This window comes from Methylomonas sp. DH-1 (assembly GCF_046097555.1).
Taxonomy (GTDB): Bacteria; Pseudomonadota; Gammaproteobacteria; order Methylococcales; family Methylomonadaceae; genus Methylomonas; species Methylomonas koyamae.
The window spans coordinates 286,689-343,094 of the sequence record NZ_CP143089.1; the positions used below are offsets into that span (position 1 = coordinate 286,689).

The following is a 56,406-nucleotide window of genomic DNA, read 5'->3' on the forward strand; positions in this document are numbered from 1 at the left end:
GATCCGCAATTGGGCCGGATTTTCGTGGCGCGCCGCGACGGCGAAATTCTGGGCATGGTCAATCTGCTGTTCAGCGTATCGACGGCGCTGGGTACGCCGGTGGCCTGGCTGGAGGATCTGGTGGTGGATGCCCGCTTTCGCGGTGAGGCGGTCGGTTCGGCATTGTTGCAGCATGCGGTCGAGTTCGCCCAACAACGGGGCTGTCGGCGGATCACGCTGCTGACCGATGCCGACAACAGCGCCGCACAACGTTTTTACCGGCGCCACGGCTTCGAGTTTTCGCCGATGCGGCCGATGCGGCGGCTGTTGCCGTAAGGCCGCGCCGCATCGGCTAAGGCAAGATCAAGCGGTCAGTTTCAGATACTTGCGGTACAACGAGTCCTTGTCTTCGGCATGGTCCGGATCCTTGTCGATGCAGTCCACCGGACAGACTTCCATGCATTGCGGCTTGTCGTGGTGGCCGACGCATTCGGTGCATAGGGACGGATTGATCACGTAAATCTCTTCGCCCTGCGAAATCGCGCCGTTCGGGCATTCCGGCTCGCAGACATCGCAGTTGATACAGTCGTCGCTGATGATAAGCGCCATAATTACTCCTCGGAAAATTTTTCGGTTAAACGTTGTTTGACCAGGTCGGGCACGAAACTGGAAACATCGCCGTGCAATTGGGCGATTTCGCGAATCATGCTCGACGAGATGAATTCGTATTGTTCGGCCGGCGTCAGAAACACGGTCTCGATGTCCGGACACAAACGCCGGTTCATGCCGGCCAATTGAAATTCGTATTCGAAATCCGATACCGCGCGCAAGCCGCGGATGATGACGCTGGCCTGGTGTTGGCGAGCGCAATCCACCAACAGCGTGTCGAAACCGATCACGCTGACGTTGCTGAATTCGGTGACCACATCGCGAATCAACGATACCCGCTCGTCCAACGAAAACAGCGGCTTTTTACCCCGGCTGACGGCAACCGCGACGATTACATGCGGATAAAGCCGGGAGGCGCGGTGAATCAAATCCAGATGCCCGTTGGTAATAGGATCGAAGGTACCGGGATAGATTGCGGTGATATTCATTGGCTTGGCAAACGGCAAAAGGGACTCATTCTAAACCATTCGCCGAATTAAAAGCAGCGGGCTGCCTTTGCAGCAGCCGATAACAGACTTCGCCGGCCACCTTTTCCTTCAATAAGCCCCAGTTTGCCGGCAAATCCGCCGTTTGCCAGTTTTTTTCGCTTTCCAGATAAATTTTTGCGTAATCCTTCAGCCAGCCTTGGCTTTCCAGCAAGCGGCAAGCCGGCTCCAGCCAGCCTTGGCCGAACGGCGGGTCCAGAAATACCAGATCGAATGCCTGGGCCGGTCCGGCCAGATAGGCGGCGGCGTCTTGCTGCACCACCTGAATCTGGCCGGCCGCCAAGCGGGCGATATTCTCGCGCAAACGCCTGCAATTGCCGGGGTTGTCCTCGACTTGTACCACTTGCTTCGCGCCGCGCGAAGCGGCTTCGAACCCTAACGCGCCGCTGCCGGCAAACAAATCCAGGCAGCGGCTGCCGTAAATATCGGCCTGCAACCAATTGAACAGCGTCTCCCGCACCCGCGACGGCGTCGGCCGCAGTCCCGGCGCATCGTCGAAAACGATTTGCCGGCTGCGCCATTCGCCGCCGATGATGCGGACTTGGTTAGCCATCAGGATTTTTGCCCTACCGTGACGGTTTGTAGCAATTCCGGTTTGACCCGGCGTTTGAACGCGTCCTTGATCTGCTCGACCGTGACCGCTTCCACGTTGCTTTGGAAGGTGTCCAAATAATCCAGAGGCTGTTGGTAAAAGCCGATCATCGCCACGTAGTCGCTGAGCTTGCTGTTGGTATCGAAACGCATGGCAAAGCCGCCGGTGATGTTTTGTTTCGCCGCCGTCAACTCCTTGTCGGTCGGGCCTTTTTCCAAAAATTCGGCAAAAGTTTTGCGCAACACGCCGAGCGCTTGCTCGGTTTGGTCGTTACGGGTCTGCAGGCTCATCATGAACGGGCCCTGCCGATACAGCGGTGCGAACACGCTATAAGCGCCGTAGGCCAAGCCGCGCTTTTCCCGGACTTCCTCGAACAAGCGCGATACCATGCTGCCGCCGCCGAGGATGTGGTTGCCGACGTACAAGGCAAAATAATCCGGGTCTTTGCGGTAGGTGCCGGGCAAGCCGACCAGCACGTGGGTTTGGCTGGATGGAAACTCGATATGCTGGGTCGTAGTCTGGCTCGGCATCGTCACCGGCGGAATTTCCGCCGGCTTGCTGCCGACCGGCAGTTTACCGAGCAACTGGTTTGCGGTGCGCTCGGCCTGCTCGCGGCTGACATCGCCGACGATGACGACGATGGCGTTGGCGGCGACGTAATACTTTTGGTAAAACGCCTTCAGATCTTCAGCCGTAAAGCCGGCGACGGTCTGGACGATGCCGGTTTCCGGATGCGCATAAGGATGCTCGCCGTATAGCGCTTTGCCGAAGGCGATACTGGCCAATTCGCCGGGCGATTCTTCCCGGTGTTTCAAACCGGCCAGGGTTCTGGCTTTTTCGCGTTGGAAGTCGTCTTCGCGAAACGCCGGCCGGCTCAATACGGTTTCGAAGGTTGCCAAGGCCTTGTCGAACAAAGCCCGCTCGGTCAAGGTGCGGACCGACAACCAGGCCATATCTTCGCTGACGCCGGCCGAATATTGGGCGCCGACCGATTCGAAACGCTGGGCGATGTCGTCGGCGCTCCAATCGCCGGCGCCGCTGTCCAACAAGGCCGAAGTCAGCGCGGCGACGCCGAATTGGCTGTCGTCGCGCGCGCTGCCGGCATCGAACACCACCCGCACGTCCGCCATCGGCAAGCCGGCGGTGCGCACGTAGTAAACCCGGCTGCCCTGCGCGGTTTGCCAATGTTCGATTTTGGCCGCCGGCCAGGCCAATTGGCTGAATGCCAGCAACAACAGGCCGATTAAATTAAAACGCATGGTGAACTCCTGTCAGTTTTTTCGGTTTGGCGGCTTCGGTGATCGGTTGCGGGTCCAGGTAGGCCACCGTCAGTGTGTCTTCGATCAGATATTTGCGCGCGACTTCGCGTACTTGTTCCGCAGTGACCTGATTGATTTTGGCGACATACTCGTCGGCGCGTTGCCAGCCCAAACCGACCGTTTCCAGCGTACCCAACTGCATGGCCTGATAGAAGTTGGAATCTTTCTGGTAGACCGAGCTGGCCAGTACCTGGGCCTTGATCCGCTGCAACTCGTCCTTGTCGATCAGCTCGTTTTTCAACTGGTACACCTCGTCGAGTAAGGCGTATTCCAAATCGAACACGGTTTTGCCGTCGGCGGGCGTGCCTTCCAACAGGAACAACTCGGGCAGACGCGAAGTCAGGTCGTAACCGGCGCCGGCCGAGACCGCGATTTGCTTGCCGCGCACCAAGCGCGACGGCAAGCGGGCGCTGTCGCCGCCGTCGAGTACGCCGGCCAGCACTTCCAGCGCATAAGCCTCCCATTCCGGTTTAGCGGAGTTCAACACCGGCACTTTGTAGCCCATCATCAAGTAGGGCAGTTTGGCCGGCGCCTTGACCGTGATGCGGCGCACGCCGCGCTGTTCGCTTTCGGCCTGCGGCTTGACCGGTTTGATCGTGCTGGGTTGCAACGGCGCGAAATATTGTTCGGCCAGTGTTTCGACCTGTTTGGCGTCGACGTCGCCGACCACGACCAGGGTGGCGTTATTCGGCGCATACCACTTTTGGTACCAGGCTTGCAGGTCTTCGATTTGGTAATTGGCGATGTCGGACGGCCAGCCGATCACCGGGTTTTGATATGGGCTGTTGGTAAACGCCGCGGCCATGAATTGCTCGTGGACTTTGGCCCGCGGCTGGTCGTCGGTACGCATCCGCCGCTCTTCGGTCACCACTTCCAACTCTTTCTTCAGCTCGTCGGCTTTCAGGTTCAGGTTACGCATGCGGTCGCTTTCCAGCTTGAAGCTGATCTCCAGCCGCGACTTTTCCAGGGTCTGGAAATAGGCCGTGTAATCCTGGCCGGTAAAGGCGTTTTCGTTGCCGCCGTTCTCGGCGATGATCCGGGAAAACTCGCCGGCCGGATATTTTTCGGTGCCTTTGAACATCATGTGCTCCAGCATGTGCGAGATGCCGGTAATACCGCCCGGCTCGTAGCTGGAGCCGACTTTATACCAGACCTGGGATACCACCACCGGCGAGCGATGGTCTTCCTTTACCAGTAGTTTCAAGCCGTTAGCGAAAACATGTTCGTGCACCTTACTGTCTTCGGCGTGCGCCAGCACGACCGGACAAAGCAGCGTCAGCGCTGCAAGCCTGTGTTTCATAAATCCCTCGTTGACTAAAAGACGGTGAGCGCCTGTGATTGTTTTAATAATCATTGGTTCACTGTTATTCTATATGTTTGAACGCGTTCCAATCCAACTGCTACTCGATGCCAGACACCACCGCCCCGCTTTCCTGGAAAGACTACTACGAGCTCTGCAAGCCCAGAGTCGTTGCGTTGATCGTGTTTACCGCCATCGTCGGCATGTTGTTGGCGGTTCCCGGCATGCCGCCGTTGGCCAATTTCCTGTACGGCACGGTCGGTATCGGCCTGGCCGCGTCTTCGGCGGCGGCGATCAACCATTTTCTGGACCAGAAGGCCGACGCCGAAATGGCCCGCACCCGCAACCGGCCGCTGCCGACCGGGCACTTGCAGCCGCGCCAAGTTTTGGTGTTCGCCAGCGTGATCGGTTTTATCGCAATGGCGATCCTGACCATCAAAGTCAATCTACTGACGGCTTTTCTGACCTTTTTGTCGCTGATCGGCTATGCCTTGATCTACACGGTTTACCTGAAGCGGGCGACGCCGCAAAACATCGTGATCGGCGGCGCGGCCGGCGCGGCACCGCCGGTATTGGGTTGGGCCGCGATCACCGGCGAAGTGCATCCGCACGCCTTGCTGCTGTTTCTGATCATCTTCGTCTGGACCCCGCCGCACTTCTGGGCGTTGGCGATTGCCAAACGCGACGAATACGCCAAGGTAGCGATTCCGATGCTGCCGGTGACCCACGGCGTCGAATTCACCCGGCTGCAGATTCTGCTCTACACCATTCTGCTGCTGATTTCGACGCTGCTGCCGTATCTGACCGGCATGAGCGGCCTGATTTACCTGGTCACCGCGTTTCTGCTGGGCCTGGGCTTTATTTACTACGCGATCCAAATGATGCGCAAAAAGGACAATAAAACCGCGATGCGCACCTTCGGCTATTCCATCGTCTATTTGATGCTGATCTTTGCCGCCTTGCTCATCGACCATTACTTCCCGCTGTCCCTCTCATGACGCTAACTACCGCAGAACACCCGTTCGCCGAATTCATCAAAATCCTCGGCAAAGGCAAGAAAGGCGCCCGGCCGCTGACGCAGGACGAAGCCTACCGGGCCATGAAAATGATCCTGGCCGACGGCCAAGTCGAACCGATCCAGCTTGGCGCCTTTCTGATGCTGATGCGGGTCAAGGAAGAAACCTGCGAGGAATTGGCCGGCTTCGTCGCGGCGGCGCGGGAAAGTTTTGCCTTCGACAACAACGTCGCGGTGGACCTGGATTGGTCGTCCTATGCCGGCAAGCGCCGCCATCTGCCGTGGTTTTTGCTATCGACCTTGCTGCTGGCGGAAAACGGCATCAAAGTCTTCATGCACGGCGCCGGCGGCCATACCCAAGGCCGGCTCTACACCGAAAACGTGCTGCGGGCGCTGGGTATCGACGCCGCCCAGTCGATTGCCGAAGCCGGCCAACAGATCGAACGTACCAATTTCAGCTACCTGTCGCTGGAACACATCTGCCCGAAACTGTACGACATGATCAATCTGCGGCCGGTGATGGGCTTGCGCTCGCCGGTGCATACCCTGGTCAGATTATTGAATCCGTTCGATGCTACCGCCAGCATCCAGGGCATTTTCCATCCCAGCTACCGCCAGGTGCACCAGAAAGCCGCGTTGCTGCTCGATCAGAAACACATGGCGGTATTGAAAGGCGAAGGCGGCGAAACCGAACGCAACCCAGACGTCGAATGCCTGGTGCAAAGCGTACACGACGGCGAGCTCAGCGACGAAATCTGGCCGGCTTTGTTCGAACGCCGCCACATGAAAGCCGAAGAACTGGAGCCGCAACTATTGGCCCAGGTCTGGCGCGGCGAGCTGGACGACGAATTCGGCCAAGCCGCCGTGATCGGCACCGCCGCGATTGCTTTGAAACTGCTGGGTAAAGCCGACGACCAGACGCAGGCCGAAGCCTTGGCCGCCCAATTCTGGGCCGCGCGCGACCGCAACCGGTTTTAAACGCCATCCACTACTACGCCCCGCGCGTATCTCGAAACTCAGCATGCCCGCCGGCCCCGCAGCAAAGGTCGCCATCGTCGGTGCCGGCCCGGCCGGCCTGATGGCCGCCGAAGTCATCAGCCAGGCCGGCATCGCCGCCACCGTATACGACGCCATGCCGTCGGCCGGCCGCAAATTCCTGATGGCCGGCAAAGGCGGTATGAACATCACCCACGCCGAAGCCTTCGATGCATTCTTGTCCCGCTACGGCCCGCGCCGCGCCGAACTGGAACCGATGCTGCAAGCTTTTACACCGGACGATTTGCGGGCCTGGGTCAAAGGTTTGGGGATAGCTACCTTCGTCGGCAGCTCCGGCAGGGTATTCCCGACCGAAATGAAGGCGGCGCCGTTGCTGCGCGCCTGGCTGCATCGCTTACGAAGCAACGGCGTGCAATTTCGGATGCGCCACCGCTGGCTGGGCTGGGCCGACGGCGCGTTGCGCTTCGCCACGCCGGACGGCGAGCGCCATGTCCAGGCCGATGCGACGCTGCTGGCACTGGGCGGCGGCAGTTGGCCGCAACTGGGTTCGACCGGGGCCTGGACCGAAATTCTGGCCGTGCGCGGCATCGGCTTATCGCCGCTACGCCCGGCCAATTGCGGCTTCGAAACCGATTGGAGCGACGTATTCCGCCAACGTTGCGCCGGCCAACCGCTCAAATCGGTGGTCGCGACATTTCGCAATAACCAAGGCGAAACGTTCAGCCAGCAGGGCGAACTGACCGTCGCCGATTACGGCCTGGAGGGCGGCTTGATCTACGCCCTGTCCGCGCCATTGCGCGACGCCATCGCCGCGGCCGGTGCGGCAACGCTATGGCTGGATTTGCTGCCGGACCGCAGCCCGGAAAACATAGCCGAGCGTCTGGCCAAACCGCGCGGCAAGGACAGCCTGAGCAATTACCTGCGCAAACGGCTAGCCATCGATGGCGTCAAGACCCTGCTGCTGCGCGAAGCCCTGCCCGCCGCCGAACTCAACAATTCGGTCAAGCTGGCCGCCGCACTCAAAGCCCTGCCCATCGTCTTGCATCGCCCGCGCCCCATCGCGGAAGCCATCAGCAGCGCCGGCGGCGTCGAATTTGAAGAGCTGGAGCAAAACCTGATGCTGCGTAAACTACCCGGCACCTTCTGCGCCGGCGAAATGCTGGATTGGGAAGCGCCGACTGGGGGGTACTTGTTGACGACTTGTTTGGCTAGCGGGCGGATGGCGGGGTTGGGTGCGGTCGGGTGGTTGAGATCGTGACGGGTATATGGAGTCTTTACTAACCAACAGGTTATCGACTGCTGATGATATACAGAAAGGGAAAGCCCTTGTAGTCCGCTAATTTGTTGAGGGGAAGCAGGATTCGTGGTAGTTATGCAGAAACTATCTAATTCCTAGTTAGGCCCACTCTCAATTCATCGATATGAACAAGTCAAAAGCGCCATGTTTCGGGCAGTCAGCCGAGGAAATCGAATCCTGGCTTCGCACAAACGTAAAGATCGGCACTTCTGTTGCTATCCGCATAACTCAGGCGGGGCTTCTTCATTACGTTCCTGCGAGAGTTGTGAGACTAGGGCGGGGCAGGTTTGAGGTTGAACCAGAGGCGAAGTATGGCTTGGGCACTGGCGGAAGATTCTTCTACTACTCGGGGAAGAACTGTTGGCATCCAAAAGGCCAGACTCGACTCGTCATTCCGACTGATGAGGTCCTTGCAGCGTATGGGCCTCCTGGCTCACTCGGCATTTCGTATGGTCCATTCACTGTGTAGCTTTCGCTCAAGGCACGCACCGTGGGGCTAACAACTCATTCAAGCCGAAGCCGCTTCGCGGCTTAATTCGGGTGTTGGGCATCAGAACGTCAGTAGCAAGCGGTCGTGAACTTCATGATCTTCGAGGCTCCGCCCATCCATTTGGAATCGTTTCAGCATTGACCGGCCTACATTAACGAACTCTTCACGTTCAAACAGCCCATCAGGAATCGCAATGTCGCACAGTTTACGTCCAGAATATTTGGTGCCGTCGATGCTCAATGCGACATACACCCCCCTTGCTTTGCAAGAAGCAATCGAATCGAAGAGACGTTGTAACGAGAATGCCTGCGCACCGTAAAGGATAGCTTGACTATCAGCGTATGGGGGGTCGCAGTAGATCAAGTCCCCTTTTTTAGCTCTATCCATAGCCTCTGCGAAATCCAAATGTAAAAAGCGCGTGCCTTGAGTTCGTGCGTACCAAATTTCCACCCGTTTCCCAAAACTTTCCGGCGAAACTGGATTATGAACACCAACTGGTGTGCTCATATGACCATCATTTTTACGAAAGCGGACAACACCGCCGTAACATGCTCGACAGAGAAAGAGAAGATCGGCCCCGTTTGGCTTCTTGTTATAGTTTGCGAGTACTTTCTCGTATGCAGTCTTCTTGCCTAGCTGCGCCATCAGCGCGTACCGTTCCGCGTACTGCTGTTTTAATAGTTCTCTATTGCTGTGAAGGGTCTGCCATATCTGAACTAATGGTGAAAACGCATCGCTGGCTATCGCCTTCTTCGGAGCTAGTACTCCTAATACACCGCCACTTCCTAAGAACGGCTCGAAATAAGTACCAAACTGCTTTGGGAAAAATTCGATTATCGAGTCCGCTTGCTTCTGTTTGTTGCCGACCCATTTCAAAAGCTGGGTATGAAACGGCTTTGTCCCACACGAAACTGGAATAGGAGCCTCTTCGAGTGTAAATAATTCTGTTTGTTGTTGGGTAGTTTGCGCGAGCATTTGATTAGTGTTCATAGTTGACTGAGTTAATTCTAGCATTCTAATTTTGAATATTCCAATATTGAATTTACAGTGTTGAGATGAAAAAAGAACGTCTCTCCGCTCTACTGCGACAAATTCGCCTAGATGCCAACCTCACTCAGCTTCAGATTGCCCAAAAAATCGGACAAACACAATCTTATGTGTCCAAGTACGAAAATGGCGAACAAAGGCTCGACCTAATCGAGCTGGAAGCTGTATGCAAAGCGGCGGGTATATCATTAAATGACTTTGTGAAACGATACCTTGAAAGCTGATCCTCGGTTTCTCACCCAACCCAAAGAGTTTTGGGCAAACGTCCGAACAATTAGCCAAGAAGTCGGCTACACCCAGCGTGGTGCAAAATCCATCAAGATTCCTTCCTTGAAGGCCATCCGTCACAAATTTGCTCGGCTCGGTCTCAGTACGGTTCACATTGCCAACTCGGATAGCACTTTGACCGATTTCGGCCAACGCTTGTTCGACTACTTCACTTTTCGGGCCACCGTGCTGAATGAGACTGTACAAGGACATTTCATGAAGAAAGAATCTGCTGAAATTGAATTCAATCGACTTAAATCGCAATTGAAACCGAACTGTCCATTGCCCATGAACAAGCAAAAAGCCGAAAAAAAGAACTATGCCTTCTTAACAGGCATGGTCAACATGCTGGTGGAAGCAAATATTGGCGGCTCTCCGTGCGATTACGACCCACGCAGCCTAACCACGATGACCCATGACGCGATGCCGTTGCGTACGCTTTCACGGCGCGTGGATGGCGCGTTCCCTTCTGTAGTCAACCCTATCGCAATTTGGGAAATCAAGGAATACTATTACACCACAACATTCGGTAGCCGCGTGGCAGATGGCGTATATGAGACGCTATTGGATGGGATGGAACTGGAAGAACTCGAAGCTGCTGCTAAGCGCAAGGTTCAGCACGTCTTGTTTATCGACGATTATTTTACATGGTGGGAGTGCGGGCGATCATATCTGTGCCGCATGATTGACATGCTACACATGGGATACGTTGATGAAGTTGTGTTTGGCCGCGAAGTGTTCACGCGCCTTCCTGAATTGGCTAGGGAATGGAAAACAGCTTATGACGGATTTGAAAAATAATCGCCCAACAAAACGCTCCAGCGGACTCCGCTAACGCTACGCCGCTGAGCTCTACTACAAGGGCTTCCCCAGCAACGGAACTAATATTTTGGTTTTATAAAGATTCATCGTTTCATATTCGTACCCACTCGTTGTCGACTTCCATTTGCGATGTGAGAGGATGAAGGACTGCTAAACTACAACCGGTCATGTTGAGCCTTTGGCTCGGACCCTGATGAAAGACGCGCGCGAGGGCCTCATTCGTTAGTCGGAAGTGACTACCTCCCCTAGAGCTAATCAGGCTCTCCCCGCGCGGGTCCAACCCTTTCACATCAACGCTGGCTGTCCAGCTGTGATTCTATTCTCCTGTTTTTGTCACTCGTTTTCGCGGCAATCCCTTATGCTTGACTCAGCTCAAAGCGGAAGTCTTCGCCGTAGGTCAGCACCGCCCAAGCCATGTGCGCATTCTTGGCCGCGATGGCGACGGAAGCCCGCCAGTAGCCCCGTCGTTCCAGCAAACTCGGGGCCCAGCGGCTATGGCGATCCTGTTTGTCGCCCAAACTATTGAGCACCGCTCGGGCGCCCAGCACGAGTAAACTGCGCAGATAGCCATCTCCGGCTTTGGTGACGCGGCCCAGCCGTGCCCGCTGTATTGCCCCGGCGCCAGTCCGATCCAAGCCGCAACTTGGCGTCCGTTGGCAAAATCGTGTCCGTAGCCTAGGCTGTACAAGATGGCGCTGGCCGTGGTTGGGCCGATACCCGGTAGTTGCATCAGCCCGCGTAGGTACAATTAGCAAAGCGTAATCGTACGAATGTTAATGTCGTTGCTCCAATTATGCTGCGCAAATAGGAGCAACGCTCCGTCCGTGGTTCAAACTGCGTCCACGAATCCCATCCAATCTATTCGCTAGATCGTAGCCGAGCCAAAAAACCGGCGTCTCATCGTGTAAAGCAAACCGGACAACATCAGCAGCGATGCGGGAGGTAGCGGAACTTGAGAGACCGGTTGGACCCAGTCGACTCTTGGCTTCTGGTCGCCTAGCGCGGTCCAACTGCTACCGGCGTATGCGACTATCTGTAAATACCGTCCGGAGGCAGCAGCGAACTCCACCTCGTGGGTTTCAAAATGCGGTCCGAATCCTGAAGTACCTATCCAATCCGAGAATGTCGCTACCGGGGTTAGGCTGTTGTAACTGTTGCCTATCGCTGCATTTGACAGGTAAATCCAGTACTGCGCGTTAGTGGCGGGTGCAACCGCAGCAGTGATAACGACTTTCGACAGGGTTTGGCTGGTCCCCATATCAGCCTGGATCCAGTGCTTGCCGTAACTGCCAGCGTTCCAAACTCCACCATTGAATGCGGCCTGTGCCGAAGTGCCGGGATAGGTTAAATCGGCACTGTACTGGCCGACAGCCAAATCCGCAGCAAACGGCGAAATGATAGGCGCCGCGTTTACATCGACAGCAAGCGTTAGGCCTAATGCTGCCAGTATCAATGAAAGGTTTTTATTGGGCATCAAATACTCCTCAAGATATTTTGGTCTGAAAGTCGGTTGGTTATTGGCGATATTTTATTCTGGAAGTACAACTGTTGGCGTATTGTCCAGAAGTCCAGCACGCCTGGGCATATTGAACAAAGCCTGATCGTAGGCTTGTAATTCCGCTCCTCCGATTACGTTGCGCCTTCCACCAAATCTCACCCCCCAACTCTTTCAATCCCCACCTGCCGAATCCCGGCCCGGTTTGTTATCATGGGCGGCAAACGCGTTCCGGCTCGGGCGCGGCAAAACAACAATTACATTGAGGAGCACCATGATCATCAAACCTCGCGTCCGCGGCTTTATGTGCGTCACCACCCATCCGACCGGTTGTGCCGCCAATGTTAAACAACAGATCGATTACGTTAAAGCCAAAGGTGCTGTCGCTGGCGGCCCGAAAAACGTGCTGGTGTTGGGTGCGTCGACCGGGTATGGCTTGGCTTCGCGGATCGTGGCCGCGTTCGGCGCCGGTGCCAAAACCCTGGGCGTGTTCTTCGAAAAAGAAGGCACAGCCGACAAACCCGGCAGCGCCGGTTGGTACAACTCGGCGGCCTTTCACCAATTCGCCGAAGCCGAAGGCCTGTATGCGAAAAGCATCAACGGCGACGCCTTTTCCGACGAGATCAAGCAACGGGTCATAGCCGCGATCAAGCAAGACATGGGCAAGGTCGATCTGGTGGTTTACAGCCTGGCCGCGCCGCGCCGCACCCACCCGAAAACCGGCGTGACCTATAACTCGACTCTGAAACCGATCGGTAAAGACTTGGTGCAAAACGGCGTCGATACCGATAAAGAAATCATCAAGGAATTCACGCTGACCGCCGCCACCCAGGAAGAAATCGACAACACCGTGGCGGTGATGGGCGGCGAAGACTGGCAAATGTGGATCGATGCGCTGAGCGAAGCCGGCGTGCTGGCCGATGGCGCCAAAACCACCGCGTTTACTTACCTGGGCGAAAAAGTCACCTGGGACATTTATTGGGACGGCACCATCGGTGCGGCGAAAAAGGACCTGGACAAACGCGTGATCGATATCCGCGCCAAATTGGCCGCTATCGGCGGCGACGCCCGCGTCTCGGTATTGAAAGCGGTCGTCACCCAAGCCAGCTCGGCAATTCCGGTGATGCCGTTGTATCTGGCCTTGTTGTTCAAAGTGATGAAGGAACAAGGCACGCACGAAGGCTGCATCGAGCAAGTCGATGGCTTGTTCCGCGACAGCTTGTACAGCGAGACGCCGATTCTGGACAGCGAAGGCCGTTTGCGCGCCGATTTGAAGGAACTCGATCCGAAAGTGCAGGACGAGGTTAGCAAGCTGTGGCCGCAAGTCACCAGCGAAAATCTGAACCAACTTAGCGATTTCGCCGGTTACAAACGCGAGTTCATGAAATTGTTCGGTTTCGAAGTGGACGGCGTCGATTACGAAGCCGACGTCAACCCGGACGTGGCGATCAACAATTTGGGATAAATTCCGTCCTTAGGCAATGTTGTAGATACCGTCTTAAAAGTCAACTTTGAAAAGCGTAATCGCCCCGGTAAGGCTCGCGAGTTTTCAGGACACCAAAGCACAAATGTACGAGTTTACGCATAGCACCACCGAGAGCAGACATTTTGGTTTTTCCACGTGCCTGCAAACGCAGATAGAGTGCTTTGAGATGAGGGTTGTATTGAACGCCGACCACGGTGGCCATGTAAAGGATGGCGCGTATACGGGCGGGGCCAGCTTTGGATAGTCGGGGCCGCCCTTGAATCGACGAACCGGACTGTCGCTCCACGGGCACCAAACCCAGGTAAGCGGCCAGTTGTTCGGCGGATTGAAAGTGATGATTGTGCATCACCGCTAACAAGTGATTGCTAACCTGGGGACCGACGCCGGGAATACTGATTAACAGCGTCCGGTCCGCCTTCAGTTCAGGGTGCTGATCGATATGGTCGTCGATGTCGATCTGGAGTTTAGCGAGTTGAGTTTCCAGGAAAGTAATAGAGTCGAGTAGGGATTGGTGAATCAGTACCGGAGTATCGGTGGCCTGGGCTTTTTCCAGGCGGTTGCGCTCGCGTTGCAAATCCTGGGCGATCGCTTCACGGCGGGATAACAGGGCTTGCAAGGTGCGAGCTTCTGGAGTTGGAGGTGTCCAAGGCCTGGGGTTCAACAACGCGCCGTAACGAGCCAACACCAGACTATCGACGCCGTCGGTCTTGGTGCGCACACCCAGGCTGCGGCCAAAGTCTTTGACTTGAGCGGGATTTACAATCGAGACCGTGACGCCTGCATCGCTCAAGGCGAGTGTAGCCTGTTCGTGATAAACGCCGGTTCCTTCCAGGATAGCGTGTAGCGTGTCAGGCGTGGCCTGTTGTTTTACACACCAAGCTAACAGATCGTCGACGCCCGCTTTGGAATTGGTAACGGATTTCGCACGGCGTTTGGCAGTGGCAACATCCAATAACAGACTGCAATCAAGTTTGGCTTTAGAAACATCGATACCGATAAAAAACATAGAGTGATTCAGCATGAAGAAACAAAATAAACCAACCGAGCCCACTTGCCTTGTGCATACAGGGTCATTGCCCTTGGCTACCGTTCAGTGTCTTCGTTGGCATCAGAAGCGAGACAGAAGGCTTAATCTACATGCCAAGGTCGAACCTTAAGGGTACGCACAAGCTCTTTCTGTCTCAGTGCCAAGGTAGCTAACCATGGCGACAAGTAAGATACAAGGGTACGCAATGCGTACCCTACGCCTACATCAATCTAACCATGTCCATCCAAACCACCCTGCAAAAACTGCTCGACCGCCAAGACCTTAGCGCCGACGAAATGCGCGCCGCGATGCGAGAGATGATGACCGGCGAGCTGAGCGATGCGCAAATTGCCGGCTTTTTGATTGCCTTGCGCTGCAAGGGCGAAACTGTCGACGAAATCGCCGCCGCCGTCGGCGTGTTGCGCGAACTGGTGCATAAGGTGCCTATCGACGGCGAGCACGTCATCGACACCTGCGGCACCGGCGGCGACGGCGCCAACACCTTCAATATTTCCACCACCGCGGCTTTCGTCGTTGCCGCAGCGGGCGGCAAGGTCGCCAAGCACGGCAATCGCTCGGTGTCCAGTTGCTGCGGCAGCGCCGATTTGTTGGAACTGGCCGGCGTCAATCTTGAGCTGCCGGCCGAGCAAGTGGCGCAATGCGTCAACGACATCGGCGTCGGCTTTTTATTCGCCGCCAAACACCACAGCGCAGTGCGGCATACGGTCAAAGCCCGCAAGGAAATGGGCGTGCGCACCTTGTTCAATCTGATCGGCCCGCTATCCAATCCGGCCAATGCGCCGCACCAGTTGATCGGCGTGTTCGACAAACAATGGCTGGAACCGGTGGCAGAAGTCTTGAAACGGCTGGGCAGCCGCCACGTCTTGGTCGTCCACGCCCGCGACGGCCTGGACGAAATCAGCATCGCCGCGCCGACCGACGTCGCCGAACTGGTCGACGGCATCATTCATACCTACACCGTGACGCCGGAACAATTCGGTCTGCAGCGCGCCAGCCTGGATTCGTTATCCATCGGCAGCGCCGCGGACAGCCTGGCCATCGTCAAAGCGGTGCTGAACAACCAACCCGGCCCGGCCCGCGACATCGTAGCGCTGAACGCCGGCGCCGCGATCTATGCCGCCGACTTGGCCGATTCGCTGGACGCCGGCATCCGCCGCGCGCATCAGGTTTTGGCGGATGGGAGTGCGTTGGCTAAGTTTGAGGCGTTGATAAAGTACCGTTGAGATTCCGGCCTTTCTTGCGCAAAGGATTTGAGTGCGGCTCCAGGTGACAATAGGCACACGTCGGCGTACACTCCGGGCATGAAACCGTTTCGCTGGAATCATCAGAAGAACGAACTGTTAAAGAAATATCGCGGAATCTCTTTCGAAGAAATAGCGCTGGCTATCGAGGCTGACGGATTGCTCGACGAGTTGCGGCACCCAAACCAGGACAAGTATCCCAATCAATCCATCCTTGTGGTGGCACTTGATGTCTACGTATATTTGGTGCCATTTGTAGAGGAAGAGAATTACTTTTTCTTGAAAACGGTTATTCCAAGTAGAAAGACAACCCGCGATTATTTACGCAGGAATAAATTCAATGAATAAACTCGACGAATTCGAACAAGAGATTTTGGATGCTTATGAGCAGGGCGAGTTGGTGTCAAACTCGCCGGCAAAAACCGATTTGTCTAAATTCAAGGCCGCGGCCAGCGCGACTTTTATCAAAGACAAGCGAGTCAACATTCGTTTGTCTTCACCCGATTTGATGGATATTCAGGCGCGTGCGCTGGAAGAAGGCATTCCCTATCAGACCTTAATTGCCAGCGTGCTACACAAGTATGTTTCCGGCCGTTTAACGGAAAAGCCTTCGAATTTGAATGCGGGCACCGGCAAGCGACAACGTAATGCAGACAATATATGAGCTGTCGATGTTGAGCGAAAAACCAACGATGTGCTCCAACTTTTATTGCAATGGGTCTTAAATCGGGCCGACACCGGGCATACAAATTACCGCCGCGAAGCGGCACATAACTGACAAGACAAGCACAATGACCGATACACCAGACATCCTAAAAACCATCCTCGCCAAAAAAACCGAAGAAGTCGCCCGCCGCAAAAACAACACGCCGATTTCCCTGTTGCAGGAAATCGCCGCTAGCGTGCAAGGGCCGCGCGGCTTTTACCAGGCCTTGCGTAGTAAGGCCGACCAGCAAAAGCCGGCCATCATCGCCGAGATCAAGAAAGCTTCGCCCAGCCAGGGCGTGATCCGCGAGGATTTCAAGCCGGTCGAAATTGCGGTCGATTACGCCTTCAACGGCGCCACTTGCTTGTCGGTGCTGACCGACAAGGAGTTTTTCCAAGGCTCCGAAGCCAATTTGCAGATGGTGCGGGAAAGATGCCCGCTGCCGGCGATCCGCAAGGATTTCATGATAGACCCCTACCAAATCCACGAATCGCGGGCGTTGGGCGCCGATTGTGTGCTGCTGATTGTCGCGGCACTGGACGACGCGATGCTGAAGGAGTTGGCCGATACCGCCACCGGTTTGGGCATGGACGTGCTAGTGGAAGTGCACGATGCCGAGGAACTGGAGCGGGCGCTGCGGCTGAACACCCACATGATCGGCATCAATAACCGTAACCTGCGCACTTTCGAGGTTTCGCTGCAAACCACGCTGGACCTGAAAAACGCCATCCCGGCCGACAAATTGATCGTCACCGAAAGCGGTATCCACACGCCGGCCGACGTCAAATTGATGCAGGACAACGGCATCTACACCTTTCTGGTCGGCGAAGCCTTCATGCGCGCGCCGTCGCCGGGCCAAAAAATGCGCGAACTGTTCTTTTAAGCGCATGCTCCGGGCCGAATCGGCCCGGTTTGTTCCGATTCCGTCCGATGGAACGCCGCATTTACGAGCTGATACTGCGCGCCACCGCCGCGGCCGCGATTACCGAAACCGAGCCGGTGCAGCGGTTGTGGAGCGGGTACGGCCACATCGTCCGCTGCCGTTTGCGCGGCGGCGACCGCGGCAGCGTAATCGTCAAACATGTGAAATTGCCCGCGCAGCGCAGTAGTTCGCGCCGAACAGATACCCTTTCCCACCAACGCAAACTGCGCTCCTACCAAGTCGAAACGGCCTGGTACGGCCAGTGGAGCCGGCGCTGCGGCGTGGAGTGCCGGGTTCCGCTCTGTCTGGCGGTCGAGTCGTTCGGCGAGGAGATTTTGATCGTGTTGGAAGATTTGGACGCTGCCGGATTTCCGCAACGGCGCTCCCGGGTGGGTGCCGGCGAAATCCGCGCTTGCCTGGACTGGCTGGCCAATTTCCACGCCACTTTTCTTGGCGCGCAACCGGACGGTTTATGGCAAATCGGCACCTATTGGCACTTAGCGACCCGGCCCGACGAATTGCGCGCTCTGTCCGATTCCGCGTTAAAACGCGCGGCCGCAGCGATCGACCGCAAACTTAATTCCGGCAATTACCGGACTTTGGTCCACGGCGACGCCAAATTGGCCAATTTTTGTTTTTCCGCCGACGGCCGGCAAGTTGCTGCGGTCGATTTTCAATACGTCGGCGGCGGTTGCGGCATCAAAGATGTGGCCTACTTTATCGATAGCTGTTTGGACGGCAACGCCGCCCAGAGCCGGGAAACCGAGTTACTGGATTTCTATTTTCAGGCTTTGCGCCACGCCCTTCGCGCCAAAGGCAGCGAGGCCGATGCGCATGATCTGGAGCGCGAATGGCGGGCGCTGTATCCGCTAGCCTGGACCGACTTCCATCGTTTTCTAAAGGGCTGGAGCCCGCAGCATTGGCCGCCGGACAGTTATAGCGAACGGCTGGCGCGGCAAGTGATTGTGGCATTGGCGGATTGCCCGGATCGATGACGATGCGCTTATCTGCAAACGACTTGAACTTACTCCGCCAATGCGCGATTGGCGCCGCTTACCAAGCCGGACATATCATCGAAAGTCACGCCGGCCGGCCGGTTGCGGTCGGTAATAAAACCGGCGGCGCCAGCCTGGCCGCCCAGGTGGTGACCGAAGTGGACCACCTCAGCCAGCAGGCGATTTTGCAGGCCTTGCAACCGGCCTGCGAGATGTTCGACTTGGCGGTGTTGTCGGAAGAGCAGGCCGACGACGGCAGTCGGCTGCGCAAAGACTATTTTTGGTGTATCGATCCGTTGGACGGCACTTTGCCGTTCATCGAAGGGGTGGCGGGCTATTCGGTGTCGATCGCGCTGGTGGACCGCGCCGGCAGTGCAATAATCGGCGTGGTCTACGATCCGCTGGCGCGCAACTTGTATAGCGCTGTGCAAAACGGCGGCGCCTGGCGCGACGGGCAACGGTTAGCGCTGCCGATAACGGCATCGCGCGGCAACATCCTGAAATTTATCACCGATAAAAGTTTCGCCGTCGATCCGCTCTACCAAGCCGCTGAGGCCGGACTGGAGCGGCTGGCACTTGGTTTGGGTTATGCCGGTGCGGCACTGGTATTGCAGGGCGGCGCGGCAATGAACGCCTGCCAAGTGTTGGCCGATGCGCCGGCCTGTTACTTTAAATTTCCTAAACCGCAGGCCGGCGGCGGCAGCGTTTGGGATTATGCGGCCACGGCGTGCTTGTTCCGCGAGGCCGGTGCCATTGCCTGCGATATGTTCGGCAACGATTTGGAATTGAATCCCCAAGGGGCCTTGTTCATGAACCGTTGCGGCGTATTGTACTGCGCGGATAGCGAGTTGGCGTCAGCCGTAGTCGAGTTGTACCGGCAACTGCAGAGCCGTTGTTAATCTGCGCTTTAATGGCCGTTTTTGGTTATGCCACCGGCTGCCGAGGCATTGTATTATCCCGCACGGAGCAACGGCGATAGATGGCGGCCTGGTTAACAAATTCGCCGGGCTGGCCGGCGCGGCTGGCAGATTATGCACCTTCAGGCAATTGTAATATTACCGACAATCGGCGGCCGTTTTTGGCTTTACAGTCGCTTCTGTGTGATAGACTGCTATAATCGAAACGACTTACTTTTGGATTTTAACCTTCGGAATCAATCACTATCCGTAAGATGTTAAACAGGAGATTATGGATGCTGAGACATAACTTAGAGAATGATGGCAACAAGCAGGGCGAAGTGGAGCTGTCGCGACGCAGCTTTTTCGGGCGCTTGGCGGTGGGCGCCGTTTTATCTATCGCAATGCCCGGCGTGGTGCATGCTGCCAAAAGTGCGGCGGTTAAAGCCGACAAGAACCATAGAACCGGAAAAGCGGCAAAAAGTGCGGCACGCCTGCCCAAGCACGAAGCGATTCAAGCCGCTAAAGCCGCGCGGCACGGCGATAAAGCGGTAACTGCGCATAACAGCCATAAATCGGCGCTAACCCAGCACGGCCGGATACAACTGGCGCACGCCGAGCGCCATACGCAATCCCAAGCCAGAGTCCGCGACGTTTACCATGGCAAGAAGCACGGCTTCAGTACCGCCCAAGTCAGCCACGGCCATGACAGCGGCGGTAGAGTTCATTCGGTGATCCGCCCCGGCCAACGCGAACCGATCATCACGCTGGACCAGCAACCGATGTTCGTGGCCGACCGCGGCAGGATGACCTCGCACCGGGCGCTGGCATTTCAAAATCCGCACACCGGCGACAAGTTGAATCTGACTTATTTCGAGAAAGGCCGCTATCTGACCGATGCGCTGGAGGAAATCAGTTTCTTGCTACGCGATTACCGGACCGACGACGTGCATCCGATCGACCCCGAGTTGCTCGACCAATTGCACGACTTGAAGCAAATGTTGGGCTTGCAACAACCGTTCGGCGTGATCTGCGGCTACCGTTCGCCGTTGACCAACGCCAAACTGCACGCCGAACATACCGGCGTCGCCAATAACAGCTTTCATATGCACGGCCGCGCGGTCGATATCCGGATCGAGCGCTTCGATTTGCGCCGGATCCACAACGCGGCGGTAGCGATGCATCGCGGTGGCGTCGGTTATTATCCGGAGTCCAATTTCATCCACCTGGATACCGGGACGTTCCGTACCTGGACTTTCTAGCTCGTTCGCGCTTAGCCGCATAAAAAAGCGCCGTTTCCGGCGCTTTTTTATGCCTGCACCGTTCCGGTCGCTACTGGCTGGCTGTCGCTCCTGCCATTTTGCCGCTTGCCGCCAACTGGTTGCTGCCGGCGCTGGGCGCATGCAATTTGTTCAGGGCTTTCTGCAGCAGCTCGTCCTGGCCGTAAATGTCCGGATAAACGTGCAGTTGATTGGTGTGGTCGACAAAGGTGGTCGCGTAATAAAACAGCACCGGCACCGACCGTTTCAACGTGACGTGGCGGGTTTTCGGTGCCGACATGGCTTGTTCTATCGTGTCCTTGTCCCAGCCTTGTTGGTCGCCCAACACGAACTCGGCCAGACGCTTGGGTTCCGACACTCTGACGCAGCCGTGGCTCAGATCACGCCGCGGCCGGTTGAACGCCGCCCGGCTGGGGGTATCGTGCAAATACACGTCGGCGGTATTCGGAAACACAAATTTGACCCGGCCCAACGGGTTCTTTTTGCCGGGGCGCTGGCGAGCCCGCATATAACTGCCGCCGCCTTTCTCTTCGCTGTTTTGGTGTTTGACCAGCTCTATTTCCTGGCTGGCCAGATAACCTTGGTTATTGGCCGCTTTCGGCAGGATTTCCTTTTCGAAAATGTTTTTCGGAATATTCCAGTAGGGCATGAATTCCAGATATTTCATTTCCTCCCACAGCACCGGCGTTTGCTTGTCCGGCGATTTGCCGACGATGACCTTCATATTGATCGGATTGGCGTCGTCGGGCGAATTGAAGGCCCATAATTCGAAAGCCGGGATATTCACTAAAATCATCGGGCCGTCGCTCGGATCGGGAATCCAGCGCGAGCGCTCCATCGCCAATTCCAACTGCGCCAGTTTTTCCTGCGGTGGCCGGTTGAATAAGGCGGCAGTGGCGCTGCCGATCACGCCGTCGGCTTTCAGACCCTGCTGTTGCTGGACTTTTTTCACGGCTTCGGCCAGGTCGGCATCGTAAACCTTGCTGTCGGGATTAGCGTTATCGGCAATCGCCCCCATTGCCAGCAGGTTTTGCCGCAGGTAAACGATGTGCGGATGCTTGTCGCCGGGTCGCAGTTGTTTGCCGGGCTTGAATTCGTGCATCGCGGATTGGCCGGCCAAAGGCTGCAGGCGGTTCCAAATCTGCTTCAACTGTTGGTATTGCCTGGCTTTGGGCTCGAACACGGTTACCAGCTCGCCCAGCGTCTGCGCTTCCAAATGCTGTTTCAACAAGCCGGCAATATCCAGTGCCGGTTTGGGCGCGATATGCACCGGGTATTCGACGTCGCGCGGATCGACCCGGCCTTGGCGCAAGTCGTGTAGAAAACGCACCAGCGACACGGTCAGGGCCACGTCGTAGCTGGCTGCCGTCGCATTATCGGGCAGCGGAGCGGCGACCCATTGTTTCAAGCGCTCGACATCGTAAGCGGCAGGAATCAATGCATTGCCTGGCGCGTTGTCCAATATGCCGAATAAATCGGTCAGGTTTTTTTCGGAACGGTTGGCGTTAAGCCAAATCGGTTGAAAATTGCTGGCTTGGTAAATTTGCACGACATAGTCGCTGATTCGGCTGAAATCGGGCCGGGCCAGCAGGGGATGTTGCCGGCTGAGCAACAGGTTACCGATAGGATTGTCGGCCGGAATGAAACTGGCGGCGGGGGTGGCCTCTATTGCCGCCGGCAGCGGCGCCGCGACCTCGGGCAGCGCGGCCGGCATGTCCGCCGCCAATACCGGCTCCAGGCCCGCGTAAGAGATGCAGGCCGCCAACGCAAAGCAGGCGCGGCTAGGACGCGAATCTTTCAAGGCATTCGGTAGAGTTATCATGATTAGGCGGATTGTGTTCCTGAATGAAGGCTGCCGCAGGCGGAAGCGTACCCGTTTCCGGTCAAAGCATTTTGCAAACGGCTAATATTGCTTTTTTCGGAGACGGTTGAATTTTAAACCAGTTGCCGGCAGAAGCCAGGCGAAATCGGCATTTCGCCAATAAAAACCGCTATTGCCGATGGCTTCGCAGCCCGGCTAAGCCAATTCTGCCAGATAATCCGCCAAAGCGGCTGCGACCAACTGCCGATGATGGCGGCTTAAGACGCTGTCGCTTGGCACGGGGCCGTAGTTTTGCTCTATCAGGTGGCGGGCATTTGCCAGAAAATGGCGTTTCAGTACCGAGTCTTCCGGGATGGCCGCGCTTGCGCCGGCTGCTTCGGTCGCTTGTGCGACCGCTTCCGGCTGCATGGCGGTTACGGCAGCGTCGGTTTGCGCCGTTGGCTGTAAGCTCGCCGCCTGGATTTGCCGGTAATGGCGCAGCAATACCGAGTCGGTCGGGTAAGGCTGTGCTAGCGCGGCGCGTTCGGCGGCGCGTTGCGCCCAATAATGCCGATTCAATACCGAATCCTGCGGTGCTTGCGAAATTTCAGTGACCGCGGCAACAGCGGCGTCTTGCTCGATCGCTTGCGGCTCTGCCGCGGCCGCAGTTTCCGTTTCGACGAGTTGCGGTTCCTGAGTCGCATCCGTCAGGTCGGCGATTGGTTCGGGTTCGACCTCGGCCGGTTCGGATGGCGCAAATGCCGGAGTTTGCGGGGTTTGCAGGCCTTGCCCGGCCTGCTCGCTGACTAATCTCTTTACGAACATCGAGCCGCGGCTGGAAAAAATTTCCCGGTCGGTGACGACTTCCGGCGCAGTCAAATAAGCTTTCGCGCCGTACAAGGCCGCTGCCACCAGAACCAAATCGAACAAAGTTTCCACGCATTTCCCCCTATGTAATTACTATTTGCTGCGCACACCGCCCCGGCGTCTGCGTTTTCCGGGCCGGAGTCAATTAAAATGCCATTGACCAAGAATGGCTATCATTACATAAAGTTAGCAAAAATTTGATTAGTAATTTCTAGTAAGGTTTTTTCGATGGCGGCGGGCTGGCAATTTTGGATCGACAGAGGCGGTACCTTTACCGATATCGTAGCCTTGGACCCGGACGGCAAGGTGGCGGTGCGCAAGTTGCTGTCGGAAAATCCGGAACAGTATCCGGACGCCGCGTTGCACGGCATAGGCCGGATTCTGCAGGAATCCGGTGCCGGCGGGAAGTCCGGGATAGCCGCCGTCAAAATGGGCACCACGGTCGGTACCAATGCCTTGCTGGAACGCAAGGGCGCGCCGGTCGCTTTGGTTACCAATCGCGGCTTGCGCGATTGCCTGTATATCGGCTACCAAAACCGGCCGGATATTTTTGCATTGCAGATCCGGCGGCCGGAACCGCTGTACCGGGCGGTGGCCGAAATCGATGTCCGCGTCGGCGCGGACGGCCGGATAGTGCAAGCGCTGGACCCGGATCAGGCGAACGCCGAATTACGGCGGATTTACGACCTGGGTATCCGCAATCTGGCGATTGTGTTGATGCATGCCTGGCGCTACCCGCAACACGAATTGGCATTGGCGGAACTGGCGGCCGGGATCGGCTTCGAGCATATTTCGCTGTCGCATCGCGCCAGTCCGCTGCCTAAATTCGTCGCCCGCGGCGATACCGCCGTGGTCGACGCCTACCTGTCGCCGGTGCTGCACCGTTACGTCGCGCAAGTCGAAAACGGCTTGCCGGCCGGCGCATCGCGCCCGCGCTTGTGGTTCATGCAATCGAACGGCGGATTGGTGCGGGCCGCTGCCTTTCACGGCAAGGACAGCATATTGTCGGGCCCGGCCGGCGGCATGGTCGGCGCGGTTGCCGCGGCCAAACGTGCCGGTTTGGCCAAGATCATCGCTTTCGATATGGGCGGTACCTCCACTGATGTTGCCCACTACGCCGGCGAACTGGAGCGCAGCGTCGATAACGAAATCGCCGGCGTCCGCATCCGCTCGCCGATGGTGGCGATTCATACCGTCGCCGCCGGCGGCGGCTCTATTTTGCATTTCGACGGCTTGCGCTGCCGGGTCGGGCCGGACTCGGCCGGGGCCAATCCCGGTCCGGCCTGTTACCGGCGCGGCGGGCCGTTGACGGTGACCGACGCCAATCTGCTGCTCGGCAAATTGCCGGACTTTCCGGCGGTGTTCGGCCCTAACGGCGACTTGCCGCCGGACCGAGTCCGGGTAGAGGCCTTGTTTGCGGCGCTGGCGGAGCGGATATCGGCGGGCGGCGAACCCCGCAGCCCGGAACAAGTCGCCGAGGGTTTTTTGGAAATTGCCGTCGAGCATATGGCCGAGGCCATCAAAAAAATTTCGGTGCAAAAGGGCTACCCGCTCGCCGACTACGCCTTGTGCTGTTACGGTGCTGCCGGCGCGCAACACGCTTGCCTGTTGGCCGAGCGGCTGGGCATGCGCAGGATATTGCTGCACCCGTTGGCCGGCGTGCTGTCGGCATACGGCATCGGCTTGGCGGATTTTCGGGTGTTGAAGCATGCTGCCGTGGAACGCTTATGGCAGGAAACGGATGCAGACGAGTTGCACCGCCGCTTCGCGGAGTTGGAACAAGCCGCCCGCCGCGAACTGGCCGAGCAAGGCCTGGATCGGTTGCCTATCTCCAGCCGCTGGAGTCTGGCCTTGCGTTACCAAGGCAGCGATACCGCGCTAACGCTAGCCTACGCCGATCCGGCCGCGCTGCCGGATCGTTTCGCCAGTGCCTATCGCCGCCAATTCGGTTTCTGTTACCAGCGTCCGGTGGTGATTGCCAGTTTGCAGGTCGAAAGCGTCGCTTGCGATGCGCAGCCCCCCGATATGGCGCCAGCCGCCTCAGATTGCCGTAGCGGCCAGCCACAACGCCGGACGCGCCTGTTCAGCCGCGGCCGTTGGCTGGATGCACCGGTATACCGCCGGGAACACCTGGGCATCGGCCAAGTCGTGTCCGGTCCGGCCGTCGTGCTGGAGCCGACTTCGACAATCGTGGTCGAACCCGGCTGGCAGGCCCGTTTGCAAAGCAACGGCGATCTGCTGCTGACCGGAAACGCTAGCGAATTTACCCCTATTGCGTTAGCCGCCGGCCCCGATCCGGTGTTGCTGGAGATTTTCAACAAGCGATTCATGTCGGTGGCCGAGCAGATGGGTTTCGTGCTGCAAAACACCGCGCATTCGGTCAATATCAAGGAGCGGCTGGATTTTTCCTGCGCAGTGTTCGATGCCTGCGGCAACCTGATCGCCAATGCTCCGCATATTCCGGTGCATCTGGGCTCGATGGGCGAGAGCGTCAAGGCTTTGTTAGTTAACCAGCGAGACAGTCTGCAGCCCGGCGATGCTTATTTGCTGAACTCTCCTTACGCCGGCGGTACCCATCTGCCGGATATCACCGTGGTGACGCCGGTATTCGGCGCCGAGCGGCAGTTGTTGTTTTTCGTCGCCTCGCGCGGCCACCATGCCGACGTTGGCGGCATTTCGCCCGGATCGATGCCGGCCGGCAGCCGCCATATCGACGACGAAGGCGTGATTAGTGCCGGCTTGAAAATCCTCTGCGCCGGCCGGTTTCGAGAAGCCGAGATACTGGAATGGCTGGCCGGCAACCGCCATCCGGCGCGCAACCCGCAGCAAAATCTGGCCGATCTGCAGGCGCAAATCGCGGCCAATCAAAAAGGTGGCCAAGAATTATTGGCCATGGTCGCCGATTATTCGTTACCGGTGGTCACGGCTTACATGCAGCACGTGCAGGACCACGCCGAAGCCTGTGTGCGCCGCTTATTGCAAACGCTGGCCGGCGGCAGCTTTGTCTACCCATTGGACCAAGGCGCCAGCATTGCCGTCACTGTCGCAGTTGACCGGGACTCGGGAGGTGCGCGCATCGATTTTTCCGGCACGTCGCCGCAATTGGCGGACAATTTCAATGCGCCGGCCGCGGTGTGCAAGGCTGCCGTGTTATACGTGATGCGTACCCTGGTGCAAGACGACATTCCGTTGAACGCCGGCTGCCTGAAGCCGCTGGAGATCGTGATTCCGGCAGGCTGCTTGTTGAATCCGCACTATCCGGCCGCCGTGGTGGCCGGCAACGTCGAAACCTCGCAATACGTCGTCGATGCCTTATACGGCGCATTGGGGATCATGGCCGCGTCCCAGGGGACGATGAACAACCTGACCTTCGGCGACCGCGATTACCAATATTACGAAACCATTTGCGGCGGCGCCGGAGCTGGAGACGGTTTTGCCGGCAGCAGCGGCGTGCATACTCACATGACCAACTCGCGCATCACCGATCCGGAGATTCTGGAACAACGCTTTCCGGTGCTGTTACGCGAATTTTCGTTGCGCCAAGGTAGCGGTGGTGGCGGGCGTTACCGCGGCGGCGACGGCGTGGTGCGCCGCATCGAATTTTGCCGGCCGATGTCGGCAGGTATTTTATCCAGCCATCGACGCCAGCCGCCGTTCGGTATGCATGGCGGCGCGCCCGCTGCGCCCGGCGTCAATCGGTTGCTCAAGGCCGGCGGCGAGATTGTAGAGTTAGCCGGCTGCGCCGAAATTCAAGTCGCCGCCGGCGACTGCATCGTGATCGAAACGCCGGGCGGCGGCGGTTTCGGCGCCGACGGCTAGAAATCGCCGAGACCTTGCGGATTCGGTTTTGCCCGGTAGCTTAACCCCGAGAACCGCGCTATCCAACGCTCACGCCAATCCGATCATGACGACAATTGCCGAATTCACGCTGATTTACGATAGCCACTGTCCGATTTGCCGGCGCGAGGTGGCTTGGCTGCAATCCAGAAATGCAGCCGGCAGCATCGCGTTTCAGGATATCCATGCCGACGGCTTCGTGCCGGAACGTTTGGGCGTTACCGAGGCGGAGCTGATGGCGGAAATTCACGGGGTGCGGGCCGATGGCTCGTTGGTAAAGGGTATAGACGCGTTTTACGCGACGTATCTCTTGGTCGGATTGGGTTGGCTGGCCGCACCTTTGCGCTGGCGTTTGACCCGGCCCCTGTTTGCCTGGCTCTATGCCGTTTTTGCCCGCTCCCGTTTGCCGCTGGGAGCCTTGTTGGCGCGAAAGCGCTGTCAAACCGATTGCCGGGTTTGAGCACGCCGCCCGGCGTTAGCGGATCAAGTCGTCACTCGTCGTAAAGTTCGTTTCGCGCCCGGCGGCTGACTTGGTAGACGTTGCGGGCATCGAATACGTTGGCATAGGGTTGAACTTGATTGGACTGTTTGACGTGGCAACGGCGGTCGCCCTTGCGTTGCTCCAGAATTTCGACCGTGACGAGTTGCTGGCCGGCGCGGCGGTCGTTTTTGCCGGAGCGAATGAAGTATTCGCGAACTTCGACGACTTTGTTGTTAAAGCGCTTGCCGTGCAGTTTTTTGATGGCCTGGCGCCCGGCTTTGTCGTCGTCGATGAAGACTCTGCCGTGAAACGCCAACCCATTGGTTTTCAGGTTTTTCAGGCAAAAAATATCGGTTTTCAAAATATGGCCGATTTTGAACGGCAGCCAAAAGCAAAAGCGCAATGCCGGTGCGACGAAATCGGCCAATTCGTCTTCCTGGGAAGCGGAAGGAATATTTTTTACGATCAGTATCATAAGTGCATACCGCGATAATTTGCGCCCAACGCGTTGCCGCTCGCAGAAAAACCCGTCTCGAGCTTAGCCGTTGCAGGGCTGTTGTCCGTTAGTTAGCGTCAATCCCGAGGATTACTTTAACCCTACATCCGACTTCCGGCCAGCGGAAAAAATCCCTAAGTTTGGTAGCGGAATTCGGCAACGGAAAGTGGGAAGTTTTGCGCTCCCGATTAGCGAAAAATCGGCACCGGCTTTGTATGGTCTGGCGATACCGAGAGTTGGCCCGGAAACGGCCGGCCGGCCGGCGGCATAGGCTAAAGCGGCCTGCCGCCTAACGGTATATCGCTTTCGGGTCTTTCAATACCGCTTCGCTGACCTGCCAATCGCCGTCTTTAAAGCTGCGGAAGAAACAGCTTTCCCGGCCGGTATGGCAGGCGATACCGCCTTCCTGCTCGATTTTCAATAGAATCACGTCGCCATCGCAGTCCAATTGCAAATCGATAATTTTTTGGCGGTGGCCGGACTCCTCGCCCTTGCGCCACAAGCGTTGCCGGGAGCGCGACCAATAGACGGCGTAGCCTTCGGCGACGGTCAAGGCCAGCGATTCGCGGTTCATCCAGGCAAACATCAATACTCGGCCGCTGCTGTGGTCCTGGGCGATGGCCGGCACCAAGCCGTCCGCGGTCCACTCGATTTGATCCAGCCAGGCGGCGTTCATAAGCGCACCTCGATCCCGCGCAACTGCATGTGGCGTTTGGCCTGTTCTATCGTATATTCGCCGAAATGGAAAATACTGGCCGCCAACACCGCATCGGCCTTACCTTCGAGAATGCCGTCCGCCAAATGGTCCAGGTTGCCGACGCCGCCGGAGGCGATGACCGGAATGCTGACGGCTTCGCTGATGGCACGGGTCAAGGCCAAGTCGAAACCGGATTTGGTGCCGTCGCGGTCCATGCTGGTCAACAGAATTTCGCCGGCACCGTATTCTTTCATGCGCACCGCCCAGGTCACGGCATCGATGCCGGTCGGTTTGCGGCCACCGTGGGTAAAAATTTCCCAGCGTTCCGCCTCGCCGTCCTGGCTGACTTTTTTGGCGTCGATCGCTACGACGATGCACTGCGAACCGAACTTGTCCGCCGCTTCCTTGACGAATTCGGGCCGGAATACTGCGGCACTGTTGATGCCGACTTTATCGGCGCCGGCGTTGAGCATGCGGCGGATATCGTCGGCGGTACGGATGCCGCCGCCGACCGTCAACGGGATGAACACCTCGCCGGCGACTTGCTCGACGACATGCACCATCGTCGCCCGGTCGTCGTGGGTGGCGGTAATGTCGAGAAACGTGATCTCGTCGGCGCCTTCGCGGTCGTAGCGGCGGGCGATTTCCACCGGATCGCCGGCGTCGCGGATATCGACGAATTTGACGCCTTTGACGACGCGGCCGTTATCGACGTCCAGGCAGGGAATGATGCGTTTGGCTAGGCTCATGGCGGGTTGTGGCTCAATCCTCGCCGCCGAAGGACGCGGCCAGTTTCGCGCCTTCGGCGAAATCGAGCGTGCCTTCGTAAATGGCGCGGCCGGTAATCGCGCCCATGATGCCTTCGTGGGCCACGGCGCCCAACGCGCGGATGTCGTCCAGATTGGTGATGCCGCCGGAGGCAATGACCGGGATGTGCACCGAGCTGGCCAACTTGGCGGTGGCCTCGACATTAACGCCCTGCATCATGCCGTCGCGGGAAATATCGGTATAAATAATGGCGGCGACGCCGTTGGATTCGAATTTTTGCGCCATATCGATCACGTCGTGGCGCGACAATTTGGACCAGCCGTCGATGGCGACCTTGCCGTCGCGGGCGTCGAGGCCGATGATGATGTGGCCGGGAAATTCGATCGAAACGTCGCGGACGAAATGCGGCTCGCTGACCGCTTTGGTGCCGATGATGACATATTGCACGCCGGCTTCCAGATAGGCCTGGATGGTGTCTTCGTCGCGAATGCCGCCGCCGATTTGGACCGGCACCTGTGGATAGGCTTCGACGATGGCGTGGATCACGTCGGCGTTTTTCGGCTTGCCGGCAAAGGCGCCGTCCAAATCGACCAGATGCAAACGCTTCGCCCCCGCTTCAACCCAGCGCCCCGCCACCGCTACCGGATCGTCGGAGAACACGGTGTCGTCTTCCATACGACCCTGGCGCAAGCGGACACATTTTCCTTCCTTCAAGTCAATTGCGGGTATCAGCAACATATCTAAATCTCGACAGTTTAATCACTATTTCAAAGGGTTAGTAAAGCCAGCGTTGGGATGCCGGCGGTTACACCGTCCCGTCCCAGGCTAGGAAGTTTTGCAACAACTGCAAGCCGACCGTCTGGCTTTTTTCAGGATGAAATTGCACGGCAAACAGATTGCCATCGGCCAGTGCACAGGTGAAGGTTTGCGGATAATCCGCGGTGGCGGCGGTATGGCGCGCGTCGTCCGGCACCGCGTAATAGCTGTGCACGAAATAGAATCGGCTGCGGTCCGGGATGTTTTTCCAAAGCGGGTGCGGCTTTTGCTCGACTCGATTCCAGCCCATGTGCGGAATTTTCAGTACGTTACCGTTATCGTCGCGCAGATCGTCGGCAAAACGCCGGACATGGCCGGGCAATAGGCCGAGACAGGCGACGCCGCCGTTTTCCTCGCTGTCGGTTAACAAGGCTTGCATGCCCAGGCAGACGCCCAACAACGGCTTATCGGCGGCCACTTCGCGAATGACCTCGGCCAAGCCGCTGCCGTGCAAAGCGCTCATGCAATCGCGGATCGCGCCGACGCCGGGAAACACTACCCGGTCTGCGCGGCGGATGGCTTCCGGATCGGAGCTGACCAGTACTTGGCTGCCGCTATCGGCATGTTGAAGCGCTTTGGCAATGGAATGCAGATTACCCATTCCGTAATCGATGACGGCAACTGATGGCATAACAGTTAGAGTTTTCGGGTCAAGGGTTCGCAGCGGCTAAGAAGCGGTTTACAGAGTGCCTTTGGTGGACGGCATGATACCGGCCATGCGCGGGTCGGGGCTGATCGCCATCCGTACCGCCCGGCCGAATGCCTTGAAAACGGTTTCGGCAATGTGGTGGGCGTTGCCGCCTTTCAGATTGTCGATATGCAAGGTCACGCCGGCATGGTTGGCGAAACCCTGGAAAAATTCCTTGAACAGGTCGACGTCGAAATTGCCGATCAGCGCGCGTTTGAATTCTACATCGTAAAACAAGCCGGGACGGCCGGAAAAATCTACGACCACTCGTGACAACGATTCGTCGAGCGGGCAGTAAGCGTGGCCGTAGCGGTAGATGCCTTTCTTATCGCCGAGGGCTTTGGCAACCGCCTGGCCCAACGTGATGCCGATATCCTCGACGCTGTGGTGGGCGTCGATATGCAAATCGCCGTGCGAGACGATTTCCATGTCGATCAGACCGTGCCGGGCCACCTGGTCCAGCATGTGGTCCAAAAACGGCAACCCGGTAGTGAACGCGGCTGAGCCGGTGCCGTCGAGATTGACCGATATCTTGATCTGGGTTTCGAGGGTGTTGCGTTCAACCTGAGCGGTGCGTGGGTTCATGCTAATGCGGGTAACTGGGTCCGGCGCTAGTTTACGTGATTGTGACGGCTACGCCAAACTCTTGCTGGCGATCTCGTAGACATCTTTCGACAAATGGTCGGTGGCGACGATACGCTGTAATTCCTGTTTCATCAAGCTTTGCCGGTTGGCATCGTAACGCCGCCATTGCGCCAGTCCGCTAACCATGCGCGAGGCAATTTGCGGATTCAGCGCGTTTAGTTCGATCACGCGGTCGGCCAAAAACCGGTAGCCTTCGCCGTTGGCGGCGTGGAAATGCAACGGGTTGGACTGGCTGAAGGCGCCGACCAGGGCTCGAACCCGATTCGGCGTTTTCATGTCGAAAGCCGGATGCCGCATCAGGTTTTGCACCTTGGCAAAGGTGTTCGGCATGCTGCTGGTCGCCTGCAACGTGAACCACTTGTCGATGACCAGGGCTTCCTGCTGCCACTGCCGGTAAAAACTGTCCAGGCAATCGTCTTGGTCGGGATGGCGACTGTTGACAATCGCAGCCAATGCTGAAATTTGGTCGGTCATATTGCGGGCGGCGCGGAACTGCTGCTCGGCCAGACGGTGGCTATCGGGCGTTTCCAGTTTGCTCAAGTAGCTCAGGCAGGTGTTTTTCAGGCGGCGGCGGCCGACCGCGCCGGCATCGAAGCAGCCGGATTCGTCGCGGTGGTATTGCCGGTAAAGTTCCAGAAACTGCTCCGCCAAATTCTCGGCCAGCGTTTTTTTGACGAATTCGCGGGCCTGGTGCACGGCTTCGACGTCGATAACCGGCATCTGGCCCGACAAGTAACTTTCCTCGGGCAGAGCCAGCAGCAAGGCTTGGTACGACAAGTCGCCGCCGGCATCGGCCAGCACTCTGCGGTAGGCATCGACGACGATAGGTTCCAGTTGCAAAGGCCGGTCCAGTTGGATGCTGTCGATCAATTGGAAAATGGCTTGGGTCGCCAATTGCTGGCCGGCCTCCCAGCGGTTGAAGGTGTCGCTGTCGTGGCTGAGCAGGAAGGCCAGCTCGTCCAGGCTGCGCGGCATTTGCAATGTCACCGGCGCGGAAAAACCGCGCAGCAACGAAACCACCGGCTTGCCGGCCAGATTGCCGAAGTTGAAGTTTTGTTCGGCTGCGGTCAGGTCAAGCGTGACTTCGGTATGCGGTTGGCCGGCGAACTCGAAGGTGGCCGGCGAGCCGTCCGCATTCAGCAAGCCCAGTTTTACCGGGATATGTAACGGTTGTTTGACCGGCTGGTTCGGCGTCGGCGGACTGCTTTGGCGTAGTGTCAGTTGCAAGCGGCCGTTGGCGGCATCGTAGTCTTGTTCGACCGTCACTACCGGCGTACCGGCCTGCGAGTACCAGCGGCGGAATTGGCCAAGTTCGACGCCGTTTGCGTCTTCCAGCGCCTTGACGAAATCTTCGCAGGTGACGGCCTGGCCGTCGTGGCGTTGGAAATACAAGTCGCAGCCCATACGAAAACCTGCCGCGCCGAGCAGAGTGTGCAGCATGCGCACCACTTCCGCGCCTTTTTCGTAGACGGTCAGCGTGTAAAAGTTGTTGATCTCGATATAGGCTTCCGGCCTCACCGGATGCGCCAAAGGTCCGGCATCCTCGGCGAATTGCCGGGTGCGCAAGGCATTGACGTCTTCGATGCGTTTTACGGCCGGCGAGGTCATGTCGCCGCTGAATTGCTGGTCGCGAAATACGGTAAAGCCTTCTTTCAGGCTTAACTGGAACCAATCGCGGCAGGTCACCCGGTTGCCGGACCAGTTATGGAAATATTCGTGGCCGATCACGCCTTCGATATGTTCGTAATCGCTGTCGGTCGCGGTATCCGGGCGGGCCAGCACGAACTTGGTGTTGAATACGTTCAAACCCTTGTTTTCCATCGCGCCCATGTTGAAATGGTCGACGGCGACGATCATGTACAAGTCCAAGTCGTATTCCAGGCCGTAGGTCTGCTCGTCCCAGCGCATCGCGTTTTTCAGCGATTGTATGGCGTGGCCGCATTTATCGACATTGTGCTGTTCGACGAAAATCTGCAAGTCGATGCGTCGGCCGCTCATCGTCACGAACTGGTCGGCGACGCACGCCAACTGCCCGGCGACCAAGGCGAACAGATAGCACGGTTTGGCGAACGGATCTTCCCAACTGACCCAATGCCGGTTGTTCTCCAACTCGCCGCTGCCGGTTTTGTTGCCGTTGGACAGCAATACCGGGTATTTGGCCTTGTCGGCCACCAGCGTGGTTTTGAAGCGGCTCATTACGTCCGGCCGGTCCAAAAACCAGGTAATTTTGCGAAAACCCTGGGCCTCGCACTGGGTGCAGAGCATGCTGCTGGACAGGTACAAGCCTTCCAGAGCGGTGTTGGCTTGCGGGTCGATCAGGTTTTCGATCAGGATTTCGAAAGGCCTGTCCTGCGGCGCTTCGTGCACGATCAGCGCTTCGTCGCCGACCACAAATTCGTTCTCCTGCAGCGGCCGGCCGTCGATGGCGATACTGAGCAATTGCAATTCCTCGCCCCACAATTTCAGAGCGACACTGTCGGCCGAGCTGTGCGGATTGCGCCTGACGTTCATTCTGGCTTGCACCCGGGTGCGCTGCTCGTCCAATTCGAAATGCAATTCGATTTGGTCGATCAGGTACTCCGGCGGCGTGTAATCTTTCAGGTAGACGGTTTGCGGGCTGGCATCGCGCATTGCTTATCGCTCTTCAGTTTTGACGGGTTGCGGTTTATAGGAAATCAACCAATAGGTTAGGCCCAGAGACACGATCACCGCGGCGATCGCGACGATGTAAGCCGGGTCCAGGTCCTTGAAATCCAACATGATCACTTTTCGGGCTACGGCCATCAGCGCCGTGGCGATGACCATTTTAATCGGCAGCGTATCGTGTTTGATGTACAGCGTGATGTTGATGAAAATCTCGATCGCGATCAGTACGGCCATGAACGAACCGAAAATCAGCAGTATGTCCGAGACCGTCAACATCATAAACGGTTCCGCGACCAAGCGTTGATAGATCACGTACACCACGTCGGCCACGCCCCACAATATGACTAATACCATCAGCACCGCCAGGATGCGGACGGCGAAATGGATCACCGCGTGCAATACTTTCAACAAGCCGTCTTCGGCGACCGGCGGCAATTTGACTTCCGGCTCGTCGCGCAGAGCGCGGCTGGCGCCGGGCCGCGACGGCGGCGAAGGGCGAACGGGCGGTTTGGATTCCATCGGTGTCTCCTGCTTATTCCCGAAGCGCGGCGTAGGCCAACAGGCCCCAGGCCGCCAGAAACGCCAGGCCGCCCAGCGGCGTAACCATACCCAGCCATTTGATATCGAATATCGCCAGCAAGTATAGACTGCCTGAAAACAGCAGGATGCCGAGCGCCAACAACCTGCCCGCCCAGCGCAAGGCCGGACGGGCCGGCAATTGCGCCACCAGGCCTAGCGCCAAGCTATGCCACATCTGGTAATTTACCGCAGTTTTGTAGATGTCCAACTGGTAGTCGCTCAGCAGATGTTTCAAGCCGTGGGCGCCGAATGCGCCCAACGCTACTCCGGTAAAGCCGCCCAGCGCGGCCAACGTTAAAAATGTCCGGCGCATTATTTCTCCAGCAAACGCGGCATCAGTTGCACCAGATTGCAAGGCCGGGTGCGGTAATCCAGTTGGTCTTTGATCAGCGATTCCCAGGCCGTACGGCAGGCGCCGGACGAACCCGGCACGCAGAATATGTAAGTGGCGTTGGCGACGCCGGCCACCGCCCGCGACTGCATCGTCGAACTTTTGATGTCCTGGTAGGACAGCATGCGGAACACCTCGCCGAAGCCGTCCAGTACCTTGTCCAGCAGCGGCAACACCGCTTCCGGGGTGCCGTCGCGGCCGGTCACGCCGGTGCCGCCGGTGGCGATGACGGCATTGACGCTCGGGTCGGCGATCCATTGGCTGACGGCGGCGCGGATCTGATAAATATCGTCGCGGACGATTTTTTTTTCGGCCAATCGATGCCCGGCCGCAAGCAAACCTTCGGCCAACACGCGGCCGGAAGTATCGTCCGCTTCGCTGCGGGTATCGGACACGGTCAATACCGCGATATTGATCGGAATAAATTCACGGGTTTCGCTCACGCCACAGGCCTCCAAATAATCGCTGCCGCATTCTAGTGAATGCGTCGCCGGCCAAGCAAGCGCTGATTGCGCGCTAACCGGCCATACCGGCGCGCTCGATAATGCCGTAAACTCAGGATTCGGATTCTTAAATCGGCGCAGGCGCCCAACCAGTATGCAAAATTCGCGTTACGAAAAAGCCGCCAGTCTGGCCGCGTTGGGCTTGTTGTTGTTTGCCTGCTACCAGGTATTGCAGCCGTTTGTGTTCGATTTGTTGTGGGCGGCCATCTTGTGTTTCGTCACCTGGCCGCTGTATTCCCGCTTGCGGGAATGGCATTTCAGCGCCAATCGCGCCGCCGCCACCATGGTGCTGCCGATCGGCATCCTGCTGTTGACGCCATTCGCCACCGCCGGCTTCAGCTTTACCGAAGACATCAACCGCTTGCTGCAATGGCTCAACCAAAGCGTGCACACCTGGCCGCCGGCCCCGGAATGGCTGGAACGGCTGCCATGGGTCGGCGATAGGGCCAAATCGGCTTGGCAAAGCATAGGCGAAGACACCAGCCGGCTGGTGAATCTGGCCCGCCCCTACGCGCTGGGTGCCGGCACCTGGATTTTGCAGCAAGGCATCAAGCTCGGCGGCCAATTGATGCATATGGGCCTGAGCATTCTGGTGCTGTTTTTTTTCTACCGCGACGGCGAGCGGGTTGCCGAGCACGTGGTGGTTGCGGTGCGGCGCTTGGCCGGCGAACGCAGCCAGCGCATTCTGCACATCGTCGGCTCCAGCTTGCGCGCCGTGGTTTACGGCATCATCGGCACCGCGCTGGTTCAGGCCTTGGCCTCGATGCTCGGCTTTGTCGTCGCCGAGGTGCCCTACGCCTTCGCGCTGGGCGTCGTCGCCTTCTTTTTGATGTTGATCCCGGCCGCCGGCACCGTGGTCTGGCTGCCGGTTGCGCTATGGCTGTTGGTGGAAGGCGAAACCGGCCGGGCGGTTTTTATCGCGCTGTGGTTCCTGCTGTTCGTCGGCACGATTGATAATTGGTTGCGGCCGATCCTGATCAGCCGCGAAGTCGAATTGCCGTTCGTCCTGATCGTATTCGGCATCTTCGGCGGCCTGCTGGCATTCGGCTTCATCGGCGTCTTCATCGGCCCGACCCTGCTGGCGACCAGTTACGCCCTGGTGCTGGATTGGCTAATCAGCAACGAAGACGAGGATATCGCCGATGCCGGCGGCGATTGACGCGGCAAGCGAACCTCCCCGGCACATCGGTTAAGGTTTAGCCAACCGCTTGAGCCGGACCGGCAAGCCACCTTTCGGCCTCAGGCTAACCACCATTTCCATGTCGGCCTTGCCGGGATCGAGCAATTCGATAGCGTAATTGCGCACGATCAGGCTCAACAGCAACTGGCTCTCCAGCAATGCGAAGTGGTTGCCGATGCAAATCCGTTCGCCGGCGCCGAACGGCATGAAGGCAAAGCGGCGGCTCTGGTTGCCGAGAAACCGCTCCGGCTCGAACCGCTCGGGATCGTTCCAGAATTGCGGATGGTGGTGCAAATTGAAGATATTGATCAAGGCCAGACTGCCGGCCGCGAGTCGGTAACCTTCGACTTCGGTGTTTTGGCGGATTTTGCGCATGATCACGCCGACCGGCGGCCGCAAGCGCAGCGATTCGTTAAGGACCGCCTTGCAGTATTCCAGCGTTTGCAGGTCGGCAAACTGCCAGTCCTCCTCGGCCGGCAAGTCCTGCAACTCCCGACGCAAACGGCCGAGTGCGTCCGGGTGGCGGGCCAGCAAATACAACGTCCAGCTCAGTAAATTCGAGGTGGTTTCGTGGCCGGCGCTGAAAATGGTCAGCACTTCGTCGCGCAGTTGGCGGTCGCTCATGCCGGCCCCGCCATCTTCGCCGCGCGCCTGCAGCAGCATGTCCAGTAAATCGCCGCCGGCCGCCGCCGGATTGGTGCGGCGTTGTTCGATGATGCCGTAGACCACGCCGTCCAACGTAGCCATGGCCCGGTTGAAGGCGCGATTGCCCGGTGTGGGTACGAACGGCGGCAAGGCTAGCGGATTCAGCAACGACGCGGCGGCATGGCGCAACGCCGTATCCAGCGCCGGGGCAATGGCTTCGATCCGGTCCAGCACGCTGGTACCGAACATGGTTTGGGTGATGACTTCCAGCGTCAACCGCATCATTTCGCTGCACAGATTGACCTGCGCACCGTCGCCCAATCGGTGCCAGCGTCGCAGCATCTCGCGGCCGGCGGCGACGATTTGCGGCTGCAATGCGCTCAGGTTGCCGCGTTGGAACACCGGCTGCATCAAACGCCGCTGGTTGCGCCACAAGTCGCCGCGGCTGGTGACCAAACCCTGGCCGAGCACCAATTCCAGGCCTTTGGGTTTTTGCGGATCGTACATTTTGACGAACTTGTCGGCCTGGCGCACCAAAGCCTGTTCCGCCATGTCCGGATGGCTGAGCATATAAAACTGCCGGGTCAGCACGCGAAAGCCAACCGCGTCGCCGTAGTCGTGCCACCAGGTAGATAAGGTCCGGAACGGATCGGCGGCAAGCGGCCGTAGATGGCCTAACAGGAAATCGCCTTTGGCTTGCGGTACGGGTCTGGTGTTAGGCATCGGAATTCGCGAACTGGGCCGGTAGGCGCCGTTCCCGGCGAGCGGGGCGGGCGGAAACGGCGCCACTGTAACGGCTTATCCCGCCGTTACACAAGCCGTTCCGGCCGGACGGCGGCTTACAACGCCAGCGGTAGAATGCCGGCGGCGGCTGTTGTCACCCCCAATAGCAACGTCGCCAACGATTGGCGACCCAGCCGGGCGGCGCCGGCCAGCCGCGTTTGCAGCTCGCGGTTGGCGGCCGCTTCGGCCCGGTCGTACAGGTCGAACACGCCGTTCAATGTCTGCGTAGCGTGCTCGAAAAAACCGGCCGGGTCGATTGCGGGGCGTTCGCTTGCCAGCAATTGTTGCTCGATATCGCCGACCAAACTATCGATGCGTTGCCGTACCTCGCCGAAGCTGTGCCGGAACTCGGCGCCGGCCATTGCCGACGGCGTCCGGGCGATGCCCGATTCGAGACGCTCGGCGGCATTGCGGATACGGGTCAGCAAATAGCCAAGCTTGATACGCTCGGTACTGAGGCTGCGCCCGGCGGCGGCGATACCGGTACCGATCGCCCGGGTTTGGCCGATCGCTTCGGCGGTGTCCGGCAACAAATGCCAGACGATCTCGACAAAACCGAACGGACAGGCGCTATCGCGGTGCAATTGGCTGCGTTCGGCGATGTCCCGCATCAAGTCCAGTACGGCGGCAATCAGTTGGCAGTGGTGGTCGAAGCTTTGCTCGCGGGTGCCGTGCAATACGGTCGGGCTCAAGCTGCGCCAGCGGGATTCAATCGCCTCGAATCCGCCGCGATGGGCCGGCAAAGCGTGTAAGCGCTTGGCGATTTGTTCCGCTTCGCGATCTATGTCGGCTTGCAACGCCGAAATTTTATATTTGAAACTGGCATCGCCGTTCAGATAGCCGCTGGCCATGCCGCGGTGCTGTTGGATTTTGCCGAGCAGTTGCTTCAGTTCGCGGTTGATGGCGATGCTGGTCCGTTGGCCGGCCAAGTGGGCGAGCCGGGTGCGGTTGCGGCAATGCCAGAGTGCGGCCAACACCGAACCGGCCGAGCCGGCGGCGGCGCATAACAAGATTAAGGTATCGGTCATCGGCGGGCCTGCTATGCGGGTTTATGGACTACGACTTGCGCCAGTTTCGACAAATGGCGGGCGATTGCCGCCGATTCCTGGGCGGCTTTGCTGTTTTCTTCGACATGCTGGGCAATACTTTCCACGTTGCGGCCGATCTCCAGGCTGACCTGGCTTTGCTGTTCGGTACTGGCCGCGATCATCGACACATTGTCCAGCGCGCTGTCGGCATATTCCTTGATGCCGGCCAGCACCCGTTCGACGCTGTAAGCCTTGTCTATTCCCTGTTCGGTGCGCTGTTGAGTGGCGTCGATAGAACGCACGGCGCGATCGATTTGCTCGCGCACCGCTACGGTAGTGCCGGTGATCTCCTCCGCCGACAGCCTGACCCGTTGCGCCAATGTCCGCACTTCGTCGGCGACCACGGCGAAGCCGCGGCCGTATTCGCCGGCCCGCGCCGCTTCGATGGCGGCGTTCAGCGCCAGCAAATTGGTTTGTTCGGAAATGGCCTTGATCATCTCCGAGATTTGCGAGACCTGCTGGGAATGCTGTTCCAGGTTGCGCATCAAACCCGCCAATTCCTCTATTTCCCGGAACAGTTGTTTGATGTCGGCAATGAAACTGTCGATCGAATGCTGGCCTTGCAGCGACAGTTGTTGCGTGGTCGAAGAAATTTTTTCGGTTTCCCGGCATTGCCCGGCCACGCCCAGAATGCTGGCCGACATTTGCTCGATGGCCGCGGCCATCATCGTCGTGCTTTTTCGCTGCAGATCCAACTGGTCGGCAACTTGGCCGGAACCTTGGTGCAACTGGTCGGCGGCGTAGGTCACCTCCTGGATCGATGCCTGCACCTGGCTCATCCGCCGACCCAGTTCGCGTACCGTATCGTTAAAACCGACGCACAGCTCGGCCAGCTCGTCGCGGCCGGCAAACTGCAAGCGGACGCCGAAATCGCCGCCGGCGAGTTGGCGCTGTGCGCCGAGCAGACTGTGCAAGCCGTTGCGCAACCCGGCGTAGAGGGCGTATAGCGCGATCATCCACGGCAGTTGGCCGGCCGCAGCCGCCAGCCACAGCCCCGGCGACAGGCCGGAGGTGTAGTTGGCGACCAGGGCGGCGGTCGCCAAGCCCGGAAGCGCGATCAGACCGGATAGAAACAGAAATTGGTGGCGAAGCCGGTAATTGCCGAGAACGGCGGAAAGCAACGAAGCGGGCATGGCGGACTCGTCGAAAGTGGACACGGACTATGTGTCCAGCAAATTTCCCGCCAGTCTTGTCGGCTCGGAAATACTGCCGGTATTTGCCCGCGCCCGCACCGGTTTGGATCGTTTGCCCGCCGCGTTAAGCCGCCATGCACCATTTGGAATCGCGCAGTCGGCTGTGCCGGCTAGCGCGGTACCTCGTCGCTGTCAGTTCGATACCTGAGTCCGGCCGCCGGCGGTTTTATCGCTAAAACAGCGCCGCCACAGGGCCAACGCCCATTGTTTGCCGTCGTCCAGATAGGTAAATGCCACCGGAATTACCAACAAACTGAGCAAGGTCGACGTAATCAAGCCGCCGATCACGGCAATCGCCATCGGGCTGCGGAACGAGGCATCGGCGTCGCCGCTGCCGATTGCGATCGGCAACATGCCCGCTCCCATTGCGATGGTGGTCATCACGATCGGCCGCGCCCGTTTGCGGCAGGCGTCGAGCAAGGCATCGAAGCGGCTCATGCCATGGTCGCGGCGGGCGACGATGGCGTATTCGACCAGCAGAATCGAGTTTTTGGTGGCGATACCCATCAACATCACCAAGCCGATCAACGACGGCATCGAGAAGGCCTTGCCGGTCAGCAGCAAGGCCACGAAGCCGCCGCCGAACGACAACGGCAGCGCCGCCAGAATCGTGATCGGCTGGATAAAGTCCTTGAACAGCAGAATCAATACCACCAGGATGCAGAGCAAGCCGGTCAGCATCGCCAAACCGAAACTGGAGAACAGTTCTTCCATCATCTCGGCGTCGCCGATGCTGATGCGTTTGACGCCGGCCGGCAGGTTGCGGATGCTGGGCAAATTGGCGACTGCGGCAGTGACCTCGCCCAGCGGCTGGCCGGACAGCTCGATCTCGAAATTGACGTTGCGCGAGCGGTCGTAACGGTCGAGCACGGCCGGACCGCTGGACAATTCCAGCTTCGCCACCTGGCCGACCAAAACCGTGCCGCTGCCGCTTTTCGCCGACGGTACCGCCAGCCGTTCCAACACCGCCAGATCGCGGCGGCCTTCGGCGGCCAGTTTGACTACCATCGGCACCTGGCGCTGGGCCAGATTCAGCTTGGACAGCGACCAGTCGTAATCGCCGACCGTGGCGATGCGTAGCGTTTCGGCCAGCGCGGCGGTGGTGACGCCCAGATCGGCAGCGCGGGCGAAATCCGGCCGTACCGCAATCTCCGGCCGCACCAAGGCGGCGCTGGAGGCGATGCTGCCCAGGCCCGGAATCGTCCGCAAGTCGCGTTCTACGGCGCGGGCGGCGCTAGTCAGGGTTTGCGGATCGTCGCCGCTCAATACCAGCACGTATTTCTCGCCGGACGCGCCCAGACCCACTTTGGTGCGCACGCCGGGTAATTTCTCCAAGGCCTGGCGAATCTGTTGCTCGATAACCTGTTTGCGCACCGGCCGGTCGCGGCGGCTGGCCAACGTCACCGTCAACGTGGCTTTACGCACCTCGCCGGCGCCTTGGGCGCCGGCCATCGGGTCGCTGCCGGCCGAACCGGCGCCGATGGTGGTGTAAACCGTTTTCACGTACTCGATGTCGGCGACCAAACGCCGTGCGGCTTCCGCCACGGATTGGGTCTGGTTCAAGCTGGCGCCCGGCGGCAATTCGACGAATACCTGGGTTTGCGGATTGTCGTCGGCCGGAATGAAGCCGGTCGGCAGCAGCGGAATCAACAGCAACGAGCCGACGAAAAACGCCGCCGCGCCGCCGATGGTGGCCAGCCGATGCCGCAGGCACCAGGCGGCCGCCCGAATGTACCAGCGCATCAGCGGCCCTTCGCTAATTTCCTGGTGGCCGGTGTTTTTCAGTAGATAGGCGGACATCATCGGTGTCAGCATCCGCGCCACCACCAGCGACGCCAACACCGCCAGCGCCGCGGTCCAACCGAACTGCTTGAAAAAACGGCCGGCTACGCCGCTCATGAACGCGGTCGGCAAAAACACCGCAACCAGGGCAAAGGTGGTGGCGACCACGGCCAGGCCGATTTCGTCGGCGGCTTCCATCGCCGCTTGGTACGGCGTCTTGCCCATCCGCAGATGGCGGACGATGTTTTCCACTTCGACGATGGCGTCGTCGACCAAAATCCCGATCACCAGCGACAAGGCCAGCAGGGTAATCACGTTCAACGAAAAACCGAACAGATCCATGCCGATGAACGCCGGTACCACCGACAACGGCAAGGCGACGGCGGAGACGAAGGTGGCGCGCCAGTCGCGCAGAAACAGCCAGACCACCAAAACCGCTAACAAGCTGCCTTCGTACAGCATCGCCATCGAACCTTGAAACTCTTCCGCTACCGGATCGACGAAATTGAAGGCTTCGTTGAACTCGATATCCGGGTTGGCGGCTAGCAATTCGTTCAGCGCTTTTTTGACGCCGGCGCCGACTTCGACTTCGCCGGCGCCGCGGCTGCGGGTGACCTCGAAACCGACCACCGGCTTGCCGTCCAGGAATGCGGCGGCGCGGCGTTCGGCCACCGAGTCTTCGATGCTGGCCACTTGGTCCAGGCGGATGTGGCGGCCGTCCGCCAGCGAGAGTTGCAGCGGCCGCATTTCGTCCACCGACAACACGTTGGCCAGCGTGCGCACCGGTTGTTCGCCGCTACCCAGATCGGTACGGCCGCCGGCGCTTTCGCGTTGCATCTCGCGTAATTGGCGGGAAATATCGGCCGCGGTCGCCCCCAAGGCTTGCAATTTGACCGGGTCGAGCGCAATCGTCACTTCCCGGCTGACGCCGCCGACCCGCGTCACGGCGCCGACGCCGTTCACCGCCAGCAGGCGTTTGGCGACGGTGTCCTCGACGAACCACGACAGCGCTTCGTCGTCGCGCTGTTCGGAGCGCACGGTAAAGGCCAGAATCGGCGAGCCGGCCAGGTCCAGTTTATTGACGATGGGGTCGCGCAAATCGCTGGGCAGGTCGGTACGCACCTTGGTTACGGCGGAACGCACGTCGTCGACCGCTTCCTGCACCGGTTTTTCCAGGCGAAATTGGGCCGTAATGATCGCACTGCCGTCCTGCACCTTGGTGATGATGTGTTTCAAGCCCTGCAGCGTGGCGATGGCGTTTTCGATTTTTCGCGCCACTTCGGTTTCCAACTGCGCCGGCGAAGCGCCGGGCAGCGTAGCCGTGACCGTGACGGTGGGCAAGTCCAGGTCCGGGAAGTTCTGGATCTTCATGGTCTTGAAGCTGTGCAAGCCGCCGAACGACAGCAGCACGAACAGCATCAATGCCGGGATCGGGTTACGGATGCACCAGGCCGAGACGTTCATGGCGCCACCACCCTGACGCTGTCGCCGTCGGCCAGAAAGGAGGCGCCTCTGGCTACCAGACGGTCGCCGGGGTTGAGGCCGGCCAGCACTTCCAGCACGTCGCCGGCGCGGCGGCCGAGTTGGACTTTGACTTGCTCGACCTTGGCCCGGTCGCCGTTCTGTTCGGCCACGCGAAACACGTAGCTGAAACCTTCGCGTAGCGACAGCGCGTCTTGCGGTACGGTCAGGCCGGCGCTGGAGCCGAGATGGAATTCGCCGCGGCCGAACATGCCGGCGCGCAAGCCGTTTTGCGCCGCATTGGGCAAATCCACGTAAACCAGGCCGTTACGGCTTTGTTCGTCCAAGGTCGGCGCCAAAAAGCGTACCGTGCCGCGAATGCGGCCGACGTTGGGTACTTCGACCGTCGCTTCGACGCCGGGCCGCAATTGCGTCATTTCGGCGGCGGTGACTTCGCCGCGCCATTCCAGCCGGTTTTGCCGGATCAATTTGAACAACTCCTGGCCTTTGGCTGCGACGGCGCCTAGCGTCGCGCTGCGCGAAGAAATCACGCCGTCGTCGCTGGCCAGCACCTTGGTGTATTTCAAGCGCAACAGTTGTGCGTCCAATTGCGCCTTGGCCGATTGCAGTTTGGCTTCCGCGGTCTTGGCTCCGGTCAAGTATTGGTCGACCTGCTGCGCACTCAACGCGCCTTTTTCCAGTACTTTGCGCGCCCGTTCGGCATTGGCCCGCGCCTCTTCCAGATTGGCTTGGGCCTCGGCGACGATGCCGCGGCTTTGGGCGATGTCGGCCAGCACGCTTTCGTCGGAAAAAGTCGCCAGCACCTGGCCCTTTTTGACCGCTTCGCCGACCTGGACATTGACCGCGCTGAGCCGCAAATCTCCGATTTCGGCGCCGATCACCGCTTCCTGCCAAGCCGCGATCGAGCCGTTGGCGGTCAGCGCGATCGGCATATCCAGCCATTGCGGTTGCACCGTCGTCACGCTGAGCGCGGGATTGGCTGCCGCTGCTGCTGCCGGTGCGGTTTCCCGGCTATTGCCGACCGCCAGGCTGATTAAGCCGAGCGGCAGTATTACGGCGCTTAGCGATAGGATGGTTTTTCCGTGCTTCATGATTTTCCTCCGTTGAAAGAGACCTGTTGAATCGGTAATGAATCGGGGCGAGCGTTAACGTCGCTTTGGGCGGCGGCTTCCGCGTTTGCGGTCCAGCCGCCGCCGACCGCACGGTACAGCGCAATCCAGGCGGAGACGCGCTCCTGTTCCAGCGTTTTCAGCGCGAGTTCGGCGGACAACAGATTGCGGCGGGCGGTTTCGACGTCGAGCAGACTGCTCAAACCATTTTGATTGAGCGCTTCGAGCGAGCGGTAATTGGCGCGATAACTGTCGACGGCGGTGCGGCCTTCCGGCAGGCGCAGCCCGGCGCTGTTCAGGCGGACCAGGGCTTCTTCCACTTCCTTGACCGCCGTGCGCGCCTTGTCGCGGAAACGGCTTGCGGCCGCCAGGTATTGTTGCTCGGCCACCGCGACGTCGGCGGCGCGTTTGCCGGCGTCGAACAAGGGCAAACTCAGGGTCGGGCCGATGGCCCAGGTCTGGGCCAGCATCAGCGCGGCGCCATTAATGTTTTGCAGGGTAGGGGTAATGTTGCCGGACAGGCTCAGTTTCGGGAACTGTTTGGCCCGCTGCACGCCGATGTTGGCGCTGGCTTCGGCCACATCGCGCTCAGCGGCGGCAATATCTGGGCGTTGCAGCAAAACCTCGGCCGGGATCGCGTCGATTCGAAACGCCGGCGGTTCCGGCAGTTTCGCCGCCTGTTCCGCGTTGGCGCCCAGCAAACCGCGCAGTTCGGTTTCGTCCAGCGCCGTCAACGCCGCCAGGCCTTTCACTCCGCGCTCGCATTGGGCTTGCTGTTGCAGCACATTGCTACGGGCTTCGGCCGCGCCGGCCCTTGCCAAGGCAACATCGCCGGCGGGGCGCAAACCGCTGTCGCCGGCGATTGCGATCAGCCGCGCCGATTCGCTGCGCGATGCCCGGTCGGCCTTTAGAATTTGTACTTGGCTTAGGCAATAACGGTAAGCCAGGTAGGCGTTGGCGGTTTCAGCGGCGACAGTGACCCGTGCGTCTTGCCAGGCCGCGCTTTTCGCGGCCAACTGGCCGAGCGCAGCTTGCTGCTGCCGGGCCAGGCCGCCGAACAAATCGATTTCCCAACTCGATTGCAGGCCGGCGTTATATTGGTTCCAGACGAAAGGTTCGCCGCCGAACGATGCCGAAGAACGCTTGCCGGCCAGACTGGCATCCAGATTCGGCAACAGCGCGGCATCGGCACCGGCCAGATTGGCGCGGGCTTGTTCGATGCGGGCCTTGGCTTCGGCCAGCGAAGCGCTTTGCCGTTCCGCGGCGTCCAGCAGGCGGGTCAAGGTCGGGTCGTTAAAGCCTTCCCACCAACGGATCAAGTCGCCGGCTGCGCCGCCATGGGCCGACTGGACGACCGGGCCGGGCTGCGGTTCGTGCCAGCCGGCTACCGCCGGCAGCGGCTCGGCTTGGTAATCCGGGCCAACGGTGGCCAGTAAACCGCCCCCTCCGCAGGCGGAAAGCAGCGGCAAGGGCAAGCTCCAGCCCAATGCCCGCCAGCGCTTATGCCGCATGATCGCCTCCTTGCGCCCGCCGCGCCGCTTCGCCGGCGACCATCGACACGGCGTAACCGGCCAAACGTTCGGCCAGCGTGTCGACCGCTGCCGGCGTGTTCAGCAGCGGCGCCGAAACCGTTGCGATGACGTCCTGCCCGACGTAGAAATGCACGGCCATGCCGGTGATCGCAAACGCCAAGCGGTGCAGATCGTCGTCGGCGCGGTCTAGACCCAGATGCGTTTGCAGCAATATCACCAGGCCGTCGTGTTGCGGTTTGATCTCGGCGTCTATCTCCTGTTGCCAGGCGCCGGTCGGTTCGATCATTTCCCGGAAATGCAGCTTCATGACCAATCCCAATTCTTCGCCCTTCTTTAACGGTTCCAGAAATTCGCCGAAGAAGCGGTGCAATACCTCCGGTAAGGGTAAATCGGCGTACTCGGCGATATTCGCACCGCAGGGCGATTCGCCCATCGGTTCGGTGAACGCGGCGCGGTACAAGCCGGCTTTGTCGCCGAAGTAATAGCGGATCGCCGAAATGTTGACGCCGGCGGCCTCGCAGATCTCGCGGGTGGAGGCGCCTTCGTAGCCTTTTTCGGCAAACAGCTGTAATGCGGCGCTGACCAGTCGGCTGCGTGCGTCGCTGGTTTCGGTTTCGGCGTGAGGGGTTTTAGCCATGGTGCTCCAAAAATGCTGAATATTAAATCAATCGATTGATTTGCAAATTATCAATCAATCGATTGATTGTCAATCGTCGACATCGAAATGCGACAGGCGCGGTTAAACCGGAAGCACTGCGAATACAAAACCGGCACCGGCCGCGACCGGCAAATACTTAGCGAGGAGTGCTTCAGATCGGGCCAGCGAGCGGGTTGTTGCGGATCAGTGAAAACGGGAGAAGTTCAGGCAAGTCTTGGCGCAGCCGTTTCGGCAAAGTCGGCGGCGTCGCCGGCTTCAGCTCCGGCGAATCCGGTGTTGGGCTGGGATGGGCGAACGGGTTCGCCTGGGGAAAGGTAGAAAGTCCGGGAGTTTGCCGGCGGCAACGCCCCCGGCAAGGTTACAGATACGCCAGAACCAGCCCGGTAAATACGGCGAGGCCGAACCAGTTGTTGTTCAAAAACGCCTTGAAACAATTGGGCTTGTCGAAATGGAAGATCAGCTTTTGCTGGTAAACCGCAAAACCGGCCGCGGCCAGTAGCCCGGCATAATAGGGCCAGGCTAATTGGCGTTCGTGGCCGATCCAGACCAGCAAGCCCAGGATTACCGCCTGCAGGCCGCCGGTGATTTCCCGCACCCGGCTGCCGAACAAAATTGCCGTCGATTTGACGCCGATTTTCAAGTCGTCGTCGATGTCGACCATCGCATACATCGTGTCGTAGACCAAGGCCCACAGCAAAACCGCAAGATACAAAACCCAGCCGACCAACGGAATGCTATCGGTTTGCGCAGCGAATGCCATCGGTACCGCAAAGCCGAATGCGGCGCCCAGATAAGCTTGCGGCAAATGGGTATAGCGTTTCATGAACGGGTAGCTGGCAGCCAGAAAGGCGCCGACGAAGGATAGCGCTATCGTGTACCAGTTCATCAGCAACACCAGTCCGAACGCGGTCAGGCACAGTACCGCGAATACCAGCAAGGCCTCCTTGGGCGAGACGCGGCCGGCGGCGATAGGCCGTTGCTTGCAGCGGTCGACATGGGGGTCGAAATCGCGGTCGGCATAATCGTTGATCACGCAACCGGCCGCCCGCATCAAAACCACGCCGGCGACGAATACCGCCAATACCAACGCATCCGGTTTGCCGTTGCCGGCAATCCATAACGCCCACAGCGTCGGCCACAACAAAATGAAAATGCCGATGGGTTTGTCGAAACGGGCTAAAAGCCAATATTGGCGCAGGCGCTCGGTAATTTTATTCATCGCTGGGCAAAGAGTCGGGGTTTACGTGGGCAGTCGCGGATCGTGACCGCGCATTCTAATGCAAAACCTGCGAACGGCGGTTTTGGCCGAATTGCCGCACGGTCGCCGAACCCGCTTCGGCTTCTTGTATTACGGCGGCCAACCCTTTGCCGGCCGGGGTTGCAGTGCATCGGCGAGCCGGCGCCCCTCCGCTCTGCTTGGCGATTTCGGATATAATCGGGCCATTTTTACCAAACGAGTGGCTCTCAACGTGTCGACTAGCAAAAACGATGTCTCAACTTTTCAGGGCCTGATTCTGACGCTGCAGGAATACTGGTCGAATCAGGGGTGCGTGTTGTTACAGCCTTTGGATCAGGAAGTCGGCGCCGGCACCTTTCATCCGGCGACGTTTTTGCGGGCGATAGGCCCGGAGCCTTGGAACTCGGCTTACGTGCAACCGTCGCGCCGACCGACCGACGGCCGCTACGGCGAAAACCCGAACCGCTTGCAGCATTACTACCAGTTCCAGGTGATCATGAAGCCGTCGCCGGACAATATTCAGGAGCTGTACCTGGGCTCATTGCGCCATTTGGGGCTGGATCTGCTGGAACACGACATTCGCTTCGTCGAGGATAACTGGGAGTCGCCGACCTTGGGTGCCTGGGGCTTGGGCTGGGAAGTTTGGCTGAACGGTATGGAGGTGACCCAATTTACCTATTTCCAACAAGTCGGCGGCCTGGAATGCCGGCCGGTGACCGGCGAAATTACCTATGGCCTGGAACGCATCGCGATGTATCTGCAAGGCGTCGAATCGGTATTCGATCTGGTCTGGACTCAAGGCCCACAAGGCGTGGTGACCTACGGCGACGTGTTCCACCAGAACGAGGTCGAGATGTCGGAGTTCAATTTCGACCTGGCCAACGTCGATTTTCTGTTCAACTGTTTCGATACCTACGAACGCGAATGCTTGATGTTGCTGGAAAAAAACCTGCCGCTGCCGGCCTACGAAATGGTACTGAAAGCCTCGCATTCGTTTAACTTGCTCGACGCCCGCCACGCCATTTCGGTGACCGAGCGCCAACGCTATATACTCAGGGTCCGCAATATGGCCAAGTCGGTCGCCGAAGCGTATTACAATCGCCGGGAAGCGCTGGGCTTCCCGATTCTCGCCAGACAGGGAGCGTAACCATGACAGCGACCAACCATTTTCTATTCGAATTGGGCTGCGAGGAATTACCGCCCAAATCTTTAAAGCGGCTTAGCCAGGCTTTACTGGACAACTTACTGACGAGCTTGCAGGATGCCGGCTTGAGTTACACCCGGGCCAGCGCTTACGCGACGCCTCGGCGCCTGGCGGTATTGATCGACGATTTACAGACTTTCCAGGCCGATAAAATCGTCGAAAAACGCGGCCCTGCACTGCAGGCGGCCTACGGGCCTGACGGCGCGCCGAGCAAGGCGGCGCTGGGTTTTGCCGCGAGTTGCGGCGCCAGTTTCGAGCAATTGGAGAAATTGGAAACCGACAAAGGTTCGTGGTTGATTTTCAAACAAGCGGTGAAAGGCCAAGCGACGGCCGAGTTATTGCCCGACATCATCCGCAAAGCATTGGCCAATTTGCCGATTGCCAAGCGCATGCGTTGGGGCAGTTTCGATGCCGAATTCGCCCGGCCGGTGCATTGGGCCGTCCTGTTGTTCGGCAGCGAAATCATCGTCACCGACATTCTCGGCCGTACCACCGGCCGGATCACCCGCGGCCATCGCTTTCACGCGCCGCAGGATTTGAGTATTCATGACCCGCACGAGTATCTGGATGTTTTAAAGCAGCAAGGCAAGGTGTTGGCCGATTTCGAGGAAAGAATGGCCGTAATCCGCGACGCGGCGAACCAGGCGGCGGAAAAAGTCGGCGGTGTCGCCCATATCGAAGCAGACCTGCTGGAAGAAGTGGCCGCACTGAACGAGTGGCCGGTGCCGGTGGTCGGTAATTTCGACGCCCGCTTTCTGGAGTTGCCGCAGGAAGTGCTGATCACGACGATGCAGGCCAACCAGAAATATTTCCCGGTCAAAAACGCGCAAGGCGGTTTGCTGCCGCATTTCATTACCTTTGCCAATATCGAAAGTTCGCGGCCGGATTCGATTCGGGCCGGCAACGAGCGGGTGGTCTTGCCGCGCCTGGTCGATGCCGAATTTTTCTGGAAGCAGGACAGGAAGCAATCCTTGGCGGAGCGGGTGGATAGCCTGAAAACCATCGTGTTCCAGAAAGACCTGGGCACCTTGTTCGACAAAACCGAACGCGTAGCGAATCTGGCCGGTCTGGTTGCCGAACAACTCGGCGCCGACGCCGGCTTAGCCAAGCGTGCGGCTTTGCTGGCCAAAACCGATTTGATGACCAATATGGTCGGAGAGTTCGCCAATCTGCAAGGCTCGATGGGCCGTTATTACGCGATTGCCGACGGCGAAGATTTGGCTGTAGCCTATGCATTGGAAGAGCAGTATTTTCCCAAGCAGTCCGGCGGCGAAATCCCGCAGGCGCCGGTCAGCGTCGCATTGGCTTTGGCGGAAAAAGTCGACACATTGGCCGGTATTTTCAGCGCCGGCCTGATTCCGACCGGCGATAAAGACCCTTATGCCTTACGCCGGGCTGCGATAGGTATTTTACGGATACTGGTCGAAAACCGCTTGGCGCTGGATGTCGCGGAATTGCTGGATGCGGCGCTGGCTCAATTCGGCCATGCCTTCGACCGGAGCGAAACCCGGCAAAAACTGGTCGGCTTTATTTTCGACCGCCTGAAGGGCTATTGCCTGGACCAGGGCTTCTCCAGCGACGAATTCGAGGCGGTGTTGGCGGTAAATCCGACCCGGCCGTTCGATTTTTGGCAACGCCTTCGCGCCGTGCAAGACTTTCGTGCTCTGCCCGAAGCGGAAAGCTTGGCCGCCGCTAACAAGCGGATCGGCAATATCCTGAAAAAATCCGAGCAAGCGCCGGCCGAGCAGATCGGTATGTTGGTCGAAGCCGCGGAGAAAAACCTGCTTGCCGCTGCCGAACAGTCCGAGGCCGATATCGCTCCATTATTGGCGGAACGGAATTATGCGCTGGCGCTAAGCCGTTTGGCCCAGTTGCGCGACAGCGTCGACGCTTTCTTCGATAACGTGATGGTCAATACCGACGACCCGGCGCTGCGTAGCAGCCGTCTGGCGCTGCTGGCCAAATTGTCCAACCAATTTTTACAAATCGCCGACATTTCCAAGCTGCAATCGTGACCGGGCGTTACGTGATTCTGGACCGGGACGGCACCATCAACGTCGATTCCGACGAGTTCATCAAATCCGCCGCTGAATGGCTGCCGTTGCCCGGCAGCCTGGAAGCCATAGCGATGCTGAACCGCCATGGTTTTCGCGTTGCGGTGGTCAGTAACCAGTCCGGAATTGCCAGAGGCTTATTCGATTTGGCAACGCTGGACGCAATTCACGCCAAAATGTTGCAACTTACCCGTGCCTCCGGCGGCGAAATCGAGGCGATTTATTATTGCCCGCACGGCCCCGGCGACCATTGCGATTGTCGCAAACCCAAGCCAGGCTTGTTTCGCCGCTTGGCCGACGACAAGCGCATCGATTTGGGCGCGACCTTTGCCGTCGGCGATTCGTTGCGCGACGTACAGGCCGCGGAGGCGACCGGCGCCAAGCCGATATTGGTCAGAACCGGCAAAGGTTTGCAAACCCTTAACGACAACCCACAACTAGACGTTCCCGTTTTCGACAATCTTTATGACGCAGCCGCATATATCGTCTCGGAAAGCTGACTTTAGAGTTTATCTGGGCTCTACCTTATTGTTCATCTACATCGTAATCTCGACGCTGATCGTCGGTGTGGCGATTTTAGGCGGTTTTTTTCTGCCGTTTCATTGGCGTTATAAATTCGCCGATATCTGGATCGATTGCCTGCTCTATATGCTGAAGCTGTGTTGCGGACTCAGCCACGAGGTTGAAGGCCTGGAGCACATTCCGCAGGTCGGCGCGGCTATCGTGCTGAGCAAGCATCAATCGGCTTGGGAAACCGTGGCGCTGCGGCAATTTATTCGGCCGCAAACCGCGGTCTTAAAAAAATCGCTGTTGCAGATTCCGTTCGGCGGCTGGGCGTTGGCAACGTTAAAGCCGATTGCCATAGACCGGCAGAACCAAAAGGAAGCCTTAAAAATGTTGATCGATCAGGGTATCGAGCGCTTGCAGGAGGGGTTGTTCGTCGTGGTGTTTCCGGAAGGCACCAGAGTGGCGCCAGGCGCACACAAAAAATTTAATGCCGGCGGCGCCATGCTTGCTCAGAAATCGGGGTTTCCGGTGATTCCTTTAGCGCACAATGCCGGTGAATTTTGGCCGCGTAACAGCTTTTTGAAGTATCCCGGCGTGATTAAAGTGAAAATCGGTCCGCCGATCAGCACCGTCGATAAAAAGTCGAAAGATATTAATGCCGAAGCCGAAGCGTGGATAACGCAGGCTATGGCGAAAATCGAAGCGGAAAAAAATTGAGGTTTATTTTTCGCCGGCCACAAAAAAGGCCCGGATGCAACGGGCCTTTTTGTTAAGCAAGTTTGTTTACAGCTGTACTGATGAGGTAGCGCTGGAAACTTTTTGTTTAGACGCATCAGGATTGTCCATGCATCCGCTCAGGCCGGCAATCATCAGGGTCATGGCCAGTAATGACAGTACTTTTTTCATAATTCCTCCAAATCAAAAATTTTAATTTTACGTGCTCGGCAATCGAACACGGGAGTTCTTATAACACGGCTAAAAACCGATACGCAAATCGAGCCTTATTATCAAATTGTCAAGCCCCGTAAACGAATAAGGCCCGCAATTGCGGGCCTTACATCAGGAGTCTGAAATCCTGTAACGGCTACGATTATTTTACACCGCTGCCTTGTTGGTTAGTAGAGCCGTAACCTTTTGGTTTTGGGTTGCCTTGGTCTGGATCGTCCATGCAACCGGCCAAGCTCACCATAACCATAACCATAGCCAAAACAGAAAATACTTTTTTCATAACATCCTCCAGATTTAATGGGTTTTTATAATTTTGAGTGTACTTAAACGAAGCACGCAAAATTTATAGCATGACCAATCTGCGCATGCAACACCCTTTTTCATATTGCGTCGATGTCCATAGGTAAGCTGATTTTGATTTCCTTGCCGGTCCAGCGCGCCGAGCCTATTACTTGCCAGTTGCCTGATAAGTTATTGTTTCTTAAGTCTTTCTCCCATGCGAATGGGGCTCTGGTTTTCTTCATTTTAATGATAAATTGGGTGTTTTCCAGGTTCAGGCCGGCCTTGATGCCCCAAAATGCGGTGACTTTCATGATGAATTTTTTTAGGCGCAATTCGTCGATATTCGGCGTGACTGCGATGTTGGCCCACATCGAATGGACGCGGCCCCAGTTCGGAGCCAGTAGCCGACCCTGTTGGTCGACGAACGGCAGCCAACGCTCGTTACCGTCGGTATCCAGGTAGGTAATCGCCAAGATATGGTCGTAGCCTTCGAAATGGTCGTGCAGATACAAAGCATGCGGCGTGATACCGAGAAAGGTATGCGACATCATCAATAACGCATTACTCATGCTGTTCAGCATGCTGGTCAGCGGCGATTGCCGGGTATCGACGTGCAAACGGTAAAGCAGGCCGTAGTGTATGCTGCTGTTGAGCTGAAACAGGATCAATACCAGCAGCACTTTGCTGATCTTGTGGACGAAACTTCTGGCCGGGATAGCGTGTTCCGCTTCGAATATGCGTTGGTAAAAGCTGTTTTCGGCGGCGTCGGCAGCCGGCGGAGCGCAACTGGCATCGCAGACTAAACGTTGGCGACTGTCCGCAATCGCCCGATAGCGCTTGCATATCCATCCGTAAAGCAACGGCAAGCGCATCATCCAGCCGACTGGGGCAAAGTAACCCATCGCCACCAGAATTTGCGAATAGGTGTCGACGCCGGCGTAAACCCGGCCTTGGCCGTCGACCGCATACAGATCCGTCATCAGTTGTTGCTGGCCTAAATGGGACAAGGCCGGATAGTCGGCGGCAAAGATTTGCGCGGGCTTAAAATCGACCCGGCGCAATACGTCGAAGTGGTTTAAGGTCAACACCGTGCGATTGCAGAGCGGACATTGTTGGTCGTAAAACACGGTCAAAACCGCCTGCTTGGCACGCAACCAGGCTCCGATGCGGCGGTACCAGCCAAACGGCATGACCAGTGCGTAAAAAATCAACATGCCCATGCCGAACGGATAGATGTTGAACGACAGCGTGATGCCGAGATGCAGCGACAATCCCAGCAGAAAATACAGCCAGCGGAAACGGCGGCGGGAATATAAAAACAGGAAACTGAACTGAAAAACGATGATGGTATAGCCGATGGCCTTTTGCAGGAGCTCGATGTTCAACAGCCAGGACATATCGAGCGCCGATATGTAGTACGGCATGGAAGACGGCAACCAGGCGCCGAGGCCGTTACGCCAATGCTCGGCGAACATTTTGTGGATTGCCGAATCGAAATACAAAAATCCGAGGCAAACGACGACCGGTAAATGGTACGCCAAGGCCGAGACGGTTTCCGCCCCGTAGTTAGAATAATGGACGAAGGGGTTACGCAACTTGCGGCGCAGGCCGTCGATGGCAAACGCGCGATCGAGCGGCATGAAGATCAGGAAGAAATTCGCGCCGGTCATGAACAAATCGAAGCCGCCGTCGAAATCGCGTTGCATTGGCGTGAAATTGACGAACACCAGCCAAAACAGGTAGTTGGCGATGCTGCTGGCTTGGCAGCGGTAACCCACGGCCAGACAGAAGGCTGTTGCCGCCCACAACCAGAGAAAGAACGGAATCATCGGAAATTCGACATCCAGGAACGGAATTGGATCGAAAATCAGATGGTTGAAATACAGCAGGAAAAATACTTCCTGCAGCGTCACCAGGCCGAACAGTAGCCGGAACAGCCCAATACCGGTTGCAGGTGCCTTTTCGGAATAAAGCCTATTGATTTTCAGAACTAACGATTTGTACATGGCGGATCGGCAGGCCAAAAGGCTACCGATTATAAGGGATTTTGCCGAAAAGCCGGATTGAAGGCCAAAAAAAAGCGGCTACGGGATCTGTCCGTAGCCGCTTTTTCCAGAAAAGCTTTGTAAGCGCGAGCAGGAAACGTTGCTTATTCTTCGTCTTTAGGTTCAGCGAAAACCCATTTTACGAAGAAATAGCCAGCAGCGATGATTACTACCGCGCCGATCATGCCAGATGGTTCTTTCAGCATTTCTGTTAAATCTAAGATCGCTCCCATGGGTGCCTCCTACCTTAAAGTTAGTTGTTATAAAATGTGCCATTTCGTTGGCGGTCGAAGTTCATATGTTACTTTAGCCACCTTCAAAGTCAAGCAATTCGTGGCTGTTCAGTAAAGATAGCGGCGCAATTGCTATCCGGACCGAATATGGTAGTATGCCAGCTCAACCTGAATTTTTAGAACAATAAAAAAGTACAAGGGGAATAAATATGATCGGTGGCATTGTAATGGTTTTGACCGCTATCTGGGTTTACCAGAGCATGATGAAGGCGAAAAAGCCGAATGTATTGATATGGGTGGCAGCTTGCGCCGCGGCGTTTTTCGCGGTGGAATTCGTAGCCCAGATTTTCTGCATCGAGATTATTGATGCACTGGGTGGCAAAGACATTGGCGACAGTTACGACCGCGACTTGGCTAGCGTCAGCGACAGAAGAACCCAGGAAAATGCCGGAGGATTTTTCGTCAACAGCCTTTGCGAATTGTTTCCGTCCATTGCCGGTTTCCTTGTCGTCGCTGTCGTCCGCACCTTGATCATTTTGAAAGAAGCTTTGACACCAGCCAATTTGTTTAGCGGCGTCAAAGAGATGTTCATCAGCATCAAAGACAGCTTCAAAACCTCGTCCGGTAACTAAGCCGTTCCTATGCGTAAGCCCAAGGCAACTTGGGCTTACGCCGGCAACGCTTCAATCGCCGATAACGGCAGACACGATACCGACTATCGTAAAAATAAACAGCACCGTCGCAATTAAGCCGACTACCAAGTAGGCCGGCAACGAGCCATGCTGAAAATCAATCTCTCTGTTCTTGTTGCTTTGTATGCCAATCGCGGCGGCAAATACGCTTTTGACGACGTGCAGTAGGCTGGGTTTAGACATGATTTCC

55 protein-coding genes and 1 pseudogene (1 of these 56 cut by a window edge) are annotated in these 56,406 nt (G+C 58.1%); 22 read left to right on the forward strand and 34 right to left on the reverse strand.

The window, feature by feature from the left end; genetic code table 11:
- On the forward strand, positions 1-315 hold the 3' portion of the coding sequence (locus tag VXJ35_RS01310; protein ID WP_064020171.1) for a GNAT family N-acetyltransferase. The gene continues 132 nt to the left of window position 1, outside the view; the window shows 315 of its 447 coding nt (coding positions 133-447); its start codon lies off the left edge, out of view; the stop codon is at positions 313-315.
- Between the two features lie 27 nt (positions 316-342).
- Here VXJ35_RS01310 and VXJ35_RS01315 read toward each other — a convergent pair whose 3' ends face one another.
- Genes VXJ35_RS01315 through VXJ35_RS01335 form a run of 5 tightly spaced genes read right to left on the reverse strand, consistent with a single transcriptional unit; the run spans position 343 to position 4,344 of the window.
- Positions 343-588, reverse strand: coding sequence for a YfhL family 4Fe-4S dicluster ferredoxin (locus tag VXJ35_RS01315; RefSeq protein WP_064020172.1), 246 nt, complete (start codon positions 586-588; stop codon positions 343-345).
- A 2-nt stretch (positions 589-590) separates the two neighbouring features.
- Positions 591-1,076, reverse strand: a complete 486-nt coding sequence (gene coaD / locus VXJ35_RS01320) for a pantetheine-phosphate adenylyltransferase (RefSeq protein WP_064023315.1) — start codon at positions 1,074-1,076, stop codon at positions 591-593.
- Between the two features lie 25 nt (positions 1,077-1,101).
- Entirely contained in the window at positions 1,102-1,686 is a 585-nt protein-coding gene (gene rsmD, locus VXJ35_RS01325; RefSeq protein WP_064020173.1) for a 16S rRNA (guanine(966)-N(2))-methyltransferase RsmD, read from the reverse strand.
- Entirely contained in the window at positions 1,686-2,984 is a 1,299-nt protein-coding gene (locus VXJ35_RS01330) for a pitrilysin family protein (RefSeq protein ID WP_064020174.1), read from the reverse strand. The genes rsmD and VXJ35_RS01330 overlap by 1 nt, the downstream gene beginning before the upstream one ends.
- A complete protein-coding gene (locus tag VXJ35_RS01335) occupies positions 2,974-4,344 on the reverse strand; it encodes a pitrilysin family protein (protein ID WP_064020175.1) in 1,371 nt (456 codons plus the stop codon). The genes VXJ35_RS01330 and VXJ35_RS01335 overlap by 11 nt, the downstream gene beginning before the upstream one ends.
- A 107-nt stretch (positions 4,345-4,451) precedes the next feature.
- On the opposite strand from VXJ35_RS01335, the gene cyoE reads away from it, so the two are divergent.
- Genes cyoE through VXJ35_RS01350 form a run of 3 tightly spaced genes read left to right on the forward strand, consistent with a single transcriptional unit; the run spans position 4,452 to position 7,613 of the window.
- Positions 4,452-5,342 carry a heme o synthase gene (gene cyoE / locus VXJ35_RS01340; protein ID WP_064020176.1) on the forward strand — a complete coding sequence of 297 codons (891 nt, stop codon included), beginning with the start codon at positions 4,452-4,454 and terminating at the stop codon, positions 5,340-5,342.
- The gene (locus VXJ35_RS01345) at positions 5,339-6,337 is read left to right on the forward strand and encodes a glycosyl transferase family protein (RefSeq protein ID WP_064020177.1); all 999 of its coding nucleotides are present in this window, start codon (positions 5,339-5,341) and stop codon (positions 6,335-6,337) included. Before cyoE ends, VXJ35_RS01345 begins: the two co-directional genes overlap by 4 nt.
- 43 nt (positions 6,338-6,380) lie before the next feature.
- Positions 6,381-7,613, forward strand: a complete 1,233-nt coding sequence (locus VXJ35_RS01350) for a TIGR03862 family flavoprotein (protein WP_064020178.1) — start codon at positions 6,381-6,383, stop codon at positions 7,611-7,613.
- Positions 7,614-8,202: 589 nt separating this feature from the next.
- Here the strand turns inward: VXJ35_RS01350 and VXJ35_RS01355 are convergent.
- Positions 8,203-9,132: a Dam family site-specific DNA-(adenine-N6)-methyltransferase gene (locus VXJ35_RS01355; protein ID WP_197495945.1), complete on the reverse strand. Its 930-nt coding sequence runs from the start codon at positions 9,130-9,132 to the stop codon at positions 8,203-8,205.
- 65 nt (positions 9,133-9,197) lie between these two features.
- On the opposite strand from VXJ35_RS01355, the gene VXJ35_RS01360 reads away from it, so the two are divergent.
- Complete coding sequence (locus VXJ35_RS01360; protein WP_082880763.1) at positions 9,198-9,413, forward strand: helix-turn-helix domain-containing protein; 216 nt, start codon at positions 9,198-9,200, stop codon at positions 9,411-9,413.
- On the forward strand, positions 9,403-10,257 hold the full coding sequence (locus VXJ35_RS01365) for a hypothetical protein (protein ID WP_157198037.1): 855 nt from the start codon (positions 9,403-9,405) through the stop codon (positions 10,255-10,257). Before VXJ35_RS01360 ends, VXJ35_RS01365 begins: the two co-directional genes overlap by 11 nt.
- Before the next feature lie 377 nt (positions 10,258-10,634).
- Here VXJ35_RS01365 and VXJ35_RS01370 read toward each other — a convergent pair.
- Together VXJ35_RS01370 and VXJ35_RS01375 are read right to left on the reverse strand one after the other, a co-directional pair.
- Positions 10,635-11,011: pseudogene (locus tag VXJ35_RS01370) on the reverse strand (transposase); the annotation flags it as partial.
- A 132-nt stretch (positions 11,012-11,143) separates the two neighbouring features.
- Positions 11,144-11,752: a discoidin domain-containing protein gene (locus tag VXJ35_RS01375; RefSeq protein ID WP_064020179.1), complete on the reverse strand. Its 609-nt coding sequence runs from the start codon at positions 11,750-11,752 to the stop codon at positions 11,144-11,146.
- A gap of 295 nt (positions 11,753-12,047) precedes the next feature.
- Between VXJ35_RS01375 and fabV the strand changes: the two genes are divergently transcribed.
- A complete protein-coding gene (fabV, locus tag VXJ35_RS01380) occupies positions 12,048-13,238 on the forward strand; it encodes an enoyl-ACP reductase FabV (RefSeq protein ID WP_064020180.1) in 1,191 nt (396 codons plus the stop codon).
- 40 nt (positions 13,239-13,278) lie between these two features.
- Here fabV and VXJ35_RS01385 read toward each other — a convergent pair whose 3' ends face one another.
- Positions 13,279-14,280: an IS110 family transposase gene (locus tag VXJ35_RS01385; protein ID WP_197495947.1), complete on the reverse strand. Its 1,002-nt coding sequence runs from the start codon at positions 14,278-14,280 to the stop codon at positions 13,279-13,281.
- Positions 14,281-14,522: 242 nt separating this feature from the next.
- Between VXJ35_RS01385 and trpD the strand changes: the two genes are divergently transcribed.
- From trpD to VXJ35_RS01420, 7 genes are all read left to right on the forward strand, one after another.
- Positions 14,523-15,530 (forward strand): anthranilate phosphoribosyltransferase, encoded by a 1,008-nt coding sequence (gene trpD, locus VXJ35_RS01390; RefSeq protein WP_064020181.1) that lies wholly within the window; start codon positions 14,523-14,525, stop codon positions 15,528-15,530.
- Positions 15,531-15,608: 78 nt separating this feature from the next.
- Complete coding sequence (locus tag VXJ35_RS01395) at positions 15,609-15,896, forward strand: hypothetical protein (protein WP_064020182.1); 288 nt, start codon at positions 15,609-15,611, stop codon at positions 15,894-15,896.
- The gene (locus VXJ35_RS01400) at positions 15,889-16,212 is read left to right on the forward strand and encodes a hypothetical protein (protein ID WP_064020183.1); all 324 of its coding nucleotides are present in this window, start codon (positions 15,889-15,891) and stop codon (positions 16,210-16,212) included. The genes VXJ35_RS01395 and VXJ35_RS01400 overlap by 8 nt, the downstream gene beginning before the upstream one ends.
- A gap of 127 nt (positions 16,213-16,339) precedes the next feature.
- Positions 16,340-17,137: an indole-3-glycerol phosphate synthase TrpC gene (gene trpC, locus VXJ35_RS01405; protein ID WP_064020184.1), complete on the forward strand. Its 798-nt coding sequence runs from the start codon at positions 16,340-16,342 to the stop codon at positions 17,135-17,137.
- A 47-nt stretch (positions 17,138-17,184) separates the two neighbouring features.
- On the forward strand, positions 17,185-18,171 hold the full coding sequence (locus VXJ35_RS01410) for a phosphotransferase (RefSeq protein ID WP_064020185.1): 987 nt from the start codon (positions 17,185-17,187) through the stop codon (positions 18,169-18,171).
- A 2-nt stretch (positions 18,172-18,173) separates the two neighbouring features.
- Entirely contained in the window at positions 18,174-19,070 is an 897-nt protein-coding gene (locus tag VXJ35_RS01415; RefSeq protein ID WP_064020186.1) for a 3'(2'),5'-bisphosphate nucleotidase CysQ, read from the forward strand.
- A 293-nt stretch (positions 19,071-19,363) separates the two neighbouring features.
- Positions 19,364-20,329 (forward strand): DUF882 domain-containing protein, encoded by a 966-nt coding sequence (locus tag VXJ35_RS01420; RefSeq protein ID WP_064020187.1) that lies wholly within the window; start codon positions 19,364-19,366, stop codon positions 20,327-20,329.
- A gap of 70 nt (positions 20,330-20,399) precedes the next feature.
- On the opposite strand, the gene VXJ35_RS01425 is transcribed toward VXJ35_RS01420, so the two are convergent.
- Complete coding sequence (locus VXJ35_RS01425; RefSeq protein ID WP_231914827.1) at positions 20,400-22,169, reverse strand: murein L,D-transpeptidase; 1,770 nt, start codon at positions 22,167-22,169, stop codon at positions 20,400-20,402.
- 195 nt (positions 22,170-22,364) lie between these two features.
- Positions 22,365-23,087, reverse strand: a complete 723-nt coding sequence (locus tag VXJ35_RS01430) for a hypothetical protein (protein WP_064020188.1) — start codon at positions 23,085-23,087, stop codon at positions 22,365-22,367.
- A gap of 156 nt (positions 23,088-23,243) precedes the next feature.
- Between VXJ35_RS01430 and VXJ35_RS01435 the strand changes: the two genes are divergently transcribed.
- Both VXJ35_RS01435 and VXJ35_RS01440 read left to right on the forward strand, forming a co-directional pair.
- On the forward strand, positions 23,244-26,834 hold the full coding sequence (locus VXJ35_RS01435; protein WP_064020189.1) for a hydantoinase B/oxoprolinase family protein: 3,591 nt from the start codon (positions 23,244-23,246) through the stop codon (positions 26,832-26,834).
- Positions 26,835-26,862: 28 nt separating this feature from the next.
- Positions 26,863-27,312, forward strand: a complete 450-nt coding sequence (locus VXJ35_RS01440; RefSeq protein WP_231914828.1) for a thiol-disulfide oxidoreductase DCC family protein — start codon at positions 26,863-26,865, stop codon at positions 27,310-27,312.
- A gap of 31 nt (positions 27,313-27,343) precedes the next feature.
- Here VXJ35_RS01440 and VXJ35_RS01445 read toward each other — a convergent pair whose 3' ends face one another.
- From VXJ35_RS01445 to moaB, 10 genes are all read right to left on the reverse strand, one after another.
- Positions 27,344-27,808, reverse strand: a complete 465-nt coding sequence (locus tag VXJ35_RS01445) for an RNA-binding protein (protein ID WP_064020191.1) — start codon at positions 27,806-27,808, stop codon at positions 27,344-27,346.
- A gap of 310 nt (positions 27,809-28,118) precedes the next feature.
- Complete coding sequence (gene hisI / locus VXJ35_RS01450) at positions 28,119-28,505, reverse strand: phosphoribosyl-AMP cyclohydrolase (protein ID WP_054761480.1); 387 nt, start codon at positions 28,503-28,505, stop codon at positions 28,119-28,121.
- Complete coding sequence (hisF, locus tag VXJ35_RS01455) at positions 28,502-29,275, reverse strand: imidazole glycerol phosphate synthase subunit HisF (RefSeq protein WP_064020192.1); 774 nt, start codon at positions 29,273-29,275, stop codon at positions 28,502-28,504. The genes hisI and hisF overlap by 4 nt, the downstream gene beginning before the upstream one ends.
- Before the next feature lie 13 nt (positions 29,276-29,288).
- Positions 29,289-30,032 (reverse strand): 1-(5-phosphoribosyl)-5-[(5-phosphoribosylamino)methylideneamino]imidazole-4-carboxamide isomerase, encoded by a 744-nt coding sequence (gene hisA / locus VXJ35_RS01460; protein WP_064020193.1) that lies wholly within the window; start codon positions 30,030-30,032, stop codon positions 29,289-29,291.
- A 67-nt stretch (positions 30,033-30,099) separates the two neighbouring features.
- Positions 30,100-30,741 (reverse strand): imidazole glycerol phosphate synthase subunit HisH, encoded by a 642-nt coding sequence (hisH, locus tag VXJ35_RS01465; protein WP_054761477.1) that lies wholly within the window; start codon positions 30,739-30,741, stop codon positions 30,100-30,102.
- Positions 30,742-30,789: 48 nt separating this feature from the next.
- Positions 30,790-31,383 (reverse strand): imidazoleglycerol-phosphate dehydratase HisB, encoded by a 594-nt coding sequence (hisB, locus tag VXJ35_RS01470; RefSeq protein ID WP_054761475.1) that lies wholly within the window; start codon positions 31,381-31,383, stop codon positions 30,790-30,792.
- 48 nt (positions 31,384-31,431) lie between these two features.
- Complete coding sequence (pepN, locus tag VXJ35_RS01475) at positions 31,432-34,074, reverse strand: aminopeptidase N (protein WP_064020194.1); 2,643 nt, start codon at positions 34,072-34,074, stop codon at positions 31,432-31,434.
- 3 nt (positions 34,075-34,077) lie between these two features.
- Positions 34,078-34,608 (reverse strand): phosphate-starvation-inducible PsiE family protein, encoded by a 531-nt coding sequence (locus VXJ35_RS01480; RefSeq protein WP_082880764.1) that lies wholly within the window; start codon positions 34,606-34,608, stop codon positions 34,078-34,080.
- Positions 34,609-34,621: 13 nt separating this feature from the next.
- Positions 34,622-34,981: a DUF423 domain-containing protein gene (locus tag VXJ35_RS01485; RefSeq protein ID WP_064020195.1), complete on the reverse strand. Its 360-nt coding sequence runs from the start codon at positions 34,979-34,981 to the stop codon at positions 34,622-34,624.
- Entirely contained in the window at positions 34,981-35,502 is a 522-nt protein-coding gene (moaB, locus tag VXJ35_RS01490) for a molybdenum cofactor biosynthesis protein B (RefSeq protein ID WP_064023320.1), read from the reverse strand. The genes VXJ35_RS01485 and moaB overlap by 1 nt, the downstream gene beginning before the upstream one ends.
- Positions 35,503-35,656: 154 nt before the next feature.
- Between moaB and VXJ35_RS01495 the strand changes: the two genes are divergently transcribed.
- Positions 35,657-36,721, forward strand: coding sequence for an AI-2E family transporter (locus tag VXJ35_RS01495; protein ID WP_054761470.1), 1,065 nt, complete (start codon positions 35,657-35,659; stop codon positions 36,719-36,721).
- A gap of 30 nt (positions 36,722-36,751) precedes the next feature.
- Here VXJ35_RS01495 and VXJ35_RS01500 read toward each other — a convergent pair whose 3' ends face one another.
- From VXJ35_RS01500 to ubiA, 8 genes are all read right to left on the reverse strand, one after another.
- On the reverse strand, positions 36,752-38,110 hold the full coding sequence (locus VXJ35_RS01500; protein WP_064023321.1) for a cytochrome P450: 1,359 nt from the start codon (positions 38,108-38,110) through the stop codon (positions 36,752-36,754).
- A 116-nt stretch (positions 38,111-38,226) separates the two neighbouring features.
- Positions 38,227-39,198, reverse strand: coding sequence for a nitrate- and nitrite sensing domain-containing protein (locus VXJ35_RS01505; RefSeq protein ID WP_064020196.1), 972 nt, complete (start codon positions 39,196-39,198; stop codon positions 38,227-38,229).
- A gap of 11 nt (positions 39,199-39,209) precedes the next feature.
- Entirely contained in the window at positions 39,210-40,391 is a 1,182-nt protein-coding gene (locus tag VXJ35_RS01510; RefSeq protein ID WP_064020197.1) for a methyl-accepting chemotaxis protein, read from the reverse strand.
- Positions 40,392-40,583: 192 nt separating this feature from the next.
- Positions 40,584-43,697, reverse strand: a complete 3,114-nt coding sequence (locus VXJ35_RS01515; protein WP_064020199.1) for an efflux RND transporter permease subunit — start codon at positions 43,695-43,697, stop codon at positions 40,584-40,586.
- Entirely contained in the window at positions 43,694-44,806 is a 1,113-nt protein-coding gene (locus VXJ35_RS01520; protein ID WP_064020200.1) for an efflux RND transporter periplasmic adaptor subunit, read from the reverse strand. The genes VXJ35_RS01515 and VXJ35_RS01520 overlap by 4 nt, the downstream gene beginning before the upstream one ends.
- Positions 44,803-46,335 (reverse strand): efflux transporter outer membrane subunit, encoded by a 1,533-nt coding sequence (locus tag VXJ35_RS01525; RefSeq protein WP_064020201.1) that lies wholly within the window; start codon positions 46,333-46,335, stop codon positions 44,803-44,805. The genes VXJ35_RS01520 and VXJ35_RS01525 overlap by 4 nt, the downstream gene beginning before the upstream one ends.
- Entirely contained in the window at positions 46,325-46,993 is a 669-nt protein-coding gene (locus tag VXJ35_RS01530) for a CerR family C-terminal domain-containing protein (protein WP_064020202.1), read from the reverse strand. Before VXJ35_RS01530 ends, VXJ35_RS01525 begins: the two co-directional genes overlap by 11 nt.
- Before the next feature lie 379 nt (positions 46,994-47,372).
- A complete protein-coding gene (gene ubiA, locus VXJ35_RS01535; protein ID WP_064020203.1) occupies positions 47,373-48,233 on the reverse strand; it encodes a 4-hydroxybenzoate octaprenyltransferase in 861 nt (286 codons plus the stop codon).
- Positions 48,234-48,483: 250 nt separating this feature from the next.
- Between ubiA and glyQ the strand changes: the two genes are divergently transcribed.
- From glyQ to VXJ35_RS01555, 4 genes are read left to right on the forward strand one after another with little or no spacing between them, the layout of a single operon-like run.
- Positions 48,484-49,398: a glycine--tRNA ligase subunit alpha gene (gene glyQ, locus VXJ35_RS01540; protein WP_064023322.1), complete on the forward strand. Its 915-nt coding sequence runs from the start codon at positions 48,484-48,486 to the stop codon at positions 49,396-49,398.
- 2 nt (positions 49,399-49,400) lie between these two features.
- Positions 49,401-51,470: a glycine--tRNA ligase subunit beta gene (gene glyS, locus VXJ35_RS01545; RefSeq protein WP_064020204.1), complete on the forward strand. Its 2,070-nt coding sequence runs from the start codon at positions 49,401-49,403 to the stop codon at positions 51,468-51,470.
- Positions 51,467-52,009 (forward strand): D-glycero-beta-D-manno-heptose 1,7-bisphosphate 7-phosphatase, encoded by a 543-nt coding sequence (gene gmhB / locus VXJ35_RS01550; RefSeq protein WP_064020205.1) that lies wholly within the window; start codon positions 51,467-51,469, stop codon positions 52,007-52,009. The genes glyS and gmhB overlap by 4 nt, the downstream gene beginning before the upstream one ends.
- A complete protein-coding gene (locus VXJ35_RS01555; protein WP_064020206.1) occupies positions 51,975-52,733 on the forward strand; it encodes a 1-acyl-sn-glycerol-3-phosphate acyltransferase in 759 nt (252 codons plus the stop codon). The genes gmhB and VXJ35_RS01555 overlap by 35 nt, the downstream gene beginning before the upstream one ends.
- Positions 52,734-52,799: 66 nt before the next feature.
- On the opposite strand, the gene VXJ35_RS01560 is transcribed toward VXJ35_RS01555, so the two are convergent.
- From VXJ35_RS01560 to VXJ35_RS01575, 4 genes are all read right to left on the reverse strand, one after another.
- Positions 52,800-52,922, reverse strand: coding sequence for a hypothetical protein (locus tag VXJ35_RS01560; protein WP_269454706.1), 123 nt, complete (start codon positions 52,920-52,922; stop codon positions 52,800-52,802).
- Between the two features lie 184 nt (positions 52,923-53,106).
- Positions 53,107-53,244 carry a hypothetical protein gene (locus VXJ35_RS01565; RefSeq protein WP_197488465.1) on the reverse strand — a complete coding sequence of 46 codons (138 nt, stop codon included), beginning with the start codon at positions 53,242-53,244 and terminating at the stop codon, positions 53,107-53,109.
- A gap of 100 nt (positions 53,245-53,344) precedes the next feature.
- Positions 53,345-55,252, reverse strand: a complete 1,908-nt coding sequence (locus VXJ35_RS01570; RefSeq protein WP_064020207.1) for a DCC1-like thiol-disulfide oxidoreductase family protein — start codon at positions 55,250-55,252, stop codon at positions 53,345-53,347.
- 143 nt (positions 55,253-55,395) lie between these two features.
- Positions 55,396-55,524 carry a hypothetical protein gene (locus VXJ35_RS01575; RefSeq protein WP_255189959.1) on the reverse strand — a complete coding sequence of 43 codons (129 nt, stop codon included), beginning with the start codon at positions 55,522-55,524 and terminating at the stop codon, positions 55,396-55,398.
- A 227-nt stretch (positions 55,525-55,751) separates the two neighbouring features.
- Here VXJ35_RS01575 and VXJ35_RS01580 point away from each other — a divergent pair, with 227 nt between their 5' ends.
- A complete protein-coding gene (locus tag VXJ35_RS01580; RefSeq protein WP_231914829.1) occupies positions 55,752-56,156 on the forward strand; it encodes a hypothetical protein in 405 nt (134 codons plus the stop codon).
- Positions 56,157-56,207: 51 nt separating this feature from the next.
- Here VXJ35_RS01580 and VXJ35_RS01585 read toward each other — a convergent pair whose 3' ends face one another.
- Complete coding sequence (locus tag VXJ35_RS01585) at positions 56,208-56,399, reverse strand: DUF2970 domain-containing protein (RefSeq protein WP_054760468.1); 192 nt, start codon at positions 56,397-56,399, stop codon at positions 56,208-56,210.
- Positions 56,400-56,406 lie beyond the last annotated feature (7 nt).

Coding starts and splice junctions, on each gene's coding strand:
- VXJ35_RS01315 (WP_064020172.1), bottom strand. CDS start 588: ATGGCGCTTATCATCAGCGACGACTGTATCAACTGCGATGTCTGCGAG.
- coaD (WP_064023315.1), bottom strand. CDS start 1,076: ATGAATATCACCGCAATCTATCCCGGTACCTTCGATCCTATTACCAAC.
- rsmD (WP_064020173.1), bottom strand. CDS start 1,686: ATGGCTAACCAAGTCCGCATCATCGGCGGCGAATGGCGCAGCCGGCAA.
- VXJ35_RS01330 (WP_064020174.1), bottom strand. CDS start 2,984: ATGCGTTTTAATTTAATCGGCCTGTTGTTGCTGGCATTCAGCCAATTG.
- VXJ35_RS01335 (WP_064020175.1), bottom strand. CDS start 4,344: ATGAAACACAGGCTTGCAGCGCTGACGCTGCTTTGTCCGGTCGTGCTG.
- cyoE (WP_064020176.1), top strand. CDS start 4,452: ATGCCAGACACCACCGCCCCGCTTTCCTGGAAAGACTACTACGAGCTC.
- VXJ35_RS01345 (WP_064020177.1), top strand. CDS start 5,339: ATGACGCTAACTACCGCAGAACACCCGTTCGCCGAATTCATCAAAATC.
- VXJ35_RS01350 (WP_064020178.1), top strand. CDS start 6,381: ATGCCCGCCGGCCCCGCAGCAAAGGTCGCCATCGTCGGTGCCGGCCCG.
- VXJ35_RS01355 (WP_197495945.1), bottom strand. CDS start 9,132: ATGAACACTAATCAAATGCTCGCGCAAACTACCCAACAACAAACAGAA.
- VXJ35_RS01360 (WP_082880763.1), top strand. CDS start 9,198: ATGAAAAAAGAACGTCTCTCCGCTCTACTGCGACAAATTCGCCTAGAT.
- VXJ35_RS01375 (WP_064020179.1), bottom strand. CDS start 11,752: ATGCCCAATAAAAACCTTTCATTGATACTGGCAGCATTAGGCCTAACG.
- fabV (WP_064020180.1), top strand. CDS start 12,048: ATGATCATCAAACCTCGCGTCCGCGGCTTTATGTGCGTCACCACCCAT.
- VXJ35_RS01385 (WP_197495947.1), bottom strand. CDS start 14,280: ATGCTGAATCACTCTATGTTTTTTATCGGTATCGATGTTTCTAAAGCC.
- trpD (WP_064020181.1), top strand. CDS start 14,523: ATGTCCATCCAAACCACCCTGCAAAAACTGCTCGACCGCCAAGACCTT.
- VXJ35_RS01395 (WP_064020182.1), top strand. CDS start 15,609: ATGAAACCGTTTCGCTGGAATCATCAGAAGAACGAACTGTTAAAGAAA.
- VXJ35_RS01400 (WP_064020183.1), top strand. CDS start 15,889: ATGAATAAACTCGACGAATTCGAACAAGAGATTTTGGATGCTTATGAG.
- trpC (WP_064020184.1), top strand. CDS start 16,340: ATGACCGATACACCAGACATCCTAAAAACCATCCTCGCCAAAAAAACC.
- VXJ35_RS01410 (WP_064020185.1), top strand. CDS start 17,185: ATGGAACGCCGCATTTACGAGCTGATACTGCGCGCCACCGCCGCGGCC.
- VXJ35_RS01415 (WP_064020186.1), top strand. CDS start 18,174: ATGCGCTTATCTGCAAACGACTTGAACTTACTCCGCCAATGCGCGATT.
- VXJ35_RS01420 (WP_064020187.1), top strand. CDS start 19,364: ATGCTGAGACATAACTTAGAGAATGATGGCAACAAGCAGGGCGAAGTG.
- VXJ35_RS01425 (WP_231914827.1), bottom strand. CDS start 22,169: ATGATAACTCTACCGAATGCCTTGAAAGATTCGCGTCCTAGCCGCGCC.
- VXJ35_RS01435 (WP_064020189.1), top strand. CDS start 23,244: ATGGCGGCGGGCTGGCAATTTTGGATCGACAGAGGCGGTACCTTTACC.
- VXJ35_RS01445 (WP_064020191.1), bottom strand. CDS start 27,808: ATGATACTGATCGTAAAAAATATTCCTTCCGCTTCCCAGGAAGACGAA.
- hisI (WP_054761480.1), bottom strand. CDS start 28,505: ATGAACGCCGCCTGGCTGGATCAAATCGAGTGGACCGCGGACGGCTTG.
- hisF (WP_064020192.1), bottom strand. CDS start 29,275: ATGAGCCTAGCCAAACGCATCATTCCCTGCCTGGACGTCGATAACGGC.
- hisA (WP_064020193.1), bottom strand. CDS start 30,032: ATGTTGCTGATACCCGCAATTGACTTGAAGGAAGGAAAATGTGTCCGC.
- hisH (WP_054761477.1), bottom strand. CDS start 30,741: ATGCCATCAGTTGCCGTCATCGATTACGGAATGGGTAATCTGCATTCC.
- hisB (WP_054761475.1), bottom strand. CDS start 31,383: ATGAACCCACGCACCGCTCAGGTTGAACGCAACACCCTCGAAACCCAG.
- pepN (WP_064020194.1), bottom strand. CDS start 34,074: ATGCGCGATGCCAGCCCGCAAACCGTCTACCTGAAAGATTACACGCCG.
- VXJ35_RS01480 (WP_082880764.1), bottom strand. CDS start 34,608: ATGGAATCCAAACCGCCCGTTCGCCCTTCGCCGCCGTCGCGGCCCGGC.
- VXJ35_RS01485 (WP_064020195.1), bottom strand. CDS start 34,981: ATGCGCCGGACATTTTTAACGTTGGCCGCGCTGGGCGGCTTTACCGGA.
- VXJ35_RS01495 (WP_054761470.1), top strand. CDS start 35,657: ATGCAAAATTCGCGTTACGAAAAAGCCGCCAGTCTGGCCGCGTTGGGC.
- VXJ35_RS01500 (WP_064023321.1), bottom strand. CDS start 38,110: ATGCCTAACACCAGACCCGTACCGCAAGCCAAAGGCGATTTCCTGTTA.
- VXJ35_RS01505 (WP_064020196.1), bottom strand. CDS start 39,198: ATGACCGATACCTTAATCTTGTTATGCGCCGCCGCCGGCTCGGCCGGT.
- VXJ35_RS01510 (WP_064020197.1), bottom strand. CDS start 40,391: ATGCCCGCTTCGTTGCTTTCCGCCGTTCTCGGCAATTACCGGCTTCGC.
- VXJ35_RS01515 (WP_064020199.1), bottom strand. CDS start 43,697: ATGAACGTCTCGGCCTGGTGCATCCGTAACCCGATCCCGGCATTGATG.
- VXJ35_RS01520 (WP_064020200.1), bottom strand. CDS start 44,806: ATGAAGCACGGAAAAACCATCCTATCGCTAAGCGCCGTAATACTGCCG.
- VXJ35_RS01525 (WP_064020201.1), bottom strand. CDS start 46,335: ATGCGGCATAAGCGCTGGCGGGCATTGGGCTGGAGCTTGCCCTTGCCG.
- VXJ35_RS01530 (WP_064020202.1), bottom strand. CDS start 46,993: ATGGCTAAAACCCCTCACGCCGAAACCGAAACCAGCGACGCACGCAGC.
- ubiA (WP_064020203.1), bottom strand. CDS start 48,233: ATGAATAAAATTACCGAGCGCCTGCGCCAATATTGGCTTTTAGCCCGT.
- glyS (WP_064020204.1), top strand. CDS start 49,401: ATGACAGCGACCAACCATTTTCTATTCGAATTGGGCTGCGAGGAATTA.
- VXJ35_RS01555 (WP_064020206.1), top strand. CDS start 51,975: ATGACGCAGCCGCATATATCGTCTCGGAAAGCTGACTTTAGAGTTTAT.
- VXJ35_RS01560 (WP_269454706.1), bottom strand. CDS start 52,922: ATGAAAAAAGTACTGTCATTACTGGCCATGACCCTGATGATTGCCGGC.
- VXJ35_RS01565 (WP_197488465.1), bottom strand. CDS start 53,244: ATGAAAAAAGTATTTTCTGTTTTGGCTATGGTTATGGTTATGGTGAGC.
- VXJ35_RS01570 (WP_064020207.1), bottom strand. CDS start 55,252: ATGTACAAATCGTTAGTTCTGAAAATCAATAGGCTTTATTCCGAAAAG.
- VXJ35_RS01575 (WP_255189959.1), bottom strand. CDS start 55,524: ATGGGAGCGATCTTAGATTTAACAGAAATGCTGAAAGAACCATCTGGC.
- VXJ35_RS01580 (WP_231914829.1), top strand. CDS start 55,752: ATGGTTTTGACCGCTATCTGGGTTTACCAGAGCATGATGAAGGCGAAA.
- VXJ35_RS01585 (WP_054760468.1), bottom strand. CDS start 56,399: ATGTCTAAACCCAGCCTACTGCACGTCGTCAAAAGCGTATTTGCCGCC.